Below are 56,253 nucleotides of genomic sequence, written 5' to 3' on the forward strand. Positions count from 1 at the left end.
AGGGTGCTGTCGAGGCTGTCGCCGAACAGCAGCGTTGTGCCGTCGTCGCTCCACAGCAACGTGTTGGGAATGCCCAATCCGCGCAACAACGGCGTGACGCGTTTATCCGGATCGATACGGAACAGGCCACCGGAGCGGCGGATAATCGGCAGATCTTCGCCCTGTTCGCCGATGTTGTTCTGCATGGTGCCGAGCCACAAGCAGCCCTGAGCATCACAGCGCGCTTCGTTGGGGCGGTTGCCGGGTTGCGGGTCGGCGATGCAGAACAGGGTCAGTCGCGGTTCAAGGCCGGGGGAGTCGAGATCGAGTCGATAGACGCCACTGCTGAGGGTCACCAGGGCATCGCCGCTGTTGCACGGGATGAACGCGGAAATGTGTTCTGGCATCTGCCAGATCTGCACATTCTGGCCGATCAGGCGCAGGGCTTGCTTGCCGGCAATATCAACCCAGTACAGCGCCTGGGTCGGGGCATCCCAGAAAGGGCCTTCACCGAGTTGGGCGCGGTGTTGGGTAACGGCAGTCCACGTCATGGCAATTCCTTTGGTCATTCTTGTTTTCAATGTGGGAGTGGGCTGGCCCCCACAGAGGAATGTGTGGGTTTCAGCTGGCTTTTTTGTCGGCCATGACTTGCGGGTAAAAGCGCTTGATCGCCAGATCCGCGTTATCGATCAGGGTCATGCAGGCCCACACACCGCGTGCGCAATCGCGAGCGGCGATGGCGTCGGCCATGTCTTTGTGGATCGGCAAGGTGCGGCGCAGTTCATCGGGGTCGGCGGCGGACACTTCAAACGATACCGCCAGCAATGCGCCGAGGGCCGGCACCATTTGTTCGATGAACTGGTTATGGCTGGCGGCAAGAATGCATTCGTGGAAGGACTGGTCGGCGCGGTTGTAATCCGTGCCACTGTCGACCGCACGCTCGAGAGCGTTATAGGCCAGTTGCACGGCCTGGATCTGATCAAGGGTCGCCCGCTCGCAAGCCCAGCGCACGGCCATGGGCTCAATGGTGCGGCGCAGGTCGAGCAAGTCATCGACGAAGTTTTCCGGCAGCCCGTTGCGTGACAGCCAACCGACGACTTGCGGATCGAACAGGTTCCAGCGCCGCACCGGCAATACCCGCGTGCCGACCTTTGGCCCGACTTCGAGCATGCCTTTGGCGACGAGGGTTTTGATGGCTTCGCGGATGACCGTACGACTGACGCCGAGTTGCTCGCCGAGATCAGCCTCGACCTTGATGGACTGCCCCGGCTTTACCTGGCCGGCGGCGATCCAACTGCCCAGCCAGTCAACCGTGGACGCATGAAAGCTGCTGGACATGGACACCTCAAAGCGGTTCGCGATGGGTGCCTACGCTAATCATCATACGATTGGGTGTCAAATCAGATTTTGTCAGCTAACACGAAAACCAGTGTGGGAGCGGGCTTGCTCGCTCCCACATTTGGATTTTTGTTAAGGCTCAAGACCAATGCGAAAGAACTCGCCGCCGCTCCAAACCCCGAGCCAGCGCTGGCCGTCAATTTCGCGGCTGACCGCCAGTTCTACCAATTGATAAAACACATTGCGGTGGATCAACGCCTCAAGGTTGGTTCGTACATGCACATACGGCGCAGGTTCTTGCGTGAGGGGGTCGATCTCGACGCGGATCGCATGTTCCGGCCCCGCCTCGGCGGTCTCGTCGACATTGGTGGTAAAGCGAAGCACCTGCGCCTCGCCCTCACCTTCAACCTCCACGGCAATCGCCACGAACGGTGCATCGTCGACCTTGATCCCGACCTTCTCAACCGGAGTAATCAGGAAGTAATCATCGCCATCGCGGCGGATGATCGTGGAGAACAGTTTGACCATTGGCTTTCGCCCGATCGGCGTGCCCAGGTAGTACCAGGTGCCGTCCCGGGCGATGCGCATGTCGATGTCGCCACAAAACTCCGGGTTCCACAAATGCACCGGCGGCAGGCCTTTGGTTTTGGGAATCTGTCCCAACAGGTCATTGGCTTTTTGCGGGCCACTCATGGCGTACTCCTTGGTTTATTGGTCGCCGATCCCCAGCAGGCTGCGCGCATACTGCGCCAGTGGCGGGCCGATCAGGTCTTCAGGTTTGTTGTCGTGGAACGTCAGTAAACCGCCACGACTCTTGATCCGTGCAGTATCAATCAAATACTGGGTGCTGGTCTCGATCAACATGATCTGAATCACGCCACCGTCGATGCCGAGGCGATCCACCGCCTCCTGATCGAGCCACTCATCAGAGTTGCCGATACGGTCATCAGACTTGGCGAAACGCGTGTACAGCAAGTAGTGAGCGCCGGCATCGCGGGCTTCGCCCATCGCCTGATCGAGGCCTTCCGGCGCACGCGCGCGGCGTACCATCGGAAAGTATTCGACAAAGCCCTTGAAGGCTTCTTCAGCCACCACGTTTGGCCGCGGATAAGAACCGCCCGGCGGCGCAAACGCGCCCTGAGCGATGTAGATGAACGAGTCCGGCTGAATGCGGAAGTTGTTCACACGGCGACTGTCACTGTGATCCAGCAGCCCCGCGTCGCTCATCTGATAGCGAGTGCCCTCGGCCATATCGCTGACAGTCATACAGCCGCCAAGCGCCAAAACGGCCAGCAGCAAAACCAGGCTACGCATCCTCATCCTCCAGAAGCCGGTGACGGAAAACCGGCGAATGGCCGTTGGATGCAGCTTTTGCGCCAGCTCACGAACTTTATCGAGTTATACAACGCATTGGCGAGCAAGCCCGCTCCCACAGGTGGAAGGCATTCCAAATGCGGGAGCGGGCTTGCTCGCCAATGCGGTATGTCAGCCGCCGATAATTTTCATGACAGTCGCGCCGCCAGAAAACGCGACTTCCTGCTTGTCGCCCAACGCCTTGACCAGTAAGCGCTGCAACGCCGGCAATGCCTGGTGCCGTGGTTTGTCGAGTAAATCACCGACATAGTGGCGGTTGCTCGACGACAGGCAGCCATGCAGCCAGCCAGTCGACGACAAACGCAGACGCGAACAGGTACGGCAGAACGGTACGCTTTCGTTAGCGATCACACCGAAGTTGCCCACCCCGGGAATCGCGTAACGCACGGCCGTGGCATCCACAGGCGCGTCGGTTTGCGCGTATTCGTAGCGCTCGCCAATCAGGCTCAGCAGTTGCTGCAGGCTGACGAACTGTTGCAGGAAGGCATTGGAATCTTTGGCCAGGTGGCCCATTCGCATCAGCTCGATAAAACGCAGCTCAAATCCGCGTTCCAGGCAGTAATCAAGCAACGGCATCACCTGATCGAGGTTCTGCCCCCGCAACGGCACCATGTTGACCTTGATCTTCATTCCCGCCGCTGCAGCCTGATTCATCCCATCAAGCACGGTAGCGAGATCGCCGCCACGAGCGATGCTACGGAACGCACTGGCGTCGAGGGTATCAAGGGACACGTTGATGCGCCGCAGACCGGCATCTACCAACAAAGGGAGTTTTTTCGCGAGGAGTTGACCGTTGGTCGTCAGGCTGATGTCGTCCAGGCCCATCTTGCCGACAGCCGTCATGAACGATTCAAGTTTGGGGCTGACCAGCGGTTCGCCACCGGTGATGCGCAGCCGCTCGATACCCGCGGCCTCGATCAGATACGCCACGCCGCGCGCCATGGCTTCGGCCGACAGTTCATCCTGCGCAGCCACCAACCGCTTGCCGTCAGGCACGCAGTAGGTACAAGCGTAATTGCAGGCTGAAGTCAGACTGATCCGCAAATTGCGAAAACGCCTGCCTTGACGGTCAACGATCATGATCACTCCGGCAATAGAAAATCGAGCCGCTAAAACTTGACTCACAAATCAAGTTTTAGCAAGCCCTATGCCTGAGTATATTCCTGCGGTACTGCGTCATGTAGCGAAAACATGACGCAATAAGGCAACTGAATGGCTCAACTGCCTGGAGGGATTTCCGGATCGCGCTTGCGCTTGTTACCCATGCGCACGCCGATGTCCATCAGGAACTGGAAGAAACCTTCCTGATCTTCCAGCACATTGCTCCAGAACGGCGAGTGATACAGCGCGACTGCGCCATGCACCAGCGCCCAGGACGCGCAGTAGTGGAAGTACGGCGGCACGTCTTCGAGCTTGCCTTCGCTGATACGCCCCTTGATCAGCAAGGTCAGGCGCTCGAAGTTCGAGGCACGGATCTTGTGCAGCTCCTCGACCATCTCCGGCACCTGATTGCCCTTGACCACCTTCTCTTCGAGGCGATCGAACAGACGATAGCGCTGCGGGTCGCGCATGCGGAATTCGAAGTAGGCACGGGACAGCGCTTCTTTGTCCTTGTCGACGTCGGCCGAATGCAGCAGCTCATTCAAATCGCGCTCGTAATCGAGCATCAGGCGCAGATAAATCTCGGCCTTGGACTTGAAATGCTTGTAGATCGTGCCTTTGCCGATACCCACGGCATCAGCAATCATCTCGACGGTGACACTGTCTTCACCTTGTTCGAGGAACAGCTTGAGCGCGGTATCGAGAATTTCTTGCTCGCGGCGACGAAACTCACGGACCTTACGAGGTTCTTTGTGCATAAGAAAAGGTCTGTTGGGGTCAAAATTCGAAGCCGCGTATTATGCCTAACTTGCACAAAAATGCACGGATCATCCGACCATATCTGTGTTTCTTGTTCATTTTGCGAACGTTTGGGGGGTAATGAGAACTCAACTGAAGCAAACGTATTCCAAATTTGTTTAAAAACCCCGACCGGCTAACTGGACTGCACGCCAGACTGATCAATACTTGAACTGTCGGGCGGCATCTCCCCCAAGTGCCGGGCCGATAAAGGTACCAAAGGACCGCGTGCCTTTGTTTTACTCCTAATGGTCTTAACCCGGATTCACCCCCCAGAACCCGGGTTTTTTTTGCCTGCGATTCAGGCTTTTACATGGGCCTGCGGGAACAGACGCTTGAAGTTTTCGGTGGTCTGCTCGGCAAAACGCTCGTAGTTTTCGCCACGCAGCATCGCCAGAAACTCTGCCACTTCGCGCACGTACTGGGGCAGGTTCGGTTTGCCGCGATAAGGGACAGGCGCCAGGTACGGCGAGTCGGTTTCGACCAGCAGGCGATCGGCCGGGACTTTGCTCGCCACATCGCGCAACGCGTCAGCATTGCGGAACGTGACGATGCCGGACAAGGAAATGTAATAACCCATGTCCAACGCAGCTTTCGCCATGTCCCAATCTTCGGTAAAGCAATGCAGCACCCCTGCTTGGGGCAGCGCCGCCTCGCGCAGCAGCGCAAGGGTATCGGCGCGGGCACCGCGGGTGTGGATGATCACCGGTTTGCCGGTCTGCTGCGCGGCCTGCAAGTGCAGACGGAACGACTCTTGCTGCAGCTCGGCGGCTTCCGGTTCGTAGTGGTAATCCAGACCGGTTTCACCAATCGCCACCACTTTCGGATGATTGAGTTCGTGCAACAGCCAGTCCAGCGCTGGCGCCGCGCCAGGCTGTACGTCCAGCGGATGCACGCCAACCGAGCAATCAATGTCGTCATAACGCTCAGCAAGGGCTTTGACGTCGGCAGCGTTATCGGCACTCACGCCGATGCACAGAAAGTGCCCGACCCCGCGCTCGCGAGCGGCATCCAGTGCAGCATCCAGCGAGCCGTCATGGGCAGCGAGGTCAAGGCGATCAAGGTGACAATGGGAATCTACGAGCATAAAAAGGCAGCTACTTACATCGTATGAGTGGGACGGTCGGATTTCAGCGCTCCGGCCAGATGGGTTTCGATGCGACTACGGGCCGTGTTGTCGCCCTCGTTGAACTGAACGCCGACACCGGCGGCGCGGTTGCCTTGCGCACCTTTGGGGGTGATCCAGGCGACCTTGCCGGCGACCGGAATCTTTTCCGCTTCATCCATCAGGTTCAGCAGCATGAACACCTCATCGCCCAACTTGTAGCTCTTGTTGGTCGGGATGAACAGACCACCGTTCTTGATGAACGGCATATAAGCGGCATAAAGCACGGATTTGTCCTTGATGGTCAGGGACAAAATGCCGTTGCGCGGCCCGGGGCTGACAGGTTCGTTCATGTTGACCTCCACTGCTGATGCTCAGAGTCTAGGTACACATTCTTATCTTTGGCCAGGCAATCCCGCCCATTGCACCAACAACGCCTCCAGCAACAGTGTCGGGTTGAGGTTGGCCTTGCTCAGGACTTTCTGCCGCTGGGCGAGAATCCAGTCCTGAATATCGAGGACTTTGCCCTGCGCACTTTTCTGCGCGAGGTACTGCACAACCTTACGCATATCGGTCAGGCCAAGACCGGCTTCGTCCTGCGTCAGTTGATAACGCAAGATCAGGCTCGACCAATCGCAAAACCAATCGAACAGACGCAGCATTGGAATGCTTTTCCATTCTTCGGCCAGTTGCGTCGGCGATTGCTGCTGCTTGAGCAGCTTCTTCACACCTTCGACCACTTGCGTGCGCTGATCGCGCACACCTTGAGACTGAAGGCTGACCGCCGCCAATGGCGAGCCCGCCGCCAACGTCAACAGCTCGACACGCTCCTCTGCGGAACATTCCGGCAGCGCCTGAGCCAGCCATTGCAGGCTCATCGCCTCACTCGGCAACGGACAGGCCTGCTGCACGCAGCGACTCTTGATCGTTGGCAACAAACGGCTCGGCTGGTGACTGACCAACAGCAATACCGTGTCGCCGGAAGGCTCTTCAAGACTTTTGAGCAAGGCGTTTGCGGCGTTGATGTTCATCGACTCCACCGGCTCGACCAACACCACCTTGCGCCCGCCCAGTTGTGCGGTCTGCACCACGAAGCTGACCAGATCACGCACCTGATCGACCTTGATTGCCTTGTCGGCTTCTTCCGGTTCGAGGATGTAATTGTCCGGGTGGCTGCCAGCCTTGAGCAGCAAGCAGGATTTGCACTCACCGCAGGCTTCAGGCGTCGGACGCTGGCACAACAGGCTGGCCATTAGCCGCTCCGCCAAGGCCCGCTTACCGATACCGGCCGGGCCATGTAGCAGATAGGCGTGGGCGTGCTGGCTACGTCCGGCCAGATGCTGCCAGAGGCTGTCTTGCCACGGATAGGCCTCAGCCACGGCTCAGCTCCAGCAAACGCGGCAGCAATGTATCCAGCGATTGCTGGACTTGTGCCAACGGCTGACCGGCATCGATCCGCACGTAACGCGAAGGATCGGCTTCAGCACGCTTGAGAAACGCGCCGCGCACCGCTTCGAAAAATGCCCGTCCTTCAAGCTCGAAACGATCCAGACGCCCCCGCGCACTGGCACGGGCCAGGCCGATTTCCACCGGCAGATCGAAAATCAGCGTCAGATCCGGGCGCAGATCACCCTGTACGAAGGTTTCCAGCGTCGCGATACGTTCCAGCGACAAACCGCGACCAGCGCCCTGATAGGCATATGTCGAATCAGTGAACCGGTCACACAACACCACTGCACCACGGGCCAGAGCCGGACGGATCACTTCAGCCAGATGCTGGGCACGCGCGGCGAAAACCAGCAACAGCTCGGCGTCCGGATTCATGACTTCGTCGGCCGGCGCCAGCAGCACGTCGCGAATCCGTTCGGCCAGCGCAGTACCGCCGGGCTCACGGGTCAACAGCACCTCGATACCGGCGGCGCGCAGGCGCTCTGCCAGGTATTCGCGGTTGGTGCTCTTGCCGGCGCCTTCCGGGCCTTCCAAGGTAATAAACAAGCCAGTCACAGGCAGTCCTTAATCAAAGTCATTGCGTGTCTTGTGGTGCCGCAGCGTCCGGTGCAGCCTCCTGAGGCGAAACCTGCGGCGGCGACTCAGGCGCAGTTTGCGGTGATGCTGCAGGTTTCGCTTCATCGGATGCCGGAGCCGCCTCAGGCGTGACCGCTGGCGCCGGACTGGAGCGGTAATCGGCGCGTCGCTTGAGCTGGAACTCGCGCACCGCACGATTATGTGCATCGAGGTCGTCAGAGAAGACATGGCTGCCGTCGCCACGTGCGACGAAGTAGAGACTGGTGCCCTCCACCGGGTTCAACGCAGCGTGAATCGCTTCACGCCCAACCATTGCAATCGGCGTCGGCGGCAGGCCAGGAATCACGTAGGTGTTATAAGGCGTCGGCTCTCGCAAATGAGCACGGGTCAGCTTGCCGGTGTAACGATCGCCCAAGCCATAAATCACTGTTGGATCGGTCTGCAATTGCATGCCCACCGCCATCCGACGCACAAAGACGCCGGCAATCTGACCGCGTTCCTGCGGCACGCCGGTTTCCTTCTCAACCAGCGAGGCCATGATCAGCGCTTGATAAGGCTCACTGTAAGGCGCGTCGGCGGAGCGATTTTCCCACTCCTTGGCCAATACTTCGTCGAGACGATCAAAGGCCTTTTTCAGCAGTTCGGTATCGGACATGCCGCGCTCGAAGCGATAGGTATCAGGGAAGAAACGACCTTCCGGGAACAACCCCTTGTGGCCGATCTTCGCCATGACGTCGCTGTCGCTAAGACCATTGAGGGTGTGCTCGATTTTTTCGTCTTTGGCCAACGCCGCGCGCACTTGATGGAAATTCCATCCTTCAACCAACGTCAGGCTGTACTGAACCACCTCCCCACGCTTCCACAAGTCGATCAGACCATCGACAGTCATGCCCGGCTGCATGCGGTATTCACCGCTGTGGATTGGCGTACCGGCAAGATTGAACCGCCAATAAACCCGTAGCCAGAATGCGTCCTTGATGACGCCATCGGTTTCGAGCTCGAGGAAAGTCCGGGTCGGTGTGGAACCTTTCGGCACATCCAGCAGCTCTTCCTGCGTGATGTTCAGAGGCTGCTCCAGTGCGGAGTGAATCTTCCAGGCGCTGGCGCCCAACAGCAACCCTGCCAGAACCAATCCGGTTTCCAGCAGCAGCAAAAGTTTACGTCTCACGAATCAGGCATCCAGTAGGGCGCGGGCAATGGTTTGCAGTTTACGGGTGAGCGGGCCAACCGGCCAGCTCAGCGCAGCGTAGGCACGTACCGGCCAAACGCCATAAACGCTATTGCAGAGAAAGACTTCATCGGCCCATTGCAGCTGTTCAAGGCTGATATCGGCGATTTGTGTGGGGATGGTCAAAGACTCGGCCTGAAACAATATTTCGGCGCGCATCACACCAGCCACGCCGCAACGCTTCAAATCAGGTGTGATCAACACCCCATCACGCACCAGAAACAGGTTGCTGAACACCCCTTCGATGACTCGACCGGCCTGATCGAGCATCAAGCCTTCAGCGTGTTCGCTGTCCTGCCATTCGGCGCGGGCGATGACTTGTTCCAGGCGATTGAGGTGTTTCAGACCCGCCAACAAGGGCTGGCTGGCCAATCGCGTGCTGCAAGGAAAGAGGCGAATGCCAAGTTGCGCGTGGACAGCGGGGTAAGCGGCAGGAGGGTTGCCTTGCAGAATGCGTCGACCCTGCGCCGCAGGATCTGGCGCATAACCGCGCAAACCATCGCCCCGCGTGAGGATAAGCTTGAGCACGCCCTCGCCCATCGCCGCCGCATAGCTCAGCAGCTCTTGGCGAATCAGTTCGATGTCGGTCGCAATGGCCAGACGCGAACAGCCATCGGCCAGTCGCGCCAGATGCCGATCCAACAGCACCGGCTGGCCGCCACGCACGGCAACGGTCTCGAACAGACCATCGCCGTAAGCCAGGCCGCGATCTTTCAGCGACAGCGTGTCAGCCGGTTGACCGTCGACCCAGCAGTCCATCAACCTGCGAACCGGCGGAACGCCAAGGTACCGTTGGTACCGCCAAAACCGAAGGAGTTGGACAGCACGACGTCGATATCCATGTTGCGCGCAGTGTGCGGCACAAAATCGAGATCGCAGCCTTCGTCGGGCTCTTCAAGGTTAATCGTCGGTGGTGCCACCTGGCCGTTGATTGCCAGCACGCTAAAGATCGCTTCGACCGCGCCCGCCGCACCCAACAGGTGACCGGTCATGGACTTGGTAGAACTGACCGCCATTTTGTAGGCGTGATCACCGAACACGGTCTTGATTGCGTTGGCTTCGGCAAGATCGCCAGCCGGCGTCGAAGTGCCGTGGGCGTTGATGTACTGCACTTGATCGGCATTGATCTTCGCGTCACGCAGTGCATTGGTGATGCAGCGGGCTGCACCGGCGCCGTCGGCGGGCGGCGAAGTCATATGGAACGCGTCGCCGCTGGTACCGAAACCAATCAGCTCGGCATAGATGGTCGCGCCACGAGCCTTGGCGTGTTCGAGCTCTTCGAGGACCAACGCACCGGCACCGTCGGACAGCACGAAACCATCACGGCCCTTGTCCCAAGGACGGCTGGCACGGGCCGGCTCGTCATTGCGGGTCGACAGCGCACGGGACGCGCCGAAGCCACCCATGCCCAGACCGCACGCCGCCATTTCGGCACCGCCGGCGATCATCACGTCGGCTTCGTCATACATGATGTTGCGCGCCGCCATACCAATGCAGTGCGTACCGGTGGTACACGCGGTGGCGATGGCGTAGTTAGGTCCCTGTGCCCCCAGATGGATCGACAGGAAACCGGAAATCATATTGATGATCGAGCCTGGCACAAAGAACGGTGAAATTCGGCGCGGCCCCGTCTCATGCAGGGTACGGCTGGTTTCTTCAATGTTGGTCAGGCCGCCGATACCCGAACCCATGGCGACGCCAATGCGTTCACGGTTGGCGTCAGTGACTTCCAGACCGGCATTGCGCACGGCTTGAAAGCCTGCGGCGAGGCCGTACTGAATGAACAGGTCAAGCTTGCGCGCTTCCTTGACCGACAGGTATTCCTCGACATTGAAGCCCTTTACCGAGCCGCCAAAGCGGGTGGAATAGGCAGAAAGGTCGGTGTGTTCGATCAGACCAATGCCACTACGGCCAGCCAGAATGCCCTGCCAACTGCTCGGCACATCCGTGCCCAGTGGCGACAACATACCCATACCGGTGACTACGACGCGTCTACGCGACACAGCACTCTCCTTTTTCAAATGACGATTTTGCATCAGGCCTAAAGAAAAAACCGCACGCCATGATGGCAGTGCGGTTTTTCCATGACAGCAAGCAACGATTACAAACTATTACGCCTGGTGGCTGGTAACGTAATCGATTGCAGCTTGTACTGTAGTGATCTTCTCAGCTTCTTCGTCAGGGATTTCGGTCTCGAATTCCTCTTCCAGAGCCATCACCAGCTCAACGGTGTCAAGGGAGTCGGCACCCAGGTCTTCAACGAAGGAAGCAGTGTTAACCACTTCTTCTTCTTTAACGCCCAGTTGCTCGGCGACGATTTTCTTGACGCGCTCTTCGATGGTGCTCATACCTTGTTTTCACTCCTAATGGACAAATTCAGGCAGCTGGCCGGTGGGTAAGTGTATAGAAAGACTTTTCAGCTTTTCAACTGAAAGCTTCACTCCTCAAACCCTGCAGCCCTCTGTCTATAAATAGATTGCAGCTTTATAACGGATTTTAGACAGCTCGTATGACATTTTTTTGAAGCAATCCGTCACATTTTACTCACATGTACATCCCACCGTTCACCGGGATTGTAGCCCCAGTAACGTATGCCGCACCGTCGGATGCAAGAAAAGCGACCACAGACGCGATCTCTTGAGCTTGCCCCAGACGACCCAGCGGAATCTGCGTCTGCAAGGCTTCACGCTGTGCTTCAGGCAGTTCGCGGGTCATATCGGTGTCGATAAACCCTGGGGTTACCGAGTTGACCGTAATCGAACGCGAACCGACTTCACGCGCCATTGCACGGCTGAAACCTTCCAGACCGGCCTTGGCGGCTGCATAGTTTACTTGGCCTGCGTTGCCCATGGCACCCACCACCGAGCCAATACTGATAATTCGTCCCCAACGCGCCTTGGTCATGCCACGCAGAACGCCCTTGGACAGGCGATACAGACTGTTCAGATTGGTATCGATCACGTCGTACCATTCATCGTCTTTCATGCGCATCATCAGGTTATCGCGGGTGATACCGGCATTATTGACCAGGATTGCCGGCGCACCGAACTGCTCCTGAATGCTCGCCAGTACACTGCTGACCGATTCGTCACTGGTGACGTTGAGTTCCAGACCGGTACCCTGAATGCCATGTTCTTTCAGAGTAGCGGAGATAGCCTCGGCACCCTTGGAAGAAGTCGCGGTACCAATGACGGTAGCGCCCTGACGACCCAGTTCCAGTGCGATGGCCTGGCCGATACCGCGGCTTGCACCGGTGACCAGTGCAACTTTACCTTGCAGACTCATGCAAGCTTCTCCTGATTCAGGCTTGCGCTGCGCGAGCGGCAGCGAAAGCGTCTGGGGTATTGAGGTTGGAAGTCGCAACGCCTTCGGCGCAACGTTTGTTCAGACCGGCAAGCACCTTGCCCGGCCCGCATTCGACCAGATTGGTCGCGCCTTTCGCAGCCAGAGTCTGTACCGACTCGACCCAGCGAACTGGCTTGTAGAGTTGTTCGAGCAGATCACGCTTGAGGGTTTCCAGATCGACCGGCACTTGCGCGCTGACGTTCTGTACCACAGGGATCTGCGGCGCCTGCCAGTCGATGACGGCGATGGCGGCGGCAAAGCGTTCGGCAGCCGGACGCATCAGCTCGCAGTGCGACGGCACGCTTACCGGCAAGGGCATGGCACGCTTGGCGCCACGCGCCTTGCAGCCTTCAATGGCACGCTCGACAGCCGCCCTGGCACCCGCAATAACCACCTGGCCCGGCGAGTTGAAGTTGACGGCGCTGACCACTTCGCCTTGCGCCGCTTCAGCACAGGCTGCGAGCACGTCGGCGTCTTCCAGGCCAAGGATGGCAGCCATGCCACCCTGCCCGGCCGGTACGGCCTCCTGCATCAACTGACCACGGCGCTCAACGAGCTTCACCGCGTCAGCCAGCTTCAGGCTACCTGCAGCAACCAGCGCACTGTATTCACCCAGGCTATGACCGGCAACGAAAGCTGGACGCACGCCACCTTCAGCCAGCCACAGACGCCAAAGGGCAATCGATGCAGTCAGAATGGCCGGCTGGGTTTTATCGGTTTGATTGAGCAGCTCTTCCGGCCCTTGCTGGGTCAGCGCCCAAAGGTCATAGCCCAGAGCATCGGATGCTTCTTTGAAAGTTTCGAGGATCAATGGATGTTGCGCGCCCAACTCGGCCAGCATGCCGAGGGACTGCGAACCCTGTCCTGGAAAGACGAATGCGAGGGAAGCAGACATGTAACAAGCCCCTAATGATCTTGTCGTCGAATAATGACGCCCCACTTGGGGACGCAAGAAACTGACAGTTGGATGGCCCTTTGAACCGGGCGGTCACATTTAAGCATTGTCCGACGAAAACGCCTAAGACAACAAATCCTCCAGACGACCGTGGAGACGCTCCGGCAGGTTCTCCTGAATCTCGATCAACGCGCGCTCGATAGCACTCTGAAAGCCTTGAACCCCGGCCGACCCGTGACTTTTCACCACAATGCCCTGCAAACCCAGAAAGCTTGCGCCGTTATGTCGCGCCGGCGCCAGATCAGCCTGCAAGCGCTTCATCAATGGCAACGCCAAGGCACCGACAGCGCGCGTGGCGAGGTTACGCCTGAACAGCGCCTCGATACGCGCCGCGATCATCGTCGCCAGCCCTTCGCTGGACTTGAGCAGGATATTGCCGACAAAGCCATCGCATACCACCACGTCCGCCTCACCGCGATACAACCCGTCGCCCTCGACAAACCCGATGTAGTTAATCCCTCGCGCCGCTTGCAACAAGGTGGCCGCCAGCTTGACTTGCTGATTACCCTTGATGTCTTCGGTGCCGATGTTCAACAGAGCCACGCGCGGATGGGCGATGCCCAGCGTCTGCGCCGCCACCGAGCCCATCACAGCGAACTGCAAAAGATGCTCGGCACTGCAATCGACATTGGCGCCCAGATCAAGCAACTGGCAATACCCCTTCTGTGTCGGGATCGCCGCAACCATGGCTGGCCGATCAATGCCAGGCAACGTTTTGAGGACAAATCGCGACAGCGCCATCAACGCCCCTGTATTGCCAGCACTGACACAGGCCTGAGCCTTGCCATCACGCACCAACTCCAAGGCGACACGCATCGACGAATCCGGCTTGCCACGCAAGGCTTGGGTCGGTTTCTCGTCCATTGTGATGACTTCAGACGCCGCAACAATTGTCAGGCGCGCGCGATCGGCAGCCGATTGGCCGTTGATCAATTCTTCAAGAAGGGAGGGTTGACCGACGAGGGTCAGGTACAGCGAGGGCGTAGCAGAAAGGCAAGCAAGGCTGGCCTGAACAATGCTGCGGGGACCGAAGTCCCCGCCCATTGCGTCAATCGCGATGACTTGAGCGGACAAGTGATTACTCGTCAGCGCCCTTGTCGATCACTTTACGGCCACGGTATACGCCTTCTGGCGATACGTGGTGACGCAGGTGAACTTCACCGGTGGTTTTTTCTACAGACAGGGTGCTAGCCTCGAGAGCGTCGTGCGAACGGCGCATGTCACGGGCAGAGCGGGATTTTTTGTTCTGCTGAACAGCCATAATTGATTAACTCCTAAACGTTTGGGTCACGCTTTAACTGCGCCAATACACTGAACGGGTTGGACCGCGTTACCTCGTCCTCGCTCGGTTCGGGCTCATCTGCTCCCGCCGGCTGCTGGCATTCTTCCGGATGATGAGCAGGCACAATGGGCAAGGCGAGCAGAAGCTCCTCCTCGATCAGTGACTGCAGATCCAATGGATCTTCGCCCAGTTCCAGCACGTCATAACCTTTCGGTAACGACTGGGTATTCGCACCCTCCTTCACCACGGCGTAACTGCATTCGCTGTGGATCGGCAGGGTGACCAGCTCAAGACAACGCTGGCAAACCATTTTGACTTCGGTGTCGATAAAGCTGTGGATCACCACAGATTTACGTTCATCTCGTTCAAAAACGAATTTCGCCTGCACCGTACCGACATTGTCGGAAAGCGGGTCGCAGAGTCTCTTCAAATCGGCCAGCAGCAGTTCACCTTGAAGGGTGGTGCCACGGTCAGCCAATTTGCGCGGGTCAACGTGAGGTGGAATCGGGTCATTCAACATAGGCGCAGCATTATAGGGATGCACCCACCCATGTCAAAGGAAATTGTGCCCTGTCCGTCACTTGCACGCCTGCGCTAGAATCCACACCTCCCTCAGGAGACGCGAATGCTGCCTTTATTACTCGCTTCAAGCTCGACTTATCGCCGCGAATTACTTGCCCGCCTGCACTTGCCGTTCACCTGCACTTCGCCGGATATCGACGAAAGCCACCGCCCCGGCGAGCCGGCGATCGAACTGGTCAAACGCCTCGCCGAACAAAAAGCCCGAGCATTGGCCCACAACCACCCCGCTCATCTGATTATCGGCTCCGATCAAGTCGCCGTGTTCGGCGAGCAGATCATCGGCAAGCCGCACACCTTCGAGAAAGCCTGCGAGCAACTGATGGCTGCCAGTGGTGCCAGCGTGACCTTCCTCACCGGCCTCGCCCTGCTCAACAGCCAGACCGGCCAATGCCAGGTCGACTGCGTGCCGTTCACCGTACATATGCGGCAACTCGATCTGGCGCGCATCGAGCGTTACCTGCGCATCGAGCAACCCTACGACTGCGCCGGCAGCTTCAAGGCCGAAGGCCTGGGCGTGAGCCTGTTCCAGTCCACCGAAGGCCCGGACGCCACCAGCCTGATCGGCTTGCCACTGATTCGCCTGATCGACATGCTGCTGGCTGAGGGAATGCAGATCCCTTAAAGCAAAAGATCGCAGCCTTCGATAGCTCCCAGGAACTGCCGCAGACTGCGATCTTTTGATCTTTAAAACAACTCAGCGCAACGAAGGACCGTGGAACCCCATCCACATCGCCAACTGCTCAGCAACGCTTGCACCAAGCTTCTTCGAGAAGCGATCGAACGGCGATTCCTGAACAGTGAAGTCAACCAGTTCTTTCTCACCGATCACGTCACGCGCCACCGAACTGGCGCTACCCAAGCCATCGATCAAGCCCAATGGCAGCGCCTGCTCACCCGACCAGACCAGCCCGGAGAACAGCTCCGGATGCTCTTTATCCTTCAGGCGATCGCCGCGCCCTTGCTTGACGCTATTGATGAACTGCTTGTGCGTGGTATCCAGCACACTTTGCCAGAACGCGGTTTCTTCAGGTTTCTGCGGCTGGAACGGATCAAGGAACGACTTGTGCTCGCCCGAGGTGTAGGTGCGACGCTCAACACCCAGTTTCTCCATGGTGCCAACAAAACCGTATCCAGCAGCGGTCACACCAATGGAACCCACCAGACTCGCCTTATCGGCATAGATCTGATCCGCCGCACTGGCAATGTAATAGGCACCGGACGCACCGAGATCGGAAATCACCGCATACAGCTTGGTGTCCGGGTGCAGACCGCGCAAACGCTTGATCTCGTCATAGACATACCCCGACTGCACCGGACTACCGCCAGGACTGTTGATACGCAGGATGACACCCTTGACTTTCTTGTCTTCGAACGCTGCGCGCAAGGCGCCGACAATGTTGTCAGCACTGGCCGATTCCTTATCGGCGATCACGCCGGCAACATCGATCAGCGCGGTGTAGTTCGTGCCGCGAGCGGCGCTCTTTTCCATATCCATCAGCGGCGTGAACAGGATCAACGCAACAAACAGATAAACAAACGTCAGAAGCTTGAAGAAAATCCCCCAACGCCGCGAGCGACGTTGCTCCTGCACACCGGCGAGCAGGGTCTTTTCCAACAGCTTCCAGCTTTTCTCGTCACCGCCGTCGGCACTTGCCTTGGCCGGTGCCTTCCATTCGTCGGTCATGCCATTCACCCCAGCAAAAACGTATTAGGCCCGCTGCCCCAGCCAGGCATGCAATTCGGAAAAACGATCGATCGACAGACGCGGCTCGAACTGCTGCAGTGATTCAATCGATTGCGCGCCATAACTGACCGCCACCGACTCCATCCCCGCGTTACGCGCCATTAATAGATCGAAGGACGAGTCCCCCACCATCAGCGCCTGCTCCGCACGAACACCGCAATGAGCAAGAATCTGCTCCAGCATCAGAGGGTGCGGTTTACTCGCAGTTTCATCGGCAGCACGGGTAATGTCGAAATACTCTTCCCAGCCATTAGCCTTGAGCACCCGATCCAGTCCGCGACGATTCTTGCCGGTCGCGATTGCCAGGTGATAACCCTGCTCGCGAAAGGATGCCATCGACTCGACGACACCCTCGAACAACGGCGAAGGCACGGCTTCTGCAGCGATGTAGTGATCTGCGTAATACTCGCGGAACGCAACCATTTCGGTATCGCTGATCTCGGGGTACAACGTGCGAATCGCCTCGGGCAAACCCAGGCCAATGATGCCCTTGACGGCAAAGTCATCGCGCAACTCGAAACCGGACCGCCCGGACGCGGAATGCATCGCCTCGACAATCCGGCCAATGGAATCGGCCAGCGTACCGTCCCAATCGAAAATCAGCAGTTTGTAATCAGGGTGCGGCACTCAGGCGCTCCACAGTCTTGGCCCACATTTCATCGACCGGGGCCTGCAAGGTCAGCTTGCCACCGTCAGGCAACGGCACGGTCAGCATGTAAGCGTGCAGAAAAAGGCGCTTGCCGCCCAGATCGCGGATTTCCTTGGTGAAATCGTCATCACCGTACTTGCTGTCGCCAGCAATGCAATGCCCGGCGTGCAGGGTGTGGACGCGAATCTGGTGGGTACGACCGGTAACAGGCTTGGCCTCGACCATGGTGGCGAAATCGCCGAAGCGGCGCAGCACCTTGAACACAGTCAGGGCTTCTTTGCCCTCGTCGTTGACTTCAACCATGCGCTCACCGGAACGCAGGTTGCTCTTGAGCAATGGCGCACTGACCTGCTTGATCGAGGTCGCCCAATTACCACGAACCAGCGCCATGTAGCGCTTGTCGACACCATCGCCACGCAATTTTTCGTGCAAGTGACGCAGCATGCTGCGTTTCTTGGCAATCATCAGCAAGCCGGAAGTGTCACGATCGAGACGATGGACCAGTTCCAGCTCCTTTGTATCGGGACGCAACTGACGAAAGGCTTCGATCACGCCGAAATTCAGACCGCTGCCACCATGAACCGCAATGCCGGCGGGCTTGTTGATCACGATCAGCGCCTTGTCTTCGTAGACGATCGATGCTTCCAGACGCTGCAACAGTCCCTGGGCCAAAGGCACCGGTTCATCACGCTCCGGCACGCGAACCGGCGGCACGCGCACGATATCGCCGGCCTGCAGTTTGTATTCAGGCTTGATCCGTCCCTTGTTCACGCGCACTTCGCCTTTACGCAAAATGCGGTAAATCAAGGTCTTGGGCACGCCTTTGAGCCGGGCGAGGAGAAAGTTGTCGATTCGTTGGCCGGCATACTCCGGCGAGACTTCAAGCAATTGAACGCCTGGAGTCGAAGGGGCAGTAGTTGTCATGCCGCGGATGATAACAATTTTTATGGAATTGAAGCACTTAATCATTGCTGCTATAGTCGCGAACGCCGCCAAAAGCGGCCTGGGCAGCGGAACCACGGTCAAAAACCGGCCCTGACCAACGCAATTCACCAGGACGCGAGGCCGTCCTACGGGGCTTTCGCTACGTAACGGTGGAGTTTGCAGTTGTAACAAGCGCAGGTGACATGAGGCCTGAATTACACCGCCGAGCAGAGTTTTTACTCGTCTGGCAGGCAGATATTCACGGCCAGTTCACAAAGTGCAGTCAGCTGCGAATGACCCCGAGCGAACGCTTCGGAAACATCGCCTAAATTAGCCATGATGCGTGACCTCCCCTTTCGGAGTTCACGGTAAATGCCAACCCGCTGCGGATTCTGCGCGCGGCAGCACCCGAATTATCAGGGATACGTGTAGGGTGGAGATGCACAACCGCTGGACTGTGTAGCAATAGGCTTTATCAAGACGCTTCATCTCGTCCACAGCCACTGGTTGATTCCTCCTCCTGACTGAGTGCTTAAGTAGCCACAGCAAGCAGGACGCGTACGTCGCGGTATCGGCCCAATTGGTCGCACATCGCTGGACACGGGAATGGCCAACCACTCCCGACGCACCTGACACCGACCGTGAGAAGTCGTGTGTGCCGAACGCCGTTTCCGGCAGCCCGGAAACCGACGGTACTACATGAAAAGAATGCTGATTAACGCAACTCAACCCGAAGAGTTGCGTGTTGCACTGGTAGATGGCCAACGCCTCTACGACCTGGACATCGAATCCGGTGCACGCGAGCAGAAGAAGGCCAACATCTATAAAGGCCGCATCACTCGCATCGAACCAAGCCTTGAGGCTGCCTTTGTCGATTTTGGCTCCGAGCGCCACGGCTTCCTGCCCCTCAAAGAAATCTCCCGCGAATACTTCAAGAAAGCCCCCGAAGGCCGCGTCAACATCAAGGACGTCCTGAGCGAAGGCCAGGAAGTCATCGTTCAGGTTGAAAAAGAAGAACGTGGCAACAAGGGCGCAGCCCTGACCACCTTCATCAGCCTGGCCGGTCGTTACCTGGTGCTGATGCCGAACAACCCGCGTGCCGGCGGTATCTCCCGTCGCATCGAAGGCGAAGAGCGCAACGAACTGCGTGAAGCACTGAACGGCCTGGTTGCCCCGGCCGACATGGGTCTGATCGTGCGCACTGCAGGCCTTGGCCGCAGCAGCGAAGAAATGCAGTGGGACCTCGACTACCTGCTGCAACTGTGGACCGCCATCAAAGAAGCCTCGCTGGATCGCTCCGCGCCATTCCTGATTTACCAGGAAAGCAACGTGATCATCCGCGCGATCCGCGATTACCTGCGCCAGGACATCGGCGAAGTGCTGATCGACAGCGTTGAAGCCCAGGACGAAGCCCTGACTTTCATCCGCCAGGTAATGCCGCAGTACGCCAGCAAGATCAAGCTGTACGAAGACAGCGTTCCGCTGTTCAACCGTTTCCAGATCGAAAGCCAGATCGAGACCGCCTTCCAGCGCGTCGTCGAACTGCCTTCCGGCGGTTCCATCGTTATCGATCCGACCGAAGCGCTGGTGTCCATCGACATCAACTCGGCGCGCGCCACCAAAGGCAGCGACATCGAAGAAACCGCTCTGCAGACCAACCTTGAAGCGGCTGAAGAAATCGCCCGTCAGTTGCGCCTGCGCGACATCGGCGGCTTGATCGTCATCGACTTCATCGACATGACCCCTGCCAAGAACCAGCGCGCCGTGGAAGAGAAAGTCCGCGAATGCCTGGAAGCCGACCGCGCTCGCGTGCAGATCGGCCGTATCTCGCGCTTCGGCCTGCTGGAAATGTCCCGTCAGCGCCTGCGCCCATCCTTGGGCGAAAGCAGCGGCATCGTCTGCCCGCGTTGCAACGGCACCGGCATCATCCGTGACGTTGAATCGCTGTCGCTGGCGATCCTGCGCCTGATCGAAGAAGAAGCCCTGAAAGACCGCACTGCCGAAGTTCGCGCCCAGGTGCCGATCCCGGTGGCTGCGTTCCTGCTCAACGAAAAACGCAACTCGATCACCAAGATCGAACTGCGCACTCGTGCCCGTATCGTCATCCTGCCAAACGACCACCTCGAAACGCCGCACTTCGAAGTTCAGCGTTTGCGTGATGACAGCCCGGAAGCCGCGACCAACCAGTCCAGCTACGAAATCGCCGCTGCCGCTGCCGACGTCGAAGAAGTCCAGCCAGCCGCCGCAACCCGCACCCTGGTTCGCCAGGAAGCCGCGGTCAAGACCGCACCAGCCCGCGCCAACGCTCCGGTTCCGACCGAAGTGGCCGCACCTGCTGCACCAGCACCAGCTCCAGTGGCCGCGCCAGAGCCAAGCCTGTTCAAAGGTCTGGTGAAGTCGCTGGTCAGCCTGTTCGCGACCAAAGAAGAGCCCGCCGCGCCGGTGGTCGTTGAAAAACCAGCTACCGAGCGTCCAGCCCGCAACGAAGAACGTCGCAACGGTCGCCAGCAGAGCCGCAACCGTAATGGTCGTCGCGATGAAGAGCGCAAGCCGCGCGAAGAACGTGCACCGCGTGAAGAACGCGCCCCTCGCGAGCCGCGTGAAGAGCGCCAGCCACGTGAGACCCGCGAAGAACGTGCACCTCGCGAAGCTCGCACTGAAGCGCCAGCCGCCCGCGAAGAACGCGCACCTCGCGCACCTCGTGAAGAACGCGCCCCACGTGCGCCGCGTGAAGACCGCAAGCCTCGTGGCGAGCGTGAAGAACGTGTACGCGAACTGCGCGAGCCACTGGATGCCGCTCCAGCAGCCGCCGCTGCCGCCGTTAATGCAGAAGAGCGTCCGGCCCGCCAGCCTCGCGAAGAGCGCGCACCGCGCCCGCCGCGTGAAGAGCGTCAACCGCGTGCAGAGCAGGCCGCTGCTGCCGTCGTTGAAGACGAAGTGATCACCAATGAAGAGCAACTGCCGGAAGATGGTTCGGAGAACGCCGAAGGCGATCGTCCACGTCGTCGCTCCCGCGGCCAGCGTCGTCGCAGCAACCGTCGCGAGCGTCAGCGTGATGCCAACGGCAACGTGATCGAAGGATCGGAAGAATCCGAGTCCGGCGAAAACGCTGAAGCACCAAGCGCTGCCGATCTGGCCGCTGGCCTGGCTGTTACCACCGCCGTCGCCAGCAGCGTCATCAGCGCTCCGGCTGAAGCGCAAGCCAACGAGCAAGCCGAACGCGCCACTGCCGCTACACTGGAAACTGCTCCAGTTGAAGCACCGGTGGTTGAAGCAACCACTCCGGTGGAAGTGACGGCGGCTCCGGAAGTCGAAGTGGCACCGGTTCGCGAAATTCAAGCCCAGGTTGAAGCCCAGCCTCAGATTGAAATCGTTGCCGAACCTGCTTTCGTAGCCCAAGAGCCCGTTGTCGTTGCAGAGCCGGTTGTCGAAACCGTCGCTGAAAACGTGACCGAAAGCGTGCGTGAAGTTCGCGAAGAGCAAACTGCATTCAACTGGGTTGCAGAGCCAACCGTAGCCGAAGCGCCAGCGCCTGCTGCTGAAGCTGAAGTGCCACAAGCCACGGTGTCCGAGCCAGTGGTTGCCGCTGCCGAACCTGCTCCAGCGCCGGTCGTCGAAGCGCCAGTGGTTGCCCAAGCCCCAGCGGTTGAAGCGCCTGTAGTCAGCGCGCTGACGCCAAACGGCCGCGCTCCAAACGATCCACGCGAAGTGCGTCGTCGCAAGCGCGAAGAAGAACGTCTGCAGAAGGAAGCTGAACTGGCTGCCGCAGCTGCTCCTGCGGCTGAAGTGGTCGAGGCAGCTCCTGCCCCGGCTGCTGAAGAAGTCGTCGTTGAAGCAGCCATTGCTGAAGCGCCTCGCTCCGTTCAGGACGCGGCCGAGCATCACGAAGAGGCCCAGGAAAAAGAACACGAGCCTAAACCCCTCGTCTGATTCCAAAAGCCAATAAAAAGCCCCGCCTGAATATTCAGGCGGGGCTTTTTTTATGCTCACCGATTACCGTACCGGGATTGCGTGAAGAACAAAAAAAAGCCCGATCTCGCTAAAGCGTTCAATCGGGCTACAGCACTCAGGAGCAATAAGTGCAAAGGGAGGTTCGATGCGCGTAAAACCTTGAAGGGGTTGCGCCAGAGCACTAGAACATCCAGTGATTATCTGGCGATTAACCTATCAAGCGACGGAAGCCAGTTTGGCGTTGGCCTGGTTCAAGCCCTTCTCCTGAAAGTCGCCACCCAGGTTCATGCCTTCGGCATGAATGAAGGTCACGTCGTGGATACCGATAAAACCCATCACCTGACGCAGGTAAGGTTCTTGATGATCCGCCGGGCCGCCGGCGTAAATTCCGCCGCGAGCGGTCAGCACGTAGGCACGCTTGCCGCTCAGCAGGCCTTGCGGACCGGTGTCGGTGTACTTGAAGGTGACGCCGGCACGCAGCACATGGTCAAGCCAGGCCTTGAGGGTGCTCGGGATCGCAAAGTTGTACATCGGCGCGGCCATGACCAGCACGTCGGCAGCCAGCAGTTCATCGGTCAATTCGTTGGAGCGATCCAGAGAAGACTGTTCGCTGTCGCTGCGCTGATCGGCAGGCTTCATCCAGCCACCCAACAGGTTGATGTCCAGGTGCGGCACCGGGTTCACGGCGAGATCACGCACAGTGATCTGATCGTCGGGGTGCGCGGTTTTCCACTGATTGATGAAGGTCTGGGTCAACTGACGGGACACCGAGTCTTGCTGGCGGGCGCTGCTTTCGATGATCAGAACGCGGGACATGTTGTGTAGCCTCCATCCGAGAATGTTGTAGGTCGATGGAGTGAAGGTTAAACAGAGCTGAATCGATGAAAAAGCGCAAATAATTGCTGCAAAGCATCGAAAATTTAGTTTAGATGCAACTCAACCCTTTGAGAGTGAGCTTGCTGGCGAAGGCGATGTGTCAGCACGAGCATGGATGACTGATCTACCGCCTTCGCGAGCAAGCCCGCTTCCACAAGGGAGATTTGCTGTTATTTCGGGGTACAGGTCAGATCGATGCGCAGTTTGATAATGGTGCGGGTGAACTTGGCCGTGGCGTTTTTATGTTTGCCGGCCACGACTTCGATGTTACGTGTGCGTGGCGCCTCGGGACCGTTGCGGAACACCACTTTGCAGCTCGCGTCGACGTCGCCGTAGTTGGCCACCTGGATGGAGCCAATGTCGTTATCCGTGGCGAAACTCTGGTAGTCGATCTTCATGCCATTGAGATTTTTCTGCACATCGATCGGATACGCAAAGGCTGTCAACGGCAGCAGTGCCAGCACCACACAACAGAATTTTTTCATTCGACAGTCTCCAATGGGGACCGTCAGCTTAGGACAAGAGGAGCTATTGATGAAAGCGCCCCGCGTGACCCTGGATCAATGGCGAACATTGCAGGCCGTAGTCGACCACGGCGGATTCGCCCAGGCCGCCGAGGTTCTGCACCGTTCGCAGTCGTCGGTGAGTTACACCGTTGCCCGTATGCAGGATCAGCTCGGTGTGCCGTTGCTGCGGATCGACGGTCGTAAAGCGGTACTGACCGAAGCCGGCGGCGTGTTGCTACGCCGCTCGCGGCAACTGGTCAAACAGGCCAGTCAACTGGAAGATCTCGCCCATCACATGGAGCAAGGCTGGGAAGCGGAAGTGCGGCTGGTGGTCGATGCGGCTTATCCAAGCTCACGTATCGTGCGTGCGTTGACTGCGTTCATGCCACAGAGCCGTGGCTGTCGCGTGCGTCTGCGTGAGGAAGTGTTGTCGGGTGTCGAGGAGGTGCTGCTCGAAGGCGTGGCCGATCTGGCCATCACCGGCCTGAGCATTCCCGGTTACCTGGGCGCGGAGCTGAGCGACGTGGAGTTTGTTGCGGTTGCTCACCCAGACCACAGCCTGCATCGGCTCAATCGTGAACTGAGCTTCCAGGATCTGGAAACCCAGATGCAAGTGGTCATCCGCGACTCCGGTCGTCAACAGCCACGGGATGTCGGCTGGCTCGGCGCCGAACAGCGCTGGACCGTCGGCAGTCTCGCCACGGCCGCGACATTCGTCAGCAGCGGCCTGGGCTTTGCCTGGTTACCGCGACACATGATCGAACGGGAACTGAAAGAGGGATCGCTCAAGCTGCTACCGTTGGATCAGGGCGGCAGCCGCAACCCGAGTTTCTATCTGTATTCGAACAAGGACAAACCGCTGGGCCCGGCGACACAAATCCTCATCGAACTGTTGCGCACCTTCGACACCTTGCCGCTGGACGCACCGTTCGCCGCCCCTGAGCAAGTCTGACACGGAGTCCAGCGATGGCCTATTTTGCGCACGAAGGTTGCAACCTGCACTACGAGGAATATGGCCACGGCACGCCGTTGCTGCTGGTTCACGGGCTCGGCTCGAGCACGCTGGATTGGGAAATGCAGATCCCTGCGCTGGCCGCGCACTACCGGGTGATCGTCCCGGATATCCGTGGCCACGGGCGCTCGGACAAACCCCGCGAGCGCTACAGCATCGCGGGGTTCAGCGCCGATATGGTGGCGCTGATCGAGTATTTGAACCTTGGTCCGGTGCACTACGTCGGTCTGTCGATGGGCGGCATGATCGGCTTCCAGTTGGGTGTTGATCAGCCGCAGATGCTCAAGAGCCTGACCATCGTCAACAGCGCCCCTGAAGTCAAACTGCGCAGCCTCGACGACTATTGGCAATGGTTCAAACGCTGGAGCCTGATGCGCGTGCTGAGCCTGGCGACCATCGGCAAGGCGCTGGGCAGCAAACTGTTCCCAAAACCCGAACAGGCGAATCTGCGGCAGAAAATGGCGCAACGCTGGGCAAAAAACGACAAACGTGCTTATCTCGCCAGCTTCGATGCAATTGTTGGCTGGGGGGTTCAGGAACGACTTTCCCGGGTGACCTGTCCAACGCTCATCGTCAGTGCCGACCGTGATTACACACCTGTGGCACTTAAAGAAACCTATGTAAAACTGCTGCCCGATGCGCGGCTGGTGGTGATCACTGATTCACGCCATGCCACCCCGCTCGATCAGCCCGAACGCTTCAATCAAACGCTGCTGGCGTTTCTCGCCGCAGCCGATATTCAATCTCAGGATCACTGACCCATGCTGAAAAAACTCGCCCTCGTCGCCGGCACCGTGCTGTTTGCTGCCAACCTGATGGCTGCTACCCCGGCCAAAGCGCCGCACGTGCTGCTGGACACCACCAATGGCCAGATCGAAATCGAACTGGACCCGGTCAAAGCGCCGATCAGTACCAAGAACTTTCTGGCGTACGTCGACAGTGGCTTCTACAACAACACGATTTTCCACCGTGTGATCCCGGGTTTCATGGCTCAGGGCGGTGGTTTCACCCAGCAGATGCAACAAAAGGACACCAAGGAACCGATCAAGAACGAAGCCAGCAATGGCCTGCATAACGTTCGCGGCACCTTGTCGATGGCCCGTACTTCCAATCCGAACTCGGCCACCAGCCAGTTCTTTATCAACGTCGCTGACAACGCCTTCCTCGATCCAGGCCGTGACGCCGGTTATGCGGTGTTTGCCAAAGTGGTCAAGGGCATGGACGTCGTCGACATCATCGTCAACTCGCAAACCACCACCAAAAGCGGCATGCAGAACGTGCCTGTCGACCCTGTGATTATCAAGTCGGCCAAACGCCTCGACTGAGTACAGCAGGGCATATCGAGCGGCGACGGCCTGATCCCGCGCCGCTCACACTGATAAAAGGAGAGCCCGTACTCCGGGCGGTTATCTGATGCTCTATCGCCGTTTTGAACAACTGATCGACATATTCCGCGACGCCCCTACGGCGTCTCCGCCCGACCGTGTGCTCCCCTTCTATACCTATTACCTGAAGCAGGTCTGGCCGAGTTTCGCCGCCCTGCTGGTGGTCGGCCTGTTCGCCGCGCTGATCGAAGTGGCGCTGTTCAGTTACCTGAGTCGCATCATCGACCTGGCCCAAGGTACGCCAAATCCGAATTTCTTCAGCGATCACGCCCTCGAACTGACGTGGATGGTGGTGGTTGCGCTTGTGCTCAGACCGATTTTCTTCGGCCTGCACGACCTGCTGGTGCACCAGACGTTAAGCCCCGGCATGACCAGCATGATCCGCTGGCAGAACCACAGCTACGTGCTCAAGCAGAGCCTGAACTTCTTCCAGAACGACTTCGCCGGGCGCATTGCCCAGCGCATCATGCAGACCGGCAACTCGCTGCGTGATTCAGCAGTGCAAGCGGTGGATGCACTGTGGCATGTGGTGATCTACGCGATCAGCGCGCTGGTGCTGTTCGCCGAAGCCGACTGGCGCCTGATGGTCCCGTTGCTGACGTGGATCGTCGCCTACATCGGCGCACTCTGTTACTTCGTGCCGCGGGTCAAGGACCGCTCGGTGGAAGCCTCCGACGCACGTTCGAAACTGATGGGCCGAATCGTCGACGGCTACACCAATATCGCCACGCTCAAGCTGTTCGCTCACACTCATTTCGAACAGCACTACGCCAGGGAAGCGATCGAAGAACAAACCGTCAAAGCGCAAATGGCCGGCCGCGTGGTCACCAGCATGGACGTGGCGATCACCGCCATGAACGGCTTGCTGATCGTCGGCACAACCGCGCTGGCCCTGTGGCTGTGGACGCAATCGCTGATCACCGTCGGCGCGATTGCCCTGGCCACCGGTCTGGTGATCCGCATCGTCAACATGTCCGGCTGGATCATGTGGGTGGTCACGGGCATCTTCGAAAACATCGGCATGGTCCAGGACGGTCTGCGGACCATCTCGCAGCCGGTCAGCGTCACCGATCACGAACACGCCAAACCGCTGGCCGTGGCCAATGGCGAGGTGTGTTTCGAGCACGTCGATTTTCACTACGGCAAGAAGAAAGGCATCATCGGCGACCTCAACCTGACCATCAAACCGGGTGAAAAAATCGGTCTGATCGGGCCGTCCGGCGCCGGTAAATCAACCTTGGTCAACCTGCTGCTGCGCCTCTATGACGTCGAGGGCGGGCGCATCCTGATCGACGACCAGAACATCGCCGACGTCAGCCAGGAAAGCCTGCGTGAGCGGATCGGTATGATCACTCAAGACACGTCGCTGCTGCACCGTTCAATCCGCGACAACTTGCTGTATGGCAAGCCTGACGCGACTGACGCACAGCTTTGGGATGCCGCGCACAAGGCCCGTGCCGATGAGTTCATTCCGTTGCTGTCGGACGCTGAAGGCCGCACCGGCTTCGACGCGCATGTCGGCGAGCGCGGGGTGAAGCTGTCGGGCGGTCAACGTCAGCGCATCGCGATTGCCCGCGTGCTGCTCAAGGACGCGCCGATTCTGATCATGGACGAAGCAACCTCGGCCCTGGACTCGGAAGTCGAAGCGGCGATTCAGGAAAGCCTGGAAACCCTGATGCAGGGCAAAACAGTGATCGCCATTGCTCACCGCCTCTCGACTATCGCGCGCATGGATCGCCTGGTGGTGCTGGAAAACGGCAAGATCGCCGAGAGCGGCACCCACGCCGAACTGCTGGCCCATGGCGGACTGTATTCGCGGTTATGGGCGCACCAGACCGGCGGATTTGTCGGGATCGATTGATCATTGGGTCAATACAATTGCAATGTGGGAGTGAGGGTTTCGACATTGCCGCCGGCCTCGCCTCCAACGGTTACGGCGAGCATTCGCCCGGTCAGTATTCGATGGCGGCCGGGTTTGTCACCGAACGGGTGATGACTGCGATGTTTGTGATCATCATTCTGGGCGCCACCGATAAACGTGCACCGCCGGGCCTCGCACCGATTGCCATAGGTCTGGCGCTGACGTTGATCCACCTGATCTCGATTCCGGTGACCAATACCTCGGTGAACCCGGCGCGCAGTACCGGGCCGGCGCTGATGGTCGGCGGCTGGGCCATCGCGCAGTTGTGGATGTTCTGGGTGGCGCCGCTGTCGGGTGCGGTGGCCGGTGAAGTGATTTATCTCTGGTTGGGTAACGAAAAAACCTGAGTCCAACACAAAACCAAATGTGGGAGCGGGCTTGCTCGCGAAGGCGTGGTGTCAGGCAATATTTGCTGTACTGACACACCGCCTTCGCGAGCAAGCCCCACATTGGAGATTTAGGTTTGGCGGTAGGGCAAGGCTGCTCTCGCTTCTTCGGCGTAGGCCAGGACACCGGCGCGTTCCTGCTGCAGGAAGTCTTTTACCGCCGCTTTCAGACCCGGATGCCGCAGGTAATGCCACGAGTGAGTGATCACCGGTTCGAAGCCACGAATCAGTTTGTGCTCGCCCTGAGCACCGGCATCGAAACGCTGATAGCCCTGGGCAATCGCGTAGTCCATGCCCTGATAAAAACAGGTTTCAAAGTGCAGCCGATCAAATTCGGCAAGGCATCCCCAATAGCGCCCGTAAAAACTGTCACCGCCAACCAGACTGAAGGCCATGGCCACCGGCCGTGAGCCCTGCCTGGCCAGCACCACGCGGATCGATTCGGGCATGCGCGCGGCCAGCAAACTGAAAAACTCTCGCGTCAGATACGGTGTCTGCCGACGCACGGCGTAGGTATTGGCATAGCAGGCGTAGACGAAATCCCACTGCGATTCGTTTAGCTCTCGCCCTTGTAGCCATTCAAATTCGAAGCCCTGCCCCGCCACCTGCTCGCGCTCCTTGCGCATCTGTTTGCGCTTGCGCGAACTGAGCACGTCGAGAAAATCCTGAAAGTCGCGATAGCCTCGATTGTGCCAGTGATACTGACAGCCGATGCGCTGCAACCAGCCCGGCTGCTCGGCCATGGCGGCGTCGGTGAACGGATCGGTGAAATTGATGTGCGCGCCGGACAGCCCTTCGATTTCCAGATAACCCGGCAGGCTCTTGAGCAGCTCAAAACCGTCTTCGACCTTGGCCGCCAGCAACCGAGGGCCGCTGACTGGACTGAACGGCACAGCCGTCAACAGTTTGGGGTAGTAATCGATTCCGGCTCGGGCGCAGGCATCTGCCCAGCCATGGTCGAACACATACTCGCCGTAGGAGTGCCACTTGCGGTAACCCGGCAAGGCGGCGATCAGCCGACCATCTTCGATGTGCAGTAAATGCTCCGGCTGCCAACCGGTGTGAGGGCCGACGCTGCCGCTGTCCTCCAGCGCACTGAGAAAAGCATGACGCAGAAACGGCTGATTGTCCGGCACCAATTCATCCCAAGTGGCCGGGGCGATTTCTGACAGGTTCTGCAGGCAGTGCAACGGCATCAAAGAGCTCTCCACTTCGGGGTTTCAGCGCTCGGCGAGTATCGCCGATTGCGCCGCATTGCACACCCGTCATCGGGCGACAGCGCTCTAGATCAATGGTTCACGACCAACGCGTACCGTCATCAACCTGCCATCACCGTGCCACTGCCCTGTCATAAACCATCGCGATACTGGCGCCTGTTTTTAGAGCGCCGGGTTCTACCCGGACACTGTTTTCCGACCTTCAACCGTCGGTTGTGCCCAGGATGGTTCAGCCATCCCACTCATCTTCGGAGATTGCTATGCGTCTTGCTTCCACGAAAACTGCGGCGGCCCTGTGCGGTGGCCTGTTACTGGCCATGAGCGTTCCGGCCAGTGCTGCAGTCGACGCCAAACTGCTCGACATGCTCAAGGCTAACGGTTCGATTTCCCAGGCGCAGTATGTAGAACTGCAAACTGAACTGGCCAAGGATCAGAAGGCTCAGCAAATCGCCCAGCAGGCGCAGCAAGAGACCAATGAACAAGTCGCGGCTGTCGCGAAGAAGACCAACGAACAAAGCGTCTTCGACCAGAAACTGGCCTGGGCTGCCAAGACCCAGTTCAAGGGTGACGTGCGCATCCGCCAGGAGACCGTCAAGATCGACGGCGAAGCCAACAACGGCGGCCGCGAAAAGGATCGTCAGCGCATCCGTGCACGTCTGGGTGCCTACACCGAGATCAACCCGCAAGTGGACACCGGCATCCGTATCGCCACCGGCGGCGGCGACGATGCTCGTTCGACCAACCAGGACCAGGACAACTACTTCGACAAGAAGCAGATCTGGCTGGACCTGGGCTACATCGACTACCACCCTGATGCGATCAAGAACCTGCATGTGATCGGCGGCAAGATGCTGCAACCGTGGGTGAGCATGGGCGACGTGATCTGGGACGGCGACATCAACCCGGAAGGTCTGGCCGTCACTTACAAGTACCCACTGGGCAGCAGTGCCGAACTGTTCGGCAGCCTGGGCAACTACAACCTCAAGGACAACGTCGACGGCGAAGGCGTGCAATTCCGTCACGACCTGCGCCTGACCTCCGGCCAGTTGGGTAGCCGCATCGCCATCACCGACAACCTGAAACTGACCGTTGGCGGCAGCGTCTACGCCTACCAGAACGATCAGGACAGCCGTTGCACGGGCTCTTCCACACCGTGCGCACTGGCCGTCAATGGCAACTCGGCCAACAACGAATTCCGTCTGTACGAGGGTTTCAGCCAGATCGACATCGGCGGTCTGCCAATGCCGCTGTCGTTCTACGGTCAGTATGTGAAGAACAACGATGCCGTGACCGATCAGGACACCGCCTGGTTGCTCGGCGCCAAGTCGAAAGTCTTCGGTCTGAACCTCGACTACAACTATCGTGACGTGCAGCGCAATGCTGTGGTCGGCGCCTTCACCGATTCCGACTTCGCCAACGGCACCACCGGCTCGCGTGGGCACAAGTTCAAAGTCGGCTACGACATCGACAAGAATTTCGCCCTCGGCGCCACGTACTTCCTGACCAAGGCTGACTACTCCAGCCGCACTCAGCGCGACGCCGACACCAACATTCTGCAACTGGACGCAGAAGCGAAGTTCTAAGCAACAGAGCAACAGATCTCAGGCGATGCGCTTCTCATCCGGGTGCAGCGCTTGAGATGCTTCAACAGTCTGGCGCGGCTACGGCGATCCCCATCATCCGTGTGCCGCAGGCGCGTCAGTCTGCTTCTCCCCCTAGGGGCTGTCTTCCCGAAGCCGCGCCGCCAACCGCTCGGCCAACGCATCCACCCCCTCTTCAGGTTTCTCCGGCATCGCCTTCAGCGTCGCCTGCATCAATCGCATCTGGCGTATAAAGCGCCGGCAATTGGGGCAGAACATCAGGTGATGACGCACCATCAGTTTTTCGCGAAAGCTCAGCTGGCCATCGAGATAATCGCTGGAGCGCGCCACTTGTTCCTTACAGGTCAGCATTCCCCGGTCTCCTCAAAATGCTCCACTGTCGCGAAGACTTTCAGCCGCGCACGATGCAGCAGCACACGGACATTGGAGAGCGATATCTCCAGAAGATTACAGATCTCTTCGAGCTCAAGGCCCTGACGTTCGCGCAACAACAAAACGCTGCTTTGCAGTTCCGACAGGTTGAGCAGTGTGTGTTCGAGGCACTCACGCAACTCGCTTTCGGTGAGCAGCGCTTCAGGCGTGTCCTGGTGCCAGGCGAACGGTGCGATCAGCCAGTGGCCATCGCCGGGGGAAAAGCGGTCATCATCAATGGTGCCGTGGGGTGACGGCAAGTCATCCATCAACACTTCGCGGCGATTCTGCTTGTAGCGACTCTTGGCCGAGTTGGCGGTGATGGTCAGCAACCAGGTCTTGAGACTGGAGCGGCCTTCGAAACTGCCGATATGGCGCACTACCGACAGCCATGCATCCTGCACCACTTCTTCGACGTGACGCTGGCCGACAATCGCATAAGCGACGGCGCGCATGGCGCTTTGATAAGTCGTGACCAGTTCCTTGAAAGCCTGTTGCTCGCCTGCCAGCAAACGCGCGAGCAGTTGGGTGTCGTCAACCGCCATCCATCAATCCCCTTGTTCCGACTTCGAAAATGATAGCGGCAGGATTCGCCTGAAGCGTCTCCTGCCGCCATTTCCGAAAACTACAGCGTTTCAACCGATTCGGATGTAGGAAAGGTCAGCGTGATTAAGCGGAAATTAAACCACTTTCAACGCTTGCACAGAATCACGCTACCGATCGAGTAACCCGCACCGAACGAACTCAATACCGCCAGCGAACCGGCAGCCAGATCATCCTGATACTTGTGGAAAGCAATCACGGAACCGGCAGAGCTGGTGTTGGCGTAAGTGTCGAGGATCACCGGGGCTTCCTCTTCGGTGGCGTCGCGGCCCAGCAGTTTGCGCACGATCAGATGGTTCATGCTGAGATTGGCCTGATGCAGCCAGAAACGCTTCACATCGCCGACATTGAGCTTGTTCTCTTCCAGATGCGTACCGACCAGTTCAGCCACCATCGGGCAAACATCCTTGAACACCTTGCGGCCTTCCTGCACGAACAGCTTGTCGCGAGTACCGACGCCCTCTTGCGCTGCGCGGTTGAGGAAGCCGAAGTTGTTGCGGATGTTGTTGGAGAACTTGGTCAGCAGTTTGGTGCTGACCACGTCGAACTGGTATTTGGACGTAGCCAGATCGGCGCGCTCGATGATCACGGCCGTGGCGGCGTCGCCGAAGATGAAGTGGCTGTCGCGGTCACGGAAGTTCAGGTGACCGGTGCAGACTTCCGGGTTGACCATCAAGATCGCCCGGGCCTGGCCCAGTTGCACGCTGTTGGCGGCCGCCTGAATGCCGAAGGTGGCCGAGGAACAGGCCACGTTCATGTCGAAACCGAAACCCTGAATGCCCAGGGCTTCCTGGACTTCGATGGCAATGGCCGGATAAGCACGCTGCAAGTTGGAGCAGGCGACGATCACGCCGTCGATGTCAGCGGCGGTTTTGCCGGCACGTTGCAAGGCTTGTTCGGCAGCACCGATGGCCATTTGGCAAAGTACTGACCATTCGTCGTTGGAACGCTCCGGCAGACGCGGGGCCATGCGCTGCGGATCAAGAATGCCTTCTTTGTCCATGACAAAGCGGCTCTTGATGCCCGAGGCTTTTTCGATGAAGGCGGCGCTGGATTCCGTCAGGGCCTGGATGTCGCCGCTGGCGATGGCGTCTGCGTTGTCCGCGTTGAATTGCGCGACGTAGGTATTGAAAGACTGCACCAGCTCTTCGTTGGAGATGCTGTTGGCCGGGGTGTACAGGCCGGTGCCGCTGATGACGACGTTATGCATGGTCGTTTCTCTAATCTGTTCAGGCAGAAAGTGCTGGAACCGTCGTACCAACACACAAAGGGTCTATTCCCATCCGGGGGACGCAAACCTGGCATCGTTTTATTCCGTTGCGTGACCACGCCGAAGGCTCTGGGTCGCGAAACAGGCATTTATGGTCGCGAAGTTTGCCATAAACCCAAGGTTTTGGCCCCTTTCTCAAGCACAACGCAAATCCCAAGGCGGGGGGCTTGCTCGCGAAGGCGGTGTGTCAGTCACCGAATCAGTTATCTGACACTACGCCTTCACGAGCAAGCCCGCTCCCACAGGGGGACTGTGCACGTCGATAGATCTAGGGTTCGACCTGGGTCCATTGTTTATTCAGGCGCTTATCGGAAATCGGCACTTTCGTTCCCAACTGCTGGGCGAACAGCGAAACCCGATATTCCTCCAGCCACCAGCGATACAACTCAAGCTGTGGATCGCGTTTGCCTTCCTGGGCATGCTTGGCGGCGCGGGCCTGGTATTGGGCCCACAAACCGGCCAGTTCACCGCTCCAGACCCGATCCTTCTGCAGTTGCGCGCCCAGTTTTTCAAAACGCTGCTCGACGGCTTTCAGATAACGCGGCAGCTCCTTGAGCCATTGCATCGGCGTTTCCCGCACGAACCCCGGGTAAACCAGATGACTGATCTGTTGCTTGATGTCATTCAACGCCACGGCTTGGGCCAGATCGATCTTGCCCTTGAAGCGCTTTTGCAGGCCATGCCAGATCTTCAGAATCTCCAGCGTCAGCCGCGCCACGCGCTCGGCGTGTTCGGTCCAACTGCCACGCTTGCGTTCGGCCAGCGCCGCCAACCCTGCACCGTCACGCGGCAACGGGTCTTCGCCGTCGAGAATGCAACTGTCGAGACTGGTCAGCAGAATGTCTTCGACCAGCGCATCGACCCGGCCCAGTTCACGGTAGAGCAAGCCCAGTTCGGTCTGCCCCGGCAACTTGCCACGCAGGAATTTGGCCGGTTCGGCCAGTTGCTGCATGAGCAAGCGCTGCAACGCACGACGATGCTGGAACTCGGCTTCGGCCGGGGTCGAGAACCGCCCTTCCTTGACCGTGCCGCCCTCTTCCACCAGCGCCGGGTAGACCGTCATCGACAGCCCGGCAATTTTCTGCTGAGTTTTTGCTGCCACCGGCGCGAAGACTTTCGCCTCCACCGGCTGCTGACTCTTGGCACTCTGCGGCACGGCCAGTGCGGCCTGACTGGCTTCGGCGAAACGCGCAGTCAGTTCGGCCAGATCCCGTCCTTCGCCAAGGAATTTGCCTTGGCCGTCGACGATTTCCAGGTTCATGCGCAGATGCCCTTCGACCTGCTGCGCCGCTTCCGCCCACGCCTCATCGCTGACCCGCGCACCAGTCATGCGCAACAACTCGCGCCCCAACGCCTGGGGCAGCGAGCCCTCGGCGAAGGTCATGCGTTGCAGCGCAGCCTTGATGAAGTCCGGCACCGGCACGAAGTTCTTGCGCAACGCTTTGGGCAGATTGCGCACCAGAGCGATGCACTTGGCCTCGATCAGCCCCGGCACCAGCCATTCCAGACGCTCCGGCGGCAGCATCGGCAGCAACGGCGCCGGCACCCGCAGGGTCACGCCGTCACGGGGGTGATTGGGTTCGAAGTGATAACTGAGCGTCAGTTCCAGATCACCGATGTGCAAGGTATCGGGGTAATGCAGTGCGGTGACTTCACTGGCCTCGCGGGCCAGCACGTCTTCTTCGCGCATGATCAGCAGTTGCGGGTCTTTCTGGCTGTTGATCCGGTACCAACTGTCGAACGTCGCGCTCTGGTGAATCTCCGCCGGCAGCCGCGCATCGTAGAAGGCGTACAGGGTTTCTTCGTCGGCCAGAATGTCGCGGCGACGGGCCTTGGCTTCCAGTTCATCGAGCTGTTCGAGCAGTTGTTTGTTGGCGCTCAGGCACTTGGCTCTGGACTGAATCTCGCCCCGCACCAGACCTTCGCGGATAAACAGCTCACGCGAAACCACGGGGTCAACCGGGCCGTAATGAACCGGTCGGCGCCCGACCACAATCAGCCCGAACAGGGTGATCTGCTCGAAGGCCACGACCTGGCCGCGCTTCTTCTCCCAGTGCGGTTCGAAGTGATTTTTCTTGATCAGATGCCCGGCCAGCGGCTCGATCCAGTCGGCGTCGATCTTGGCGACCATGCGCGCATAGAGCTTGGTGGTCTCTACCAGTTCGGCGGTCATCAGCCATTGCGGACGCTTCTTGCCGATGCCCGACGACGGGTGAATCCAGAAACGTCGCTGACGGGCGCCGAGGTAATCGCCGTCCTCGGTTTTCTGGCCGATCTGGCTGAGCAAACCGACGAGCACCGCTTTGTGCAGTTTCGGGTAATCGGCTGGTTCTTTATTGAGGCTCAACTGCATGTCGCGGCAGATCAGGCTCAACTGGCGATGGGAATCACGCCACTCGCGCAGACGTAAATAGTTGAGGAAGTTCTTGCGGCACCAATTGCGCAACGGGCTGGCGGTCAGCGCCTGGCGCTGTTCTTCAAAACCACGCCACAGATTGACCAGGCCGGCGAAGTCGGAATCGACATCCTTCCATTGCGCGTGAGCCTGATCCGCCGCTTGCTGGCGCTCCGGCGGACGCTCGCGCGGGTCCTGAATCGACATGGCACTGGCGACGATCAGCACTTCCTGCAAGCTGCCCAGTTTCGCCGCTTCAAGCAGCATGCGGCCCATGCGCGGGTCGACTGGCAGGCGCGCCAACTGACGGCCGAGCGGGGTCAACTGACTGTTGCGATCCACCGCCGAGAGTTCTTGCAGCAGGTTGAAACCGTCGCTGATCGCCTTGCCGTCCGGCGGCTCGATGAACGGGAACGCAGTGATTTCGCCGAGGCGCAGATGCAGCATCTGCAAGATCACCGCCGCGAGGTTGGTGCGCAGAATCTCCGGGTCAGTGAATTCCGGGCGACCGAGGAAATCTTCTTCGCTGTACAAACGTATGCAAATGCCCGGCTCGACCCGGCCGCAGCGGCCCTTACGCTGGTTGGCGCTGGCCTGGGAAATCGCTTCGATCGGCAAACGCTGAACCTTGGCGCGGTAGCTGTAGCGGCTGATGCGCGCAGTGCCGCTGTCGATCACGTAGCGGATGCCCGGCACGGTCAGCGAGGTTTCAGCGACGTTGGTCGCCAGCACGACGCGACGGCCGGGGTGCGACTGGAAAATCCGCTGCTGCTCGGCCGGCGACAGGCGCGCGTACAGCGGCAGAATCTCGGTGTGTTTGAGTTGGGCCTTGCGCAGCATGTCGGCGGCATCGCGAATTTCGCGCTCACCGGGCAGGAACACCAGCACATCGCCTGGGCTGCGACGTTCGCTGCGCTCGTAGGCGGCAATTTCGTCGAGGGTGGCGAGGATTGCCTGATCGACGGTCAGGTCGTCCTCAACGCGGTTGCCCTCCTCGTCCTGCTCCAGGGTCAATGGGCGATACCAGGTGTCCACCGGGAAGGTGCGGCCGGAGACCTCGACAATTGGTGCGTCATCGAAATGCTTGGAGAAACGCTCCAGGTCTATGGTGGCCGAGGTGATGATGACCTTCAGGTCGGGACGGCGCGGCAGCAGGGTTTTCAGGTAACCGAGCAGGAAGTCGATGTTGAGGCTGCGTTCGTGAGCTTCGTCGACAATGATCGTGTCGTAGCGTTCCAGATAGCGGTCGTTCTGGGTTTCCGCCAGCAGGATGCCGTCGGTCATCAGTTTGATCAGGGTGTTGGAATCGCTCTGATCTTCGAAGCGTACCTGGTAGCCCACCAGCGACCCGAGCGGCGTCGCGAGTTCTTCTGCGACGCGACTGGCAACACTGCGGGCAGCGATCCGCCGTGGCTGGGTGTGGCCGATCAAACCGTGTTGGCCGCGACCGATTTCCAGACAGATTTTTGGCAACTGCGTGGTTTTGCCCGAGCCGGTTTCGCCCGCGATGATCAGCACCTGATGCTTTTCCAGCGCCTTTTTGATCTCGTCACGCTTGGCCGCAATCGGCAGGCTGTCGTCGTAACGAATCACCGGCAGGCTGGCCTTGCGCGCCAGCACTTGATCACAGGACGCCTGCATGCGCGCCACCCACTGGGCCAGCTTGGCCTCGTCTGGCTTTTTGCGCAGCTCAAGCAACTGCCGCCGCAGCCGGTGGCGGTCGGCGAGCATGGCGTGGTCGAGGTTTTTCAGCAGTTTGTCGATGGAGGGCGATTCTTCGGTCATCGGGTACGCAATTCAGTCGTCTAGTGGCGCAGGGTGGCGATTGTCGCAGAAAAGCAGCTACAAGCGGCAAGCTACACGCCGCAAGTTGAATCAACTGCTGGCCTGAAGCTTGTCACTTGCCGCTCGTCGCTGCTGTTATTCGTTATCCAGGCCCTTGCGCCGGTACGGGAAGACGTCGATGACCTTCCCTGCCCGAATCGCCTCCTGCAGGCTCTTCCAGTAATCGGCGTTGTACAGCTCGCCATGCAACTGATCAAACAATTTGCGTTGACCGGCATCGGCGAACAGGAACGGCGGAAACTCTTCGGGAAACACATCCAGCGGCCCGATCGAGTACCACGGCTCTGAAGCCATTTCATCCTCTGGCGTGCGCGGTGTCGGGATGTGGCGGAAGTTGGCTTCGGTCAGGAAGCAGATTTCGTCGTAGTCATAGAACACCACCCGCCCGTGACGGGTGACGCCGAAGTTCTTGAGCAGCATGTCGCCGGGAAAGATATTCGCCGCCGCCAATTGCTTGATCGCCAAGCCGTAATCCTCCAGTGCCTCACGCACCTGCGCTTCGTTGGCGTTCTCCAGGTACAGGTTGAGCGGGGTCATGCGCCGTTCAGTCCAGCAGTGGCGGATCAGCACAGTATCGCCTTCCACCGACACCGTGGACGGCGCCACTTCCAGCAATTCTTCAAGGCACGCGGGGTCGAACTTGCTCAGCGGAAAACGAAAATCGGCAAACTCCTGGGTATCGGCCATGCGCCCAACCCTGTCGACACTTTTCACCAAGCGGTATTTCTCGATGACCGTGGCGCGGTCGACGTTTTTCGACGGTGAGAAACGGTCCTTGATGATTTTGAACACGGTGTTGAAACCCGGCAGCGTGAAGACGCTCATCACCATGCCGCGCACACCCGGGGCCATGATGAACTGATCGTCGGTGCTGGCCAGGTGATTGATCAGCGCGCGATAGAACTCGGACTTGCCGTGCTTGTAGAAACCGATCGAGGTGTACAACTCGGCGATGTGCTTGCCCGGCAAAATGCGCCGCAGAAAGCCGATGAACTCCGCCGGCACCGGTACGTCGACCATGAAATACGAACGGGTGAAGGAGAAGATGATCGACACATCGGCTTCATCGGTGATCAGCGCATCGATCTGAACCCCACGCCCTTCGCGGTGCAGCAGCGGAATGACCAGCGGCCATTGCTCGTCGCGGGTGTAGATGCGCCCGACCAGATACGCGCCCTTGTTGCGGTACAGAACCGAAGAAAACAGTTCGACGCTCAGTTCCGGATCCTTGCAGACCCAGTCCGGCAGGTTCTCGCGCAATTGCGCTTCGAGGCGGTGCAGGTCACCGGGCAAATCGGCGTAATCCTCACCGAAACGGTAGTCGGCAAAGATACTCGCCAGCATCCCGGACAACTGACCTTGCGGCTTGTAGGTGCGGGTTTGCGCGGCGCGTGCTCGGCGCAGGCTCGGCCGGGTGGTGTGGATGAACATGCAGCCGTCGCTGATCAGGTCATGGCTGAACAGCCCGCAGAAAATCGAGTTGTACCAGGTCTCGGACAGCTCATCGTCGAAGCGCAAATCGATGACGCGGATGTAGGCGCTTTTCACCAGTGGCCAGCCATTGACGTCCATCAGTGCTTCGTCGTCGAAATGTTCACGCAGCCGGGCGATGGTTTCGCCGACCTTGTCTTCGTAGAGGTTGATCCGCGCCGCCGAGGCCGTCTGGATCTCCTGCCAGCGCGCCTGCTCGAAGCGCTCCCGGGCGCCGTCAGTGATCCGACGGAAATGCTCGCGGTAATCGTCAAAGCCATCGAGGATCATGCGGGCGATGTCGGGGGCTGGCCATTGCTGCGGCATAGATGAGACCTCTGCGTGCATTCGGAATGCCTGAGCTTAGCCACGGAACCGGCCGCAGGTGAAGTGCAATTTGTGCCAAAACCGCGTCGTGGTTGCACATGACAGGAATTATTCGTTGCCGGCGTCAACACTGGACCGGTCGGACCAAAGTTAAATGCCCCAATAGCGGTTGCCATCGTCAGGGCGCTCGGCAACACTCTCGTCCCGATAAAGGAAGGAGTGTCACCGTGAGCCCCGTCGATATTTTCCGCATGCTGTCGCTCGCTGCTATATGGGGCGCGAGCTTCCTGTTCATGCGCATCATCGCGCCAGTGGTCGGTACGGTGCCGACCGGGTTTTTGCGGGTATCGATTGCCGCTGTCGGTCTGGTGGTGATCCTGGGGTTGATGCGCGTGCGCTGGGATTTCAAAGGCAAACTGAAAACCGTGATGCTGCTGGGCGTGATCAACTCGGGCATCCCGGCCACCCTGTATTCGGTCGCGGCCCAAGTATTGCCGGCCGGCTATTCAGCGATTTTCAACGCCACCACCCCCTTGATGGGCGTGCTGATCGGCGGACTGTTCTTCAGTGAAAAACTCACCGTGGCCAAACTTGGCGGGGTATTCCTCGGACTGTTCGGCGTCGGCGTGCTGACCCGTGCCGGCCCCGTGGCGTTTGACCTGCAATTGCTGATGGGCGCCATTGCCTGCCTGCTCGCGACCACGTGTTACGGTTTTGCAGGATTTCTCGCGCGACGCTGGCTGGATCAGGCAGGTGGACTGGACAGTCGCCTCTCGGCCCTGGGCAGCATGCTCGGCGCGACGCTGTTCCTGCTGCCACTGTTCGGCTACAGCGTGATCACCGCACCACCGGCAAATTGGGGCGGCTGGAGCGTGTGGCTGTCGCTGCTGGGCCTGGGCCTGGGCTGCACCGCATTTGCCTACATCATTTACTTCCGTCTGCTGAGTTCCATCGGCCCGGTCAAGTCGATGACCGTGACCTTCATGATCCCGCCGTTCGGCGTGTTGTGGGGCGCGTTGTTTCTCGATGAGCCGCTGTCGATGGCGCACATCTATGGCGGGGTGTTGATTGCACTGGCGTTGTGGTTGGTGCTAAAGCCGGCGGTGGTCAAATCTGCCCGAGCCGCCGCGCAGTAATTCAGCAGATGCAAAAAGGCCCGGGCATCATCTCCCGGGCCTTTTTTTACGCAAGGTTTTATGCGGTTTTACGGAACACAAACGCCAGGCCAACGATGATCAACAGCATCCCCAGCACACTCAGCGCGGCCAGGCGATTACCGAAAATCAAATAATCCATCACCGCCGTCACTGCCGGTACCAGGTAGAACAAACTGGTGACATTCACCAGATTGCCCCGGGCGATCAGGCGATACAGCAACAGTGTCGCCAGCACCGACACCACCAGGCCCATCCACAACACCGGCACGATAAAACCTGCACTGTGTTCAAAATGAAACGGCTGGAACGGCACGAAAACCCCACACAACAACAGCCCGGCCAGGTACTGCACCGGCAATGTGCCCAGGGGGTTGTCGGTGATGCGTTTCTGCATGATCGAACCCAGGGTCATGCTCGCCAGCGCCAGCAGGCCAAACAGCATCCCTGCCCAGGACATCCCGGCCAGACCCATCCCCTGATAAACCACCATGATCAGACCGGCCAACCCCAGCGCCAGACCGAACAGCCGGCTCGCCGAGCGCTGCCGCTCCATCAAGACAACGGTGAGAATCGGCTGCACGCCCATGATGGTTGCCATCACGCCCGGGGTTACTTTGGTGTTCAAGGCCAGCAGATAGAAGATCTGATAAGCCCCCAGCAACACCACGCCTGTGGCAATCGCAAACAGCATCGGCTTGCCGCCCTTGGGCCGTTTCAGCTTGAGCAACGGAATCAGCAGCACCAACCCGCCCAAAGCAATGGCAAAGCGAATCAGCAGGAACGCAAACGGTGAAGCGTGGGCCAGGCCCCATTTGGAGAAGATCGCGCCGCTGCTCCACAGCAGCACGAACAGGCTCGTGGACATCGCCGCAAGCGCGGTTTTTTTCGACAGGACAAACATGAATACCACCTGTAGTCAGGCAAATAGCCAACTCAGCCGAGGCTGAAATTCAGTAGTTTTCTGGCGGGCGCAGGGGTCAGCAGAGAATGCTGATCAGCCCGAAACGCCAACGCCCGGCGGTGCTACGACTGCGCACACCGGCGTGCTACTGACAGGTGGAGGGTAATGACTGATCTGCTTGGTCTGCTGATTCCCGCACGGCACGACGCCAGCGTTGAGCGCTGAATCGACTACCGCGTTGATGAGGGATGCAGGCATTTGGGCAGATCTTTGTTTGAGGGTGGCTGGGTGAGTCGTTGGGCTCACGATGGCCGACTATAACCAGCGCGGGACATGGATTGCAATGATTTTGGCTGCGTGTCGGTAGCGACAGATTCAAGGGCATTGCTTCGGCCAGACATGGCTCGCAAGCCATATCGACGAGTATCGAAGACGAACCAAGCCTCCTTGCCGACTGTCCTGTTTGCCTGTATTCCGAGATAAAAAAACCGCTCACAAGGAGCGGTTCTTCGTTTCGGGTTCGGCCTCAACCAAACAGCCAATACCCGAGTAACGTCAACACCACCACCGCCAGGATCGGGCGCATCACGCGGTAGGCTTTCGGATTGCGGCGCTTCCACTGCTTGACCACACCGCTGAACCTGTCGCTGAAGTTCTTGCTCCAGGCGTAAGCCTGGTTGATGCCGCCAACGCGTTCGTCGTCGAGGTTCTGCGGCGCAGTCGCACGGCCCAGCCACCCACTGATAAAGCGGTTGATGCGGGTCATCAGGCGATTGCTCAACGGTCGCTCGATGTCGCAGAACAGGATCACGCGGGTCTTGTCGGTTTCGTTCTTGACCCAGTGCACGTAGGTCTCGTCGAACATCACGTCTTCACCGTCACGCCATGCGTAGACCTGACCGTCGACGAAAATCCGGCAATCGTCGGAGTTCGGTGTCGACAAGCCGAGGTGATAACGCAGCGAACCGGCAAACGGGTCGCGGTGCGGGTTCAGATGGCTGCCGCCCGGCAGCAGCGCAAACATGGCGCCTTTGACGTTGGGGATGGCACTTACCAGCGCCACGGTTTTCGGGCACAGGGTTTCGGCAGATGGCAGCGGTTTGTCGTACCACTTGAGGTAGAAACGCTTCCAGCCCTTCTTGAAGAACGAGCCAAAACCGGCGTCGTTGTTCTTCTCGGCAGCGCGAATGTAGCCCTCGTCAAACAGGTGCATGGCCTCGTCGCGGATGGTTTCCCAGTTATCGCGCAGCACATCCAGTTCCGGGAATTTGCTGCGATCCAGATAGGGCTTGGACGGCACGCCGGAGAACAGGTACATCAGGGCGTTATACGGGGCGAACAGCGCCGAGTGGTTGACGAACTGACGCAGTACCGGCAAACGCGCCTTGCCGCGCAAATGCACATAGAGCGTACTGCCCACAAACAGCAGCAACACCAAAGCCTTGGCGGTAAACGAAAAGGTCATCAACAACTCCCAGGAAAAAGACAACGCTACGCCATGCCACGTACCCGGCATGGCAGCCGGCCATGATAAACACTACTGGCCAAGGGAAAAACCCATCCAACCCAAGATTCAGTGTCAAGCCTTGCGCAACAAAGCACTCAATAACATAACGCCCCTGAATCCTGGCTGATCTGAATCAATCCGCTTACTGCTGGTTCTCCTGCTCAGTGAACAGATCACTGAACAGCATGCTCGACAGATAACGCTCACCCGAGTCCGGCAAAATCACCACGATGGTCTTGCCCTGCATCTCGGGGGTCTCGGCCAATCGCACGGCCACGGCCATCGCCGCACCGCAGGAAATGCCGCACAGGATGCCTTCTTCCTGCATCAGACGCAGCGCCATGGCTTTCGACGCTTCGTCGGTGACTTGCTCGACCCGGTCAACCATCGTCAAATCGAGGTTTTTCGGCACGAACCCGGCACCGATACCCTGAATCTTGTGCGGGCTCGGCTTGATCTCTTCGCCAGCCAGCGCCTGGGTGATCACCGGCGATGCCATAGGCTCCACGGCCACCGATAGAATCGGTTTGCGTTGGGTATTCTTGATATACCGCGAAACACCGGTGATGGTTCCGCCGGTACCGACCCCGGCCACCAGCACATCGACCGCACCGTCGGTGTCATTCCAGATTTCCGGCCCCGTGGTTTTTTCGTGGATAGCCGGGTTGGCCGGGTTATCGAACTGCGCCGGCATGAAGTATTTGCCGCAATCACTGGCAACAATTTCTGCCGCTTTTTCAATGGCGCCTTTCATGCCCTTGGCGGGCTCGGTCAACACCAGTTCGGCGCCAAGGGCCTTGAGGACTTTGCGACGCTCAATGCTCATCGATGCCGGCATGGTCAGCATCAATTTGTAACCACGAGCGGCCGCCACGAAGGCCAGGCCAATGCCCGTATTACCCGAAGTCGGCTCGACGACGGTCATGCCCGGCTTGAGTTTGCCGCTGCTTTCGGCGTCCCAGATCATGTTGGCACCGATCCGGCACTTGACCGAATAACCGGGGTTGCGCCCCTCGATCTTGGCCAGGATGGTCACCCCACGCGGCGCAATGCGATTGATCTGCACCAGCGGCGTGTTGCCGATGGAATGGGCGTTGTCAGCGTAAATACGGCTCATGGCTGGGTCCTTATGCAGCATTGAATTCAGCGCTCAAAGGTATGCCTGTTACCCATCACAGTCCAGTCGGGTCGAACGTCTGCGGCGCATGACAGTCCATCGCTTTATATCGTTTAGGAAATGTCGCCATGAAGCGTCGTTATAGCTGGCCGTTATGGACTCTCGCCACGATTGTCGTGCTGCTGATCGCACTGCACATCGCCCTGCCCTACCTGGTGCGTGACTACCTGAACGGCAAACTGGCGGACATGGGCGACTATCGCGGCCAGATCACCGATGTGGATCTGGCACTGTGGCGTGGCGCTTACAAAATCAACGGCCTGAAGATCGTCAAGGTCGACGGCAAGGTGCCAGTCCCGTTCGTCAATGCACCGCTGATCGATCTTTCCGTGAGTTGGCACTCGCTGTGGTACGACCATGCCGTGGTGGCCGAGGTGCAATTCATCAAACCCGAAGTGAACTTCGTCGATGGAGGCAATAAACAGGACTCCCAGACCGGTAAAGGCACCGACTGGCGTGAGCAACTGGGCAAACTCCTGCCGATTACGCTTAACGAAGTGCGGATCAGCGACGGGCGGATCAATTTCCGCAACTTCAATTCCAAACCACCGGTGAACATGAATGCGACAAATGTCGATGCCAGCCTCTACAACCTGACAAACGTGGTCGACACCGCAGGTAAACGCAACGCACGCTTCGAGGGCAAAGCGCTGTTGTTAGGCCACGCGCCTCTGGAAACCACCGCGACCTTCGATCCACTGAGCAACTTCGAAGACTTTGAGTTCCGCCTGCGCGCCCGTGATATCGAACTCAAGCGCATGAACGACTTTGCCTCGGCCTATGGCAAGTTCGACTTCAACGCCGGCCATGGTGATGTGGTGATTGAGGCCAAAGCCGAAAACGCCAAACTTACCGGTTACATCAAGCCGCTGCTGCGCGATGTCGAAGTGTTCAACTGGCAGCAGGACGTGGAAAACAAGAACAAAAGTATCTTTCGTTCGGTCTGGGAGGCACTGGTCGGCGGCACTGAAACCGTGCTTAAAAACCAGGGCAAGAATCAGTTCGCCACCAAAGTCGAACTCAGCGGTAACGTCCATCAGCAAGATATCAACGCGTTCGAAGCGTTCTTGCAGATTTTACGCAATGGATTCATCCAGGCGTTCAACGCGCGGTATGAGCGACCCAAGCCGGATGCGGGTTAGTGTGTTTGGGGCAGCTTCGCAGCCATCGGGGACGAATCCCCTCGCCACAGGGGGGGTTGTCTGGCCCGAGACCAAAACCCAGTCAGCATGTGACGCTCCATTCAGAGACTGAATAACCCGTCTGCGTTCACAGTCGACCGGGGGGCGCGTTATAGTCGGGCATCCGATTATTTCGCCCCCGCCCTGCCCGTTCAGGTCGGCGTTACCGTTCGAGGATTAGCAGATGAAGTTCGAAGGCACCCAGGCCTACGTCGCCACCGATGACCTGAAGCTGGCGGTCAACGCCGCCATCACCCTGGAGCGGCCGCTGCTGGTCAAGGGTGAACCGGGCACCGGCAAGACCATGCTCGCCGAGCAACTGGCCGAGTCGTTCGGCGCCAAGTTGATCACCTGGCACATCAAGTCCACCACCAAGGCCCATCAGGGCCTCTACGAGTACGACGCGGTCAGCCGTCTGCGCGACTCGCAACTGGGCAACGAAAAAGTCCACGATGTTCGCAACTACCTGAAGAAAGGCAAACTCTGGGAGGCATTCGAGTCCGAAGAGCGGGTCATTCTGTTGATCGACGAAATCGACAAGGCCGACATCGAGTTCCCCAACGACTTGCTGCAAGAACTCGACAAGATGGAGTTCTACGTTTACGAGATCGACGAAACCATCAAGGCCAAAAAACGCCCGATCATCATCATTACCTCCAACAACGAGAAAGAACTGCCGGACGCCTTCCTGCGCCGCTGCTTCTTCCACTACATCGCCTTCCCCGACCGCACCACCCTGCAGAAAATCGTCGACGTGCATTATCCGGACATCAAGAAGGATCTGGTCAGCGAAGCGCTGGACGTGTTCTTCGACGTGCGCAAGGTTCCGGGCCTGAAGAAGAAGCCGTCGACCTCGGAACTGGTCGACTGGCTGAAGTTGTTGATGGCCGACAACATCGGTGAAGCGGTACTGCGCGAACGCGATCCGACCAAAGCGATTCCGCCGCTGGCCGGTGCGTTGGTGAAGAACGAACAGGACGTGCAATTGCTTGAGCGTCTGGCGTTCATGAGCCGTCGCGGCACCCGCTAAGAGGCTGATGCCATGCTGCTCAACCTGTTCAATGAAATGCGTGCAGCCAAAGTGCCGGTATCGGTGCGCGAACTGCTCGATCTGATCAACGCGCTGAAACAGCGCGTGACCTTCGCCGACATGGACGAGTTCTATTACTTGTCCCGGGCGATTCTGGTGAAGGACGAACGGCATTTCGACAAGTTCGACCGTGCGTTCGGCGCCTACTTCAATGGCCTGGAAAAACTCGACGATCACTTGCAGGCGCTGATTCCCGAAGATTGGCTGCGCAAGGAGTTCGAACGTTCGCTGAGCGACGAAGAGCGCGCGCAGATTCAGTCACTTGGCGGCCTGGACAAGCTGATCGAAGAGTTCAAAAAGCGCCTGGAAGAACAGAAGGAGCGCCATGCCGGCGGTAACAAATGGATCGGCACCGGCGGCACCAGCCCGTTTGGCTCTGGCGGCTTCAACCCGGAAGGCATTCGCGTTGGCGATGCCGGCAAACGCCAGGGCAAAGCGGTAAAGGTCTGGGATCAGCGCGAGTACAAGAACCTCGACGATTCCGTGGAGCTGGGCACGCGCAACATCAAGGTCGCCCTGCGCCGCCTGCGTAAATTCGCCCGTCAGGGTGCGGCGGAAGAGCTGGATATTGACGGCACCATCGATCACACCGCCAAGGACGCCGGACTGCTGAACATCCAGATGCGCCCGGAACGGCGCAACACCGTGAAACTGTTGCTGCTGTTCGACATCGGCGGCTCGATGGATGCCCATGTGAAAACCTGCGAGGAGCTGTTCTCGGCCTGCAAGACCGAGTTCAAACATCTTGAGTACTTCTATTTCCACAACTTCATTTATGAATCGGTGTGGAAAAACAACATGCGCCGCACGTCCGAGCGTTTCGCCACTCAGGACCTGCTGCACAAGTACGGCGCCGACTACAAAGTGATCTTCATCGGCGACGCGGCCATGGCGCCTTATGAAATCACCCAGGCCGGCGGTAGCGTCGAGCACTGGAACGAAGAGCCGGGTTATCTGTGGATGCAGCGCTTCATGGAGAAGTACAAGAAACTCATCTGGATCAACCCGTACCCGAAAGATACGTGGGGCTATACCTCGTCGACCAACATAGTGCGCGACTTGATCGAAGATCAGATGTATCCGCTGACGTTGCGCGGCCTGGAAGAAGGCATGCGGTTTCTGTCCAAGTAAAAATACTCGATGCCCTGAAAGGCAACAGCCTCAACACTGTCGCCTTTCAGGGCATTTGGCGAAGACTCTTTACCAGTTCAACGCGATATAGGCTTTGCATAGCCTGTTCATAAATCGAGTGTCTTGTACCTCTGGGAGTACAGCACCCGGTTTTTTCTTGCTGCGCCTTTTTTTGCCCGGCGTAATGGCTTCGGTCCCGCGAATTTCCAGCTCTGCACTCCTCGCCCTCGTGGCATCGGTTTGCGGACTGAGGAACACTTCGTTGTTGACTTGACCGTCTTCTGTCAAAAAGCGGAACTTCACCTTTGTTGCGATACCGTCCGTGACGTGCCCCTCGGCAACAAGCTCCATGGATTTGCCGTTCTGATCGCCGCGATGGTTCCAGTCAAACATACGCTTTATATCGAGGCTGGCACTCGACATGAATCGTTCGATTCGACCCACCAGTTCTTCGCAATGGATGCTGTCAGCACTGAGCCTCTGCACATTGCCAAAGCGATTTATCTTCACCTCATAAACAGCGTCAACTTCGGCGCGATCATAAAAACCGACAATACGGCTTCCGACACTGACGCCACCTTCGGCCCCCTCTTGAGCAACGACTTTCATATAACGCATCTGTAACTTCCTTGTTTGAGATAAGGCTAAATAGTTCCACACGCTCCAGGGAAGTGCTGTAGGGCAATGTACTTAGAAAGAAAGGAAGCATCTCGCAACTCAGTCTGAAACAGCCAATTTCACAAGTAGGACTTCAGATAGTCGATGTGTTTTTTCCAGCCATTTTCTTGCATCACAGGCCGCAATCTCACCTTCGCCCCCGGCAGACACTGCGCCAGGCTCGCCAACGCCAAGGGCGTCAACGCTCCCAACCGGGGATAGCCACCGATGGTCTGTCGATCATTGAGCAACACGATGGGCTGCCCGTCGGGCGGCACCTGCACCGCGCCAAGAGGAATGCCCTCGGAAATCATCGGCAAGCCCTGATACTGCAACGCCGTGCCCAGCAAACGAATGCCCATGCGATCGGCGCGACTGTCCAGTGTCCAGTCACTGTTGAACACATCAAACAGACTCTGCCCGCTGAATTGACCGATCTGCGCACCCAGCACCAGATCAAGCGGCGCATTCAGCCGCAGATCCGGTCGATGCTCCAGTGGCACCTCCCGAACCAGAAAGGTTTGCCCCTGATAGCTCAGCGTCGCCCCTTTGGCCAACGGCAGGCCCATGCCATCAAGACCGCCAAGTCCCTCGCGCACAACCGTGCAATGGCTGCCAAGAACCCTGGGCGCATCAAATCCACCGGGGGCCGCCAGATAAGCCCGAGCCCCGAGCAGCGGCCGGGTGAACTGCAACGTCTGTCCTTTGTGCAATTTGAAACTGCGCCACGGCGCCAACGACTGGCCATCGATGTTCGCGCCCAGATCAGCCCCCGCCAGCGCCAGCAGGCAATCTTCTGCTGCCTGCACGGTAAATCCGCCGAGGGTAATTTCGATCACCGGCATGTCCAGATCATTGCCCAGCAGCCAATTGGCCCAGTTCATCGAGCGCCAGTCCGTCGCGCCGCCCTGAGTGACGCCCAGATGTCGCACACCAAAACGCCCAGCGTCCTGCAACAGACATAACGGCGTACTGGCTTCAATCGTCAGTCGGCTCATGCCAGTGCCTCCTGCGGGGTGTCATCACCACCCAGACGGATGAACTCGGCACGGCTCACCGCTTCGAAACGCACGGTGTCACCGGGCTGCATCAGGCTGTACCCGTCGCGATGACGGTCGAACAGTGTCGCCGGGGTGCGGCCGATCAGGTTCCAGCCGCCGGGGGACACCACCGGATACGCGGCCGTCTGGCGCTCGGCGATGCCGACGCTGCCGGCGGCGACTTTCTTGCGCGGGGTGTTCAGGCGTGGTGCGGCCAGAATGTCTTCGACCAGGCCCATGAAGGCAAACCCCGGTGCAAACCCAAGGGCGAACACCTGGTATTCCCGGGCACTGTGACGACGGATCACCTCCTCCACCGCCAGCCCGCTTCGCTCAGCGAGCAAGCTCAGTTCCGGCCCGACGCTCAAGTCGTACCAGACCGGCAGCACATGGCTCTGGCCGTCGGTTCGCACATTCGGCGAGAGGTCGATCAACGCCTCGGCAATCAATGCCCGAGCCTGAGTAGGACTCAGGGCCAACAGATCGTAATGCACCATCAGTGTGGTGTAGGACGGCACCAGATCGATCAGTTGCGGGCCGAAGCCCGCACGCAAGCGCTCACTGGCGGCGAGCATCCACGGCATGTTGGCCTCGGCGATGTCATCGAACAGACGCAGCATCAGACAATCCAGCGCCACGACTTCAATCCTTGGGTTCATGACGCGCTCTGCTGGTTCAAGGCCTCGCGGATGCGTTGCACGGCAGCCACCGAGCTGGCGTTATCGCCATGCACACACAGGGTGTTGGCGTGCAGGTACAACGCGCTACCGTCGCTCGCAGTGAGGGGGCCCCCGCTGGCAATGGTCAGGGCTTGTTCAATGATTGTGTGCGCAGCGTGATGCACCGCACCCGGCAATTGCCGCGAGACCAGTTTGCCGGCGCTGTCGTAGGCGCGGTCGGCGAAGGCTTCGAACCACAGGGTCACGCCGTATTCGTCCCCGAGCTGCTGCGCTGCCGAGTTGTCACGGGAGGCCATCAACATCAATGGCAACGTCGGGTCGTAAGCGGCAACCGCCTGAATCACTGCGCGCAACTGTGCCGGGTTGGCCATCATGTCGTTGTACATCGCGCCGTGCGGTTTGACGTAACTGACCCGACCGCCCTGCGCCTTGCAAATGCCGTCGAGGGCGCCGATCTGGTAATGCAGGATGTCTTGCAGTTCCTGAACGGAATACACCATGGAGCGCCGGCCGAACCCGACCAGATCCTGATAGGCCGGGTGCGCACCGACCTGCACGCCGTGGCTCAGCGCCAGGCTAACGGTTTTGCGCATGATGCTCGGGTCGCCGGCATGAAAGCCGCAGGCCACGTTGGCGCAGTCGATGAAGGGCATGACCTCGGCGTCCAGACCCATGGTCCAGTTGCCGAAACTCTCGCCAATGTCGCAATTCAATAGCAGGCGGCTCACGGTGAACACTCCTGTAGCTTCTTGTCTTTTTATCCGTAGGACATTTGCCGATTGGGCTGTCCCCGCAGGTTATCAGTTACTGCGCATCGAGTTGCTTGCCGCGAGTCTCCGGCAAGCTCAATGCAGCAAGAATCACCACGCCGTAGGACACTGCAGCGAAGGCACCGATGCCCATGCTCAATGGCACTTTCTGGCTGAGCAGACCGATCAGCAATGGAAACAACGCCGCCAGCGCCCGGCCGATGTTGTAGCAAAAGCCCTGGCCGGAACCGCGAATCCGCGTTGGAAACAGCTCAGTGAGAAACGCGCCCATGCCGCTAAAGATTCCCGAAGCAAAGAAGCCCAGCGGGAAGCCCAGCCACAGCATCACACCATTGCTCACCGGCATCTGCGTATAGAGCAGAACGATGGTGAAAGAGCCCACGGCGAACAGAACGAAGTTCTTTTTGCGACCCAACAGGTCGGTCAGATAGGCGCTGATCACGTAACCGACGTAAGAGCCGACGATCACCATCGCCAGATAACCACCGGTGCCGAGCACGCTCAAACCGCGTTCATTCTTGAGAAAGGTCGGCAACCAGGACGTGATCGCGTAGTACCCACCGAGCGCGCCGGTGGTCAGCAGTGAGGCGCGAATCGTGGTGAAAAGCATGCCGGGCGCGAAAATCTCGTAGAACTTCGCCGGGTTTTCCGGGGTTTGCGCAGCCTTGGCTTCGCGATAGATCTCCGGATCCTTGACCAAACGCCGAACGAAGATCACAAAAATCGCCGGCACGATGCCGAGGATGAACAGCGCGCGCCAGGCGTCTTCCGGCGGCAGTACCGAAAACAGCAGCGCATACAGAATCGCCGTCAGCCCCCACCCCAATGCCCAACCGGATTGCACCATGCCCACTGCTTTGCCGCGATCCTTGGCGCGGATCACCTCGCCGATCAACACGGCACCGGCGGTCCACTCGCCACCGAATCCAAAACCCATCAGGGTGCGGGCAATGAGCAATTGCTCGTAGTTCTGAGCGAAGCCGCAGAGGAAGGTAAAGAAGGCGAACCACAGCACCGTCAGTTGCAACGTGCGCACGCGCCCGATGCGGTCGGAAAGAATCCCGGCGACCCAACCGCCGATGGCCGAGGCGATCAGCGTGCTGGTGTGAATCAGCCCGGCTTCGCCGGTGGTGATGCCCCACATCGCAATCAGCGTCGGCACGACAAAGCTGAGCATCTGCGTGTCCATGCCGTCCAGACCGTAGCCGATCTTGCAGCTCCAGAACGTGCGACGCTCCTGTTTGTTGATGTTGCGATACCAGTCGAACGGGCCCGGACGCGCCGTTGCCGTGGGTGTATCGAGTGTGTCGGGAAGGGTATCGGGAGCACTCATGGCCAATCTCCGCAGGTTTTTTATTGGTCTTGTTCGAAGCCCCGACGACGCCTATCGTGGGAACCGGATGCGCCGATTTTTCGTCCCATGGCCCTGCTGCGTCCAACGAATAAAAACCCGCCTTAGGCATAAGAAAAATTTGTCACCCGAGCCTTGCCCATGAATCTGAAGTTTCTCGAGACCTTTGTCTGGGTCGCCCGACTGAAGAGTTTTCGCCTGACCGCCGACAAGCTTTTCACCACTCAGGCGTCGATTTCCAGCCGCATTGCGGTGCTTGAAAACGAGTTGGGGGCGAAGCTGTTTCTGCGCGATTCACGCGGGGTCAGCCTGACGCCCGAAGGCCTGAAAGTGCTCGAATATGCCGAGCAGATGCTCGACACCATGAGCGCGCTCAAGCAATCGATCGAAACCCGTTCGAGCCAGGTCGGCCGGGTGCGCATTGGCGTGATGGACACGGTCATCCACACATGGCTCAGCCCCTTGGTGGCGCAGATGACCGACCTGTATCCACGGGTGGAAATCGAGCTGGTGGCCGATACGTCGCTCAACCTCTGCGATCAGCTGCAAAAAGGCTTTCTCGATCTGATCCTGCAAACCGACCTGGTGCGTCATGAAAGCGTGCGCAGTCTGGAGCTGGCCAGCCATCCGCTGGGCTGGATCGTGGCGAGCCATTCGATCTACAACCGCGACTTCTCAAGCCTTGCGGATCTGGCCCAGGAACGGATCATCACCTACTCGAAAAACTCCCGGCCGCATCAGGACGTTCTAGCGTTGATGCAGGCCAACGGCGTGCTGACGCCACGCTTGAACTGTGTGAATTCGGTGTCGGCGATCACGCGTTTGTTGCGCGATGGATTCGGCATTGGCGCGCTGCCGCCGGTGTTGGTGGCCGAAGAATTGATGCGGGGGGAATTGACCTTGCTCGCCATCGACCAACGGCCATCGAACTTGCAGGTGGTGGTGTCGTGGCGGGTGGGCGTGGATTGGGTCGAGGAGATTGTGTCGTTGTGTCAGCAGGTGCTGGCAGGGTATGCGCGCGAGATGGGCGAGCGCTACATCACATTGACTGACTGAGCAGCGAGGGGATTTATCCCCTCGCCACAGCGACTGAATCCTTACAACCCGCGCACATCGCGGTCTTCGATAGGCCGGCTCTGGCGCAGGCGCTTGCCACCGAGCACCACCCAGTCGATCAGACGGAACAGGCATTCAATGCCGAACGACAACAGCAACGCCCCGCTCATGCCCCAGATCATCGCTTGCGGGGTCAGCAGAATCTGATAGCTGTAGCCGTTCCAGGTTTCCTTGCGAATATCCGGATCGGCAGCCAGCACCACTTGCAGGAAGCGGATGTACCAAGGCCCCTGCATCGCCTGGAACTGTTTATCCAGCGCCAGTTGACGATTGAGCAACGTGCTCAGGCTGTCGGCATCGCTGCGAAACACCGGGTCGTCACTGGCGCGGTAATGAGCGACCAGCGCCTGCAAGTCGCCCTTGAAGAATTGCTGGGCCGTGCCCTGGAAACCGCGCAGGCCGGTCTGCGCCTCGATCAGATGCGCCTCGACCCGTTTCGCGTAATCGTTGATGAACCCAGGCACCTGGACACCAATCAACAGGCCCGCCGCAAACAACACCAGCCGTAGATAACTGAGCAACATGGGGTGCAATCCTTATTCGGTAGTGCCCTGGCTTACGCATTCGCCGCGTCGCCACAGGCTCCATTGGCCCGGTTCGTAGCGGGTCCAGTTTTCATTTTCGGTCAAAGGCTCGGTGGCAATCACCGTGACCACGTCGTTGGGCGTGGTTTCGGCCTGGAAATCGACGATCACATCGACATCCTTCAATCGCGCCGGGCCGAACGGTGCGCGCCGGGTGATCTGTGCCAGTTTGGTCGAGCAATAGCAGAACAGCCAGTCACCATCGCTGAGCAGGCAGTTGAACACGCCTTTGCTGCGGTAGTCGGCGCACGCGGCGACCAGGTCGGGCAACAGCACTTCTATATCGACCGGTTCCGGAAACGCTGCACGCACGCGGTTGAGCAAATCACAGAATGCCGCTTCGCTGTCGGTATCGCCGACCGGGCGGTAGAAACTGTTGATCGGGGTGAAATCGGCGAGTTGACCGTTGTGCGCAAAGCACCAGTTGCGTCCCCACAGTTCACGGACGAACGGATGGGTATTGGACAGGCAGACCTTGCCGACATTGGCCTGACGAATATGGCCGATGACCACTTCGCTCTTGATCGGATAACGCTGCACCAGATTGGCCACTTCCGACTCGCAACTGGCGGCCGGGTCCTGGAACAGACGCAAGCCACGGCCTTCATAGAACGCGATGCCCCAACCGTCACGGTGCGGGCCCGTGCGACCGCCGCGCTGCATCAGCCCGGTGAAGCTGAACACGATATCGGTCGGCACGTTGGCACTCATGCCCAGTAATTCACACATGTGCGGGCTCTCGGGTTACAGACGCGGCTCGACCCGCATGCGCTGCGGATTGCTCGGCACTGGCGCACGGCCGTAGCGATCATCACCGGCACCGCCGAACGGTTGATCATCGTCGCGGTCATCCGCGCGGGCCGCAGCGTTGGCGGCTTTGGTGGCTTCAGCCTGTTCGCGGCGAGCGCGTGAAGCACGCTCGACCGGAAAGCGGATCAGCACGAAAACCAGGTAAATGCCAAAGGCGATCATGCCGTACATGAACAGGTCGGAAATCGCCCGCCAGGCGTTGTTGCCGACCTTGAATGCCAGATCCAGCGTGGTGATGGCAATGGCCGGAGCGACCTTTTCCTTCACCGGGTCAATGATGGTCGGACTGAACAACAGCACCGCCATCAAGACACGCAGCGGCTCGCGCAGCCAGCGCCACATCCAGCGGGTCAGGCGCATCCATACCAACAGGCAGCCTACAGCGGCAAAGGCGTAGAGGCCCCAGGCGATCAGATAGTCGTTCTCGGTCATGGTGTCCATGGCAAGGCAGGCAAAGAGGCGCTTATAGTAACGACTTTTCGCGCTTCAGGCTTGTCCCAATGCCAGACGGCCAGCCGCAAACATTGTGGGAGCGAGCTTGCTCGCGAAAGCGGCGGGTCAGTCAAACAGGTGTGATCTGGCAGAACGCCTTCGCGAGCAAGCCCGCTCCCACAGGTTCTGCATTGGCTTCATGCGCTGCGCAAAACCTCATTCCGTACATTGTCCGAGAGCCATTCATGCCCGAATCCGCCAACGCCATCAGTGCCCCGATTGCCCACAAGGCCGCCGGCGCCGACCCGTATGCCTGGCTGCAGGAGCGCGACACCGACGCGGTGCTCGACTACCTCAAGGCCGAAAACGCCTGGCAAGAGACGCAAACCGCCGATCAGGCGCCACTGCGCGAAACCCTGTTCGAAGAGATCAAGGGCCGGATCCTCGAAACCGACCTGTCCCTGCCCTCGCCATGGGGGCCGTATCTGTATTACACACGCACCACCGCCGGTGACGAATACGCCCGGCACTACCGCTGCCCGCGTCCTGCCGACGACAGCCTGACCCTAGACGAAAGCCGCGAGCAACTGCTGCTCGACCCGAACGTGCTTGCCAATGGCGGGTTCTTTTCGCTTGGCGCGTTCAGCATCAGCCCCGATCACCAGCGTCTGGCCTACAGCGTCGACGCCTCGGGCGAGGAGGTTTACACGCTGTTCGTCAAGGAGTTGGCCAACGACAAGGTCAGCGAACTGGCCTTCGAGGATTGCGACGGCAGCATGACCTGGGCCAACGACAGCCTGACCTTGTTCTTCGGCGTGCTGGACGACACTCACCGCCCACACAAATTGTTCCGTTACCGCCTCGACGGCACCGCTGCCGAAGAGGTGTTCAACGAAGCAGACGGACGTTTCTTCCTGCATTGCTATCGCTCCAGCTCCGAACAGCAATTGCTGCTGTCGCTGGGCAGCAAGACCACCAGCGAAGTCTGGGCGCTGGACGCCAATCAGCCGCATCTGCCCTTCACTTGCCTGGCGCCACGGGTCGAGGATCACGAATACGATGTC

General features: G+C 59.0%; 55 protein-coding genes and 1 pseudogene (2 of these 56 only partly in view). 14 read left to right on the forward strand and 42 right to left on the reverse strand.

The window, feature by feature from the left end; all coding sequences use genetic code 11:
• From AACY50_RS05355 to AACY50_RS05445, 19 genes are all read right to left on the reverse strand, one after another.
• Window positions 1–530 carry the 5' portion of an SMP-30/gluconolactonase/LRE family protein gene (locus tag AACY50_RS05355; RefSeq protein ID WP_339431080.1) on the reverse strand. It extends 346 nt beyond the left edge of the window, so 530 of the gene's 876 nt are visible here — the first part of the coding sequence; its start codon is at window positions 528–530; its stop codon lies beyond the left edge, outside the window.
• Between the two features lie 70 nt (window positions 531–600).
• Window positions 601–1,317, reverse strand: a complete 717-nt coding sequence (locus AACY50_RS05360) for a FadR/GntR family transcriptional regulator (RefSeq protein ID WP_339431079.1) — start codon at window positions 1,315–1,317, stop codon at window positions 601–603.
• Window positions 1,318–1,449: 132 nt separating this feature from the next.
• Window positions 1,450–2,010, reverse strand: a complete 561-nt coding sequence (locus AACY50_RS05365) for a DUF1285 domain-containing protein (protein WP_339464895.1) — start codon at window positions 2,008–2,010, stop codon at window positions 1,450–1,452.
• A gap of 15 nt (window positions 2,011–2,025) precedes the next feature.
• The gene (locus AACY50_RS05370) at window positions 2,026–2,631 is read right to left on the reverse strand and encodes a DUF4823 domain-containing protein (protein ID WP_339431077.1); all 606 of its coding nucleotides are present in this window, start codon (window positions 2,629–2,631) and stop codon (window positions 2,026–2,028) included.
• A gap of 171 nt (window positions 2,632–2,802) precedes the next feature.
• On the reverse strand, window positions 2,803–3,771 hold the full coding sequence (locus AACY50_RS05375; protein WP_339431076.1) for a GTP 3',8-cyclase MoaA: 969 nt from the start codon (window positions 3,769–3,771) through the stop codon (window positions 2,803–2,805).
• Between the two features lie 137 nt (window positions 3,772–3,908).
• On the reverse strand, window positions 3,909–4,550 hold the full coding sequence (locus AACY50_RS05380; RefSeq protein ID WP_221729339.1) for a TetR/AcrR family transcriptional regulator: 642 nt from the start codon (window positions 4,548–4,550) through the stop codon (window positions 3,909–3,911).
• A 341-nt stretch (window positions 4,551–4,891) separates the two neighbouring features.
• Window positions 4,892–5,677 (reverse strand): TatD family hydrolase, encoded by a 786-nt coding sequence (locus AACY50_RS05385; protein WP_339431075.1) that lies wholly within the window; start codon window positions 5,675–5,677, stop codon window positions 4,892–4,894.
• A 14-nt stretch (window positions 5,678–5,691) separates the two neighbouring features.
• A complete protein-coding gene (locus tag AACY50_RS05390; RefSeq protein WP_150651119.1) occupies window positions 5,692–6,048 on the reverse strand; it encodes a PilZ domain-containing protein in 357 nt (118 codons plus the stop codon).
• A gap of 42 nt (window positions 6,049–6,090) precedes the next feature.
• Window positions 6,091–7,074, reverse strand: coding sequence for a DNA polymerase III subunit delta' (locus AACY50_RS05395; protein ID WP_339538270.1), 984 nt, complete (start codon window positions 7,072–7,074; stop codon window positions 6,091–6,093).
• A complete protein-coding gene (gene tmk / locus AACY50_RS05400; RefSeq protein ID WP_339431073.1) occupies window positions 7,067–7,699 on the reverse strand; it encodes a dTMP kinase in 633 nt (210 codons plus the stop codon). Before tmk ends, AACY50_RS05395 begins: the two co-directional genes overlap by 8 nt.
• Window positions 7,700–7,718: 19 nt before the next feature.
• Window positions 7,719–8,888, reverse strand: a complete 1,170-nt coding sequence (mltG, locus tag AACY50_RS05405; protein WP_339431072.1) for an endolytic transglycosylase MltG — start codon at window positions 8,886–8,888, stop codon at window positions 7,719–7,721.
• Between the two features lie 3 nt (window positions 8,889–8,891).
• Window positions 8,892–9,707, reverse strand: coding sequence for an aminodeoxychorismate lyase (pabC, locus tag AACY50_RS05410; RefSeq protein ID WP_339431071.1), 816 nt, complete (start codon window positions 9,705–9,707; stop codon window positions 8,892–8,894).
• Window positions 9,707–10,951, reverse strand: a complete 1,245-nt coding sequence (gene fabF, locus AACY50_RS05415; protein ID WP_339431070.1) for a beta-ketoacyl-ACP synthase II — start codon at window positions 10,949–10,951, stop codon at window positions 9,707–9,709. Before fabF ends, pabC begins: the two co-directional genes overlap by 1 nt.
• 108 nt (window positions 10,952–11,059) lie before the next feature.
• Window positions 11,060–11,296 (reverse strand): acyl carrier protein, encoded by a 237-nt coding sequence (gene acpP, locus AACY50_RS05420; RefSeq protein WP_003175607.1) that lies wholly within the window; start codon window positions 11,294–11,296, stop codon window positions 11,060–11,062.
• A 196-nt stretch (window positions 11,297–11,492) separates the two neighbouring features.
• Window positions 11,493–12,233, reverse strand: coding sequence for a 3-oxoacyl-ACP reductase FabG (gene fabG / locus AACY50_RS05425; RefSeq protein ID WP_339431069.1), 741 nt, complete (start codon window positions 12,231–12,233; stop codon window positions 11,493–11,495).
• 16 nt (window positions 12,234–12,249) lie between these two features.
• Window positions 12,250–13,188: an ACP S-malonyltransferase gene (gene fabD / locus AACY50_RS05430; protein ID WP_339431068.1), complete on the reverse strand. Its 939-nt coding sequence runs from the start codon at window positions 13,186–13,188 to the stop codon at window positions 12,250–12,252.
• A gap of 123 nt (window positions 13,189–13,311) precedes the next feature.
• On the reverse strand, window positions 13,312–14,322 hold the full coding sequence (plsX, locus tag AACY50_RS05435; protein WP_339431067.1) for a phosphate acyltransferase PlsX: 1,011 nt from the start codon (window positions 14,320–14,322) through the stop codon (window positions 13,312–13,314).
• Between the two features lie 4 nt (window positions 14,323–14,326).
• The gene (gene rpmF / locus AACY50_RS05440; RefSeq protein WP_003179396.1) at window positions 14,327–14,509 is read right to left on the reverse strand and encodes a 50S ribosomal protein L32; all 183 of its coding nucleotides are present in this window, start codon (window positions 14,507–14,509) and stop codon (window positions 14,327–14,329) included.
• A 13-nt stretch (window positions 14,510–14,522) separates the two neighbouring features.
• Entirely contained in the window at window positions 14,523–15,050 is a 528-nt protein-coding gene (locus AACY50_RS05445) for a YceD family protein (protein WP_014339505.1), read from the reverse strand.
• A 105-nt stretch (window positions 15,051–15,155) separates the two neighbouring features.
• Here AACY50_RS05445 and AACY50_RS05450 point away from each other — a divergent pair, with 105 nt between their 5' ends.
• Entirely contained in the window at window positions 15,156–15,734 is a 579-nt protein-coding gene (locus tag AACY50_RS05450; protein ID WP_339431066.1) for a Maf family protein, read from the forward strand.
• Window positions 15,735–15,806: 72 nt separating this feature from the next.
• On the opposite strand, the gene sppA is transcribed toward AACY50_RS05450, so the two are convergent.
• From sppA to rluC, 3 genes are read right to left on the reverse strand one after another with little or no spacing between them, the layout of a single operon-like run.
• Window positions 15,807–16,796: a signal peptide peptidase SppA gene (gene sppA / locus AACY50_RS05455; protein WP_339431065.1), complete on the reverse strand. Its 990-nt coding sequence runs from the start codon at window positions 16,794–16,796 to the stop codon at window positions 15,807–15,809.
• 24 nt (window positions 16,797–16,820) lie between these two features.
• Window positions 16,821–17,483: an HAD-IA family hydrolase gene (locus AACY50_RS05460; RefSeq protein WP_339431064.1), complete on the reverse strand. Its 663-nt coding sequence runs from the start codon at window positions 17,481–17,483 to the stop codon at window positions 16,821–16,823.
• Window positions 17,470–18,429: a 23S rRNA pseudouridine(955/2504/2580) synthase RluC gene (gene rluC, locus AACY50_RS05465; RefSeq protein WP_339431063.1), complete on the reverse strand. Its 960-nt coding sequence runs from the start codon at window positions 18,427–18,429 to the stop codon at window positions 17,470–17,472. The genes AACY50_RS05460 and rluC overlap by 14 nt, the downstream gene beginning before the upstream one ends.
• Before the next feature lie 699 nt (window positions 18,430–19,128).
• Between rluC and rne the strand changes: the two genes are divergently transcribed.
• A complete protein-coding gene (gene rne / locus AACY50_RS05470; protein ID WP_339538271.1) occupies window positions 19,129–22,359 on the forward strand; it encodes a ribonuclease E in 3,231 nt (1,076 codons plus the stop codon).
• Window positions 22,360–22,596: 237 nt separating this feature from the next.
• On the opposite strand, the gene AACY50_RS05475 is transcribed toward rne, so the two are convergent.
• Both AACY50_RS05475 and AACY50_RS05480 read right to left on the reverse strand, forming a co-directional pair.
• Window positions 22,597–23,196, reverse strand: a complete 600-nt coding sequence (locus AACY50_RS05475; protein ID WP_339431061.1) for an FMN-dependent NADH-azoreductase — start codon at window positions 23,194–23,196, stop codon at window positions 22,597–22,599.
• 230 nt (window positions 23,197–23,426) lie between these two features.
• Window positions 23,427–23,741 carry a 3-phosphoglycerate kinase gene (locus tag AACY50_RS05480; RefSeq protein WP_221729354.1) on the reverse strand — a complete coding sequence of 105 codons (315 nt, stop codon included), beginning with the start codon at window positions 23,739–23,741 and terminating at the stop codon, window positions 23,427–23,429.
• A 49-nt stretch (window positions 23,742–23,790) separates the two neighbouring features.
• Here AACY50_RS05480 and AACY50_RS05485 point away from each other — a divergent pair, with 49 nt between their 5' ends.
• The 5 genes and pseudogenes from AACY50_RS05485 to AACY50_RS05505 all read left to right on the forward strand — a co-directional run.
• The gene (locus AACY50_RS05485) at window positions 23,791–24,714 is read left to right on the forward strand and encodes a LysR family transcriptional regulator (RefSeq protein WP_339538272.1); all 924 of its coding nucleotides are present in this window, start codon (window positions 23,791–23,793) and stop codon (window positions 24,712–24,714) included.
• A gap of 14 nt (window positions 24,715–24,728) precedes the next feature.
• Window positions 24,729–25,532, forward strand: coding sequence for an alpha/beta fold hydrolase (locus tag AACY50_RS05490; protein ID WP_339538273.1), 804 nt, complete (start codon window positions 24,729–24,731; stop codon window positions 25,530–25,532).
• A 3-nt stretch (window positions 25,533–25,535) separates the two neighbouring features.
• Window positions 25,536–26,099, forward strand: coding sequence for a peptidylprolyl isomerase (locus AACY50_RS05495; protein WP_339431058.1), 564 nt, complete (start codon window positions 25,536–25,538; stop codon window positions 26,097–26,099).
• A gap of 88 nt (window positions 26,100–26,187) precedes the next feature.
• On the forward strand, window positions 26,188–28,020 hold the full coding sequence (locus AACY50_RS05500; RefSeq protein WP_339431057.1) for an ABC transporter ATP-binding protein: 1,833 nt from the start codon (window positions 26,188–26,190) through the stop codon (window positions 28,018–28,020).
• A gap of 26 nt (window positions 28,021–28,046) precedes the next feature.
• Window positions 28,047–28,427: pseudogene (locus AACY50_RS05505) on the forward strand (aquaporin); the annotation flags it as partial.
• A gap of 110 nt (window positions 28,428–28,537) precedes the next feature.
• Here the strand turns inward: AACY50_RS05505 and AACY50_RS05510 are convergent.
• Complete coding sequence (locus AACY50_RS05510; protein WP_339464888.1) at window positions 28,538–29,662, reverse strand: GNAT family N-acetyltransferase; 1,125 nt, start codon at window positions 29,660–29,662, stop codon at window positions 28,538–28,540.
• Window positions 29,663–29,943: 281 nt separating this feature from the next.
• Here AACY50_RS05510 and AACY50_RS05515 point away from each other — a divergent pair, with 281 nt between their 5' ends.
• A complete protein-coding gene (locus tag AACY50_RS05515) occupies window positions 29,944–31,266 on the forward strand; it encodes a putative porin (RefSeq protein WP_221729360.1) in 1,323 nt (440 codons plus the stop codon).
• Window positions 31,267–31,398: 132 nt separating this feature from the next.
• Here the strand turns inward: AACY50_RS05515 and AACY50_RS05520 are convergent, their stop codons facing one another.
• The 5 genes from AACY50_RS05520 to aceK all read right to left on the reverse strand — a co-directional run bounded on the left by AACY50_RS05520 (window position 31,399) and on the right by aceK (window position 39,605).
• Window positions 31,399–31,635 carry an anti-sigma factor family protein gene (locus AACY50_RS05520; RefSeq protein WP_339431055.1) on the reverse strand — a complete coding sequence of 79 codons (237 nt, stop codon included), beginning with the start codon at window positions 31,633–31,635 and terminating at the stop codon, window positions 31,399–31,401.
• Window positions 31,629–32,240, reverse strand: a complete 612-nt coding sequence (locus AACY50_RS05525) for an RNA polymerase sigma factor (RefSeq protein ID WP_221729362.1) — start codon at window positions 32,238–32,240, stop codon at window positions 31,629–31,631. The genes AACY50_RS05520 and AACY50_RS05525 overlap by 7 nt, the downstream gene beginning before the upstream one ends.
• A gap of 146 nt (window positions 32,241–32,386) precedes the next feature.
• Complete coding sequence (locus tag AACY50_RS05530; protein ID WP_339538274.1) at window positions 32,387–33,508, reverse strand: beta-ketoacyl-ACP synthase III; 1,122 nt, start codon at window positions 33,506–33,508, stop codon at window positions 32,387–32,389.
• A gap of 328 nt (window positions 33,509–33,836) precedes the next feature.
• The gene (gene hrpA / locus AACY50_RS05535) at window positions 33,837–37,748 is read right to left on the reverse strand and encodes an ATP-dependent RNA helicase HrpA (RefSeq protein ID WP_339538275.1); all 3,912 of its coding nucleotides are present in this window, start codon (window positions 37,746–37,748) and stop codon (window positions 33,837–33,839) included.
• A 135-nt stretch (window positions 37,749–37,883) separates the two neighbouring features.
• Window positions 37,884–39,605 carry a bifunctional isocitrate dehydrogenase kinase/phosphatase gene (aceK, locus tag AACY50_RS05540; protein ID WP_339464885.1) on the reverse strand — a complete coding sequence of 574 codons (1,722 nt, stop codon included), beginning with the start codon at window positions 39,603–39,605 and terminating at the stop codon, window positions 37,884–37,886.
• 227 nt (window positions 39,606–39,832) lie between these two features.
• Here aceK and AACY50_RS05545 point away from each other — a divergent pair, with 227 nt between their 5' ends.
• Complete coding sequence (locus tag AACY50_RS05545) at window positions 39,833–40,741, forward strand: DMT family transporter (protein ID WP_339431051.1); 909 nt, start codon at window positions 39,833–39,835, stop codon at window positions 40,739–40,741.
• Between the two features lie 58 nt (window positions 40,742–40,799).
• Here AACY50_RS05545 and AACY50_RS05550 read toward each other — a convergent pair whose 3' ends face one another.
• The 4 genes from AACY50_RS05550 to cysK all read right to left on the reverse strand — a co-directional run bounded on the left by AACY50_RS05550 (window position 40,800) and on the right by cysK (window position 44,287).
• Window positions 40,800–41,663 carry a DMT family transporter gene (locus tag AACY50_RS05550; protein WP_339464884.1) on the reverse strand — a complete coding sequence of 288 codons (864 nt, stop codon included), beginning with the start codon at window positions 41,661–41,663 and terminating at the stop codon, window positions 40,800–40,802.
• 93 nt (window positions 41,664–41,756) lie between these two features.
• On the reverse strand, window positions 41,757–41,921 hold the full coding sequence (locus tag AACY50_RS05555) for a hypothetical protein (RefSeq protein ID WP_339431049.1): 165 nt from the start codon (window positions 41,919–41,921) through the stop codon (window positions 41,757–41,759).
• A 268-nt stretch (window positions 41,922–42,189) separates the two neighbouring features.
• Window positions 42,190–43,128, reverse strand: a complete 939-nt coding sequence (locus AACY50_RS05560; RefSeq protein ID WP_339431048.1) for an aspartyl/asparaginyl beta-hydroxylase domain-containing protein — start codon at window positions 43,126–43,128, stop codon at window positions 42,190–42,192.
• Between the two features lie 184 nt (window positions 43,129–43,312).
• Window positions 43,313–44,287: a cysteine synthase A gene (gene cysK / locus AACY50_RS05565; protein WP_339431047.1), complete on the reverse strand. Its 975-nt coding sequence runs from the start codon at window positions 44,285–44,287 to the stop codon at window positions 43,313–43,315.
• 128 nt (window positions 44,288–44,415) lie between these two features.
• On the opposite strand from cysK, the gene AACY50_RS05570 reads away from it, so the two are divergent.
• The 3 genes from AACY50_RS05570 (at window position 44,416) to AACY50_RS05580 (ending at window position 47,749) form a co-directional block, all read left to right on the forward strand.
• Entirely contained in the window at window positions 44,416–45,489 is a 1,074-nt protein-coding gene (locus AACY50_RS05570; RefSeq protein ID WP_339538276.1) for a DUF748 domain-containing protein, read from the forward strand.
• Between the two features lie 223 nt (window positions 45,490–45,712).
• Window positions 45,713–46,558 (forward strand): AAA family ATPase, encoded by an 846-nt coding sequence (locus AACY50_RS05575; RefSeq protein WP_007911294.1) that lies wholly within the window; start codon window positions 45,713–45,715, stop codon window positions 46,556–46,558.
• A 12-nt stretch (window positions 46,559–46,570) separates the two neighbouring features.
• Window positions 46,571–47,749: a vWA domain-containing protein gene (locus tag AACY50_RS05580; protein ID WP_339431045.1), complete on the forward strand. Its 1,179-nt coding sequence runs from the start codon at window positions 46,571–46,573 to the stop codon at window positions 47,747–47,749.
• Between the two features lie 69 nt (window positions 47,750–47,818).
• Here AACY50_RS05580 and AACY50_RS05585 read toward each other — a convergent pair whose 3' ends face one another.
• From AACY50_RS05585 to AACY50_RS05605, 5 genes are all read right to left on the reverse strand, one after another.
• Window positions 47,819–48,367, reverse strand: a complete 549-nt coding sequence (locus tag AACY50_RS05585; protein WP_339431044.1) for a hypothetical protein — start codon at window positions 48,365–48,367, stop codon at window positions 47,819–47,821.
• A gap of 119 nt (window positions 48,368–48,486) precedes the next feature.
• Window positions 48,487–49,404, reverse strand: coding sequence for a 5-oxoprolinase subunit C family protein (locus AACY50_RS05590; RefSeq protein ID WP_339431043.1), 918 nt, complete (start codon window positions 49,402–49,404; stop codon window positions 48,487–48,489).
• Window positions 49,401–50,105 carry a 5-oxoprolinase subunit PxpB gene (pxpB, locus tag AACY50_RS05595; protein WP_339538277.1) on the reverse strand — a complete coding sequence of 235 codons (705 nt, stop codon included), beginning with the start codon at window positions 50,103–50,105 and terminating at the stop codon, window positions 49,401–49,403. The genes AACY50_RS05590 and pxpB overlap by 4 nt, the downstream gene beginning before the upstream one ends.
• Window positions 50,102–50,854, reverse strand: coding sequence for a 5-oxoprolinase subunit PxpA (locus AACY50_RS05600; RefSeq protein WP_339431041.1), 753 nt, complete (start codon window positions 50,852–50,854; stop codon window positions 50,102–50,104). Before AACY50_RS05600 ends, pxpB begins: the two co-directional genes overlap by 4 nt.
• A gap of 76 nt (window positions 50,855–50,930) precedes the next feature.
• The gene (locus AACY50_RS05605) at window positions 50,931–52,229 is read right to left on the reverse strand and encodes an MFS transporter (RefSeq protein WP_339538278.1); all 1,299 of its coding nucleotides are present in this window, start codon (window positions 52,227–52,229) and stop codon (window positions 50,931–50,933) included.
• 159 nt (window positions 52,230–52,388) lie between these two features.
• On the opposite strand from AACY50_RS05605, the gene AACY50_RS05610 reads away from it, so the two are divergent.
• Entirely contained in the window at window positions 52,389–53,303 is a 915-nt protein-coding gene (locus tag AACY50_RS05610; protein ID WP_339507541.1) for a LysR family transcriptional regulator, read from the forward strand.
• 41 nt (window positions 53,304–53,344) lie between these two features.
• On the opposite strand, the gene AACY50_RS05615 is transcribed toward AACY50_RS05610, so the two are convergent.
• From AACY50_RS05615 to AACY50_RS05625, 3 genes are read right to left on the reverse strand one after another with little or no spacing between them, the layout of a single operon-like run.
• Window positions 53,345–53,887 carry a DUF2937 family protein gene (locus tag AACY50_RS05615; RefSeq protein ID WP_339431038.1) on the reverse strand — a complete coding sequence of 181 codons (543 nt, stop codon included), beginning with the start codon at window positions 53,885–53,887 and terminating at the stop codon, window positions 53,345–53,347.
• 12 nt (window positions 53,888–53,899) lie between these two features.
• A complete protein-coding gene (locus AACY50_RS05620; protein WP_339431037.1) occupies window positions 53,900–54,676 on the reverse strand; it encodes a class II glutamine amidotransferase in 777 nt (258 codons plus the stop codon).
• A 15-nt stretch (window positions 54,677–54,691) separates the two neighbouring features.
• Window positions 54,692–55,198 (reverse strand): MFS transporter, encoded by a 507-nt coding sequence (locus tag AACY50_RS05625; RefSeq protein ID WP_339431036.1) that lies wholly within the window; start codon window positions 55,196–55,198, stop codon window positions 54,692–54,694.
• Window positions 55,199–55,434: 236 nt separating this feature from the next.
• Between AACY50_RS05625 and AACY50_RS05630 the strand changes: the two genes are divergently transcribed.
• Window positions 55,435–56,253: the beginning of a S9 family peptidase gene (locus tag AACY50_RS05630; protein ID WP_339464876.1), read on the forward strand. 1,236 nt of this gene lie beyond the right edge of the window; 819 of the gene's 2,055 nt are visible here — the first part of the coding sequence; the start codon lies at window positions 55,435–55,437; the stop codon falls past the right edge of the window.

It is taken from the genome of Pseudomonas sp. RA_15y_Pfl2_54 (assembly GCF_963971015.1).
Taxonomy (GTDB): Bacteria; Pseudomonadota; Gammaproteobacteria; order Pseudomonadales; family Pseudomonadaceae; genus Aquipseudomonas; species Aquipseudomonas baetica_A.

What these genes read in the sequence shown, in the direction of transcription:
- AACY50_RS05360 (WP_339431079.1), bottom strand. Translation starts at nt 1,317, where the DNA reads ATGTCCAGCAGCTTTCATGCGTCCACGGTTGACTGGCTGGGCAGTTGG.
- AACY50_RS05365 (WP_339464895.1), bottom strand. Translation starts at nt 2,010, where the DNA reads ATGAGTGGCCCGCAAAAAGCCAATGACCTGTTGGGACAGATTCCCAAA.
- AACY50_RS05370 (WP_339431077.1), bottom strand. Translation starts at nt 2,631, where the DNA reads ATGCGTAGCCTGGTTTTGCTGCTGGCCGTTTTGGCGCTTGGCGGCTGT.
- AACY50_RS05375 (WP_339431076.1), bottom strand. Translation starts at nt 3,771, where the DNA reads ATGATCGTTGACCGTCAAGGCAGGCGTTTTCGCAATTTGCGGATCAGT.
- AACY50_RS05380 (WP_221729339.1), bottom strand. Translation starts at nt 4,550, where the DNA reads ATGCACAAAGAACCTCGTAAGGTCCGTGAGTTTCGTCGCCGCGAGCAA.
- AACY50_RS05385 (WP_339431075.1), bottom strand. Translation starts at nt 5,677, where the DNA reads ATGCTCGTAGATTCCCATTGTCACCTTGATCGCCTTGACCTCGCTGCC.
- AACY50_RS05390 (WP_150651119.1), bottom strand. Translation starts at nt 6,048, where the DNA reads ATGAACGAACCTGTCAGCCCCGGGCCGCGCAACGGCATTTTGTCCCTG.
- pabC (WP_339431071.1), bottom strand. Translation starts at nt 9,707, where the DNA reads ATGGACTGCTGGGTCGACGGTCAACCGGCTGACACGCTGTCGCTGAAA.
- acpP (WP_003175607.1), bottom strand. Translation starts at nt 11,296, where the DNA reads ATGAGCACCATCGAAGAGCGCGTCAAGAAAATCGTCGCCGAGCAACTG.
- fabG (WP_339431069.1), bottom strand. Translation starts at nt 12,233, where the DNA reads ATGAGTCTGCAAGGTAAAGTTGCACTGGTCACCGGTGCAAGCCGCGGT.
- fabD (WP_339431068.1), bottom strand. Translation starts at nt 13,188, where the DNA reads ATGTCTGCTTCCCTCGCATTCGTCTTTCCAGGACAGGGTTCGCAGTCC.
- rpmF (WP_003179396.1), bottom strand. Translation starts at nt 14,509, where the DNA reads ATGGCTGTTCAGCAGAACAAAAAATCCCGCTCTGCCCGTGACATGCGC.
- AACY50_RS05445 (WP_014339505.1), bottom strand. Translation starts at nt 15,050, where the DNA reads ATGTTGAATGACCCGATTCCACCTCACGTTGACCCGCGCAAATTGGCT.
- AACY50_RS05450 (WP_339431066.1), top strand. Translation starts at nt 15,156, where the DNA reads ATGCTGCCTTTATTACTCGCTTCAAGCTCGACTTATCGCCGCGAATTA.
- sppA (WP_339431065.1), bottom strand. Translation starts at nt 16,796, where the DNA reads ATGACCGACGAATGGAAGGCACCGGCCAAGGCAAGTGCCGACGGCGGT.
- rluC (WP_339431063.1), bottom strand. Translation starts at nt 18,429, where the DNA reads ATGACAACTACTGCCCCTTCGACTCCAGGCGTTCAATTGCTTGAAGTC.
- rne (WP_339538271.1), top strand. Translation starts at nt 19,129, where the DNA reads ATGAAAAGAATGCTGATTAACGCAACTCAACCCGAAGAGTTGCGTGTT.
- AACY50_RS05475 (WP_339431061.1), bottom strand. Translation starts at nt 23,196, where the DNA reads ATGTCCCGCGTTCTGATCATCGAAAGCAGCGCCCGCCAGCAAGACTCG.
- AACY50_RS05480 (WP_221729354.1), bottom strand. Translation starts at nt 23,741, where the DNA reads ATGAAAAAATTCTGTTGTGTGGTGCTGGCACTGCTGCCGTTGACAGCC.
- AACY50_RS05485 (WP_339538272.1), top strand. Translation starts at nt 23,791, where the DNA reads ATGAAAGCGCCCCGCGTGACCCTGGATCAATGGCGAACATTGCAGGCC.
- AACY50_RS05490 (WP_339538273.1), top strand. Translation starts at nt 24,729, where the DNA reads ATGGCCTATTTTGCGCACGAAGGTTGCAACCTGCACTACGAGGAATAT.
- AACY50_RS05495 (WP_339431058.1), top strand. Translation starts at nt 25,536, where the DNA reads ATGCTGAAAAAACTCGCCCTCGTCGCCGGCACCGTGCTGTTTGCTGCC.
- AACY50_RS05500 (WP_339431057.1), top strand. Translation starts at nt 26,188, where the DNA reads ATGCTCTATCGCCGTTTTGAACAACTGATCGACATATTCCGCGACGCC.
- AACY50_RS05510 (WP_339464888.1), bottom strand. Translation starts at nt 29,662, where the DNA reads ATGCCGTTGCACTGCCTGCAGAACCTGTCAGAAATCGCCCCGGCCACT.
- AACY50_RS05515 (WP_221729360.1), top strand. Translation starts at nt 29,944, where the DNA reads ATGCGTCTTGCTTCCACGAAAACTGCGGCGGCCCTGTGCGGTGGCCTG.
- AACY50_RS05520 (WP_339431055.1), bottom strand. Translation starts at nt 31,635, where the DNA reads ATGCTGACCTGTAAGGAACAAGTGGCGCGCTCCAGCGATTATCTCGAT.
- AACY50_RS05525 (WP_221729362.1), bottom strand. Translation starts at nt 32,240, where the DNA reads ATGGCGGTTGACGACACCCAACTGCTCGCGCGTTTGCTGGCAGGCGAG.
- AACY50_RS05530 (WP_339538274.1), bottom strand. Translation starts at nt 33,508, where the DNA reads ATGCATAACGTCGTCATCAGCGGCACCGGCCTGTACACCCCGGCCAAC.
- hrpA (WP_339538275.1), bottom strand. Translation starts at nt 37,748, where the DNA reads ATGACCGAAGAATCGCCCTCCATCGACAAACTGCTGAAAAACCTCGAC.
- aceK (WP_339464885.1), bottom strand. Translation starts at nt 39,605, where the DNA reads ATGCCGCAGCAATGGCCAGCCCCCGACATCGCCCGCATGATCCTCGAT.
- AACY50_RS05550 (WP_339464884.1), bottom strand. Translation starts at nt 41,663, where the DNA reads ATGTTTGTCCTGTCGAAAAAAACCGCGCTTGCGGCGATGTCCACGAGC.
- AACY50_RS05555 (WP_339431049.1), bottom strand. Translation starts at nt 41,921, where the DNA reads ATGCCTGCATCCCTCATCAACGCGGTAGTCGATTCAGCGCTCAACGCT.
- AACY50_RS05560 (WP_339431048.1), bottom strand. Translation starts at nt 43,128, where the DNA reads ATGACCTTTTCGTTTACCGCCAAGGCTTTGGTGTTGCTGCTGTTTGTG.
- cysK (WP_339431047.1), bottom strand. Translation starts at nt 44,287, where the DNA reads ATGAGCCGTATTTACGCTGACAACGCCCATTCCATCGGCAACACGCCG.
- AACY50_RS05570 (WP_339538276.1), top strand. Translation starts at nt 44,416, where the DNA reads ATGAAGCGTCGTTATAGCTGGCCGTTATGGACTCTCGCCACGATTGTC.
- AACY50_RS05575 (WP_007911294.1), top strand. Translation starts at nt 45,713, where the DNA reads ATGAAGTTCGAAGGCACCCAGGCCTACGTCGCCACCGATGACCTGAAG.
- AACY50_RS05580 (WP_339431045.1), top strand. Translation starts at nt 46,571, where the DNA reads ATGCTGCTCAACCTGTTCAATGAAATGCGTGCAGCCAAAGTGCCGGTA.
- AACY50_RS05585 (WP_339431044.1), bottom strand. Translation starts at nt 48,367, where the DNA reads ATGCGTTATATGAAAGTCGTTGCTCAAGAGGGGGCCGAAGGTGGCGTC.
- AACY50_RS05590 (WP_339431043.1), bottom strand. Translation starts at nt 49,404, where the DNA reads ATGAGCCGACTGACGATTGAAGCCAGTACGCCGTTATGTCTGTTGCAG.
- pxpB (WP_339538277.1), bottom strand. Translation starts at nt 50,105, where the DNA reads ATGAACCCAAGGATTGAAGTCGTGGCGCTGGATTGTCTGATGCTGCGT.
- AACY50_RS05605 (WP_339538278.1), bottom strand. Translation starts at nt 52,229, where the DNA reads ATGAGTGCTCCCGATACCCTTCCCGACACACTCGATACACCCACGGCA.
- AACY50_RS05610 (WP_339507541.1), top strand. Translation starts at nt 52,389, where the DNA reads ATGAATCTGAAGTTTCTCGAGACCTTTGTCTGGGTCGCCCGACTGAAG.
- AACY50_RS05615 (WP_339431038.1), bottom strand. Translation starts at nt 53,887, where the DNA reads ATGTTGCTCAGTTATCTACGGCTGGTGTTGTTTGCGGCGGGCCTGTTG.
- AACY50_RS05620 (WP_339431037.1), bottom strand. Translation starts at nt 54,676, where the DNA reads ATGTGTGAATTACTGGGCATGAGTGCCAACGTGCCGACCGATATCGTG.
- AACY50_RS05625 (WP_339431036.1), bottom strand. Translation starts at nt 55,198, where the DNA reads ATGGACACCATGACCGAGAACGACTATCTGATCGCCTGGGGCCTCTAC.